Annotated in this window: 59 protein-coding genes (2 of these 59 only partly in view); 48 read left to right on the plus strand and 11 right to left on the minus strand. The window is 56.1% G+C overall.

The window, feature by feature from the left end; translation table 11 throughout:
• Positions 1-1,183 carry the 3' portion of an NADP-dependent isocitrate dehydrogenase gene (icd, locus tag ABY734_RS04050; RefSeq protein ID WP_372777698.1) on the plus strand. The gene continues 74 nt to the left of window position 1, outside the view, so 1,183 of the gene's 1,257 nt are visible here — the last part of the coding sequence; its start codon lies off the left edge, out of view; it ends in the stop codon at positions 1,181-1,183.
• A 74-nt stretch (positions 1,184-1,257) separates the two neighbouring features.
• On the opposite strand, the gene cspD is transcribed toward icd, so the two are convergent.
• Positions 1,258-1,491: a cold shock domain-containing protein CspD gene (gene cspD / locus ABY734_RS04055; protein WP_372777700.1), complete on the minus strand. Its 234-nt coding sequence runs from the start codon at positions 1,489-1,491 to the stop codon at positions 1,258-1,260.
• A gap of 198 nt (positions 1,492-1,689) precedes the next feature.
• Between cspD and clpS the strand changes: the two genes are divergently transcribed.
• Together clpS and clpA are read left to right on the plus strand one after the other, a co-directional pair.
• Positions 1,690-2,076 carry an ATP-dependent Clp protease adapter ClpS gene (gene clpS, locus ABY734_RS04060; RefSeq protein ID WP_372777701.1) on the plus strand — a complete coding sequence of 129 codons (387 nt, stop codon included), beginning with the start codon at positions 1,690-1,692 and terminating at the stop codon, positions 2,074-2,076.
• Positions 2,077-2,091: 15 nt separating this feature from the next.
• On the plus strand, positions 2,092-4,365 hold the full coding sequence (gene clpA / locus ABY734_RS04065) for an ATP-dependent Clp protease ATP-binding subunit ClpA (protein ID WP_372777702.1): 2,274 nt from the start codon (positions 2,092-2,094) through the stop codon (positions 4,363-4,365).
• A gap of 16 nt (positions 4,366-4,381) precedes the next feature.
• Here the strand turns inward: clpA and infA are convergent, their stop codons facing one another.
• The 4 genes from infA to trxB all read right to left on the minus strand — a co-directional run bounded on the left by infA (position 4,382) and on the right by trxB (position 7,140).
• Positions 4,382-4,600: a translation initiation factor IF-1 gene (gene infA / locus ABY734_RS04070; RefSeq protein ID WP_183409099.1), complete on the minus strand. Its 219-nt coding sequence runs from the start codon at positions 4,598-4,600 to the stop codon at positions 4,382-4,384.
• Between the two features lie 152 nt (positions 4,601-4,752).
• Complete coding sequence (locus tag ABY734_RS04075) at positions 4,753-5,460, minus strand: arginyltransferase (protein ID WP_372777703.1); 708 nt, start codon at positions 5,458-5,460, stop codon at positions 4,753-4,755.
• 19 nt (positions 5,461-5,479) lie between these two features.
• Positions 5,480-6,175 (minus strand): leucyl/phenylalanyl-tRNA--protein transferase, encoded by a 696-nt coding sequence (aat, locus tag ABY734_RS04080; RefSeq protein WP_372777704.1) that lies wholly within the window; start codon positions 6,173-6,175, stop codon positions 5,480-5,482.
• 17 nt (positions 6,176-6,192) lie between these two features.
• Complete coding sequence (gene trxB, locus ABY734_RS04085; RefSeq protein WP_372777705.1) at positions 6,193-7,140, minus strand: thioredoxin-disulfide reductase; 948 nt, start codon at positions 7,138-7,140, stop codon at positions 6,193-6,195.
• A 165-nt stretch (positions 7,141-7,305) separates the two neighbouring features.
• Here trxB and ABY734_RS04090 point away from each other — a divergent pair, with 165 nt between their 5' ends.
• Genes ABY734_RS04090 through gorA form a run of 7 tightly spaced genes read left to right on the plus strand, consistent with a single transcriptional unit; the run spans position 7,306 to position 16,017 of the window.
• Positions 7,306-9,633, plus strand: coding sequence for a DNA translocase FtsK (locus ABY734_RS04090; RefSeq protein WP_372777706.1), 2,328 nt, complete (start codon positions 7,306-7,308; stop codon positions 9,631-9,633).
• Positions 9,634-9,637: 4 nt separating this feature from the next.
• Positions 9,638-10,258: an outer membrane lipoprotein chaperone LolA gene (lolA, locus tag ABY734_RS04095; RefSeq protein WP_372777708.1), complete on the plus strand. Its 621-nt coding sequence runs from the start codon at positions 9,638-9,640 to the stop codon at positions 10,256-10,258.
• A gap of 26 nt (positions 10,259-10,284) precedes the next feature.
• The gene (locus ABY734_RS04100) at positions 10,285-11,547 is read left to right on the plus strand and encodes a replication-associated recombination protein A (protein WP_372777843.1); all 1,263 of its coding nucleotides are present in this window, start codon (positions 10,285-10,287) and stop codon (positions 11,545-11,547) included.
• Entirely contained in the window at positions 11,547-11,915 is a 369-nt protein-coding gene (gene crcB, locus ABY734_RS04105) for a fluoride efflux transporter CrcB (protein WP_372777710.1), read from the plus strand. Before ABY734_RS04100 ends, crcB begins: the two co-directional genes overlap by 1 nt.
• Before the next feature lie 17 nt (positions 11,916-11,932).
• Positions 11,933-13,228: a serine--tRNA ligase gene (gene serS / locus ABY734_RS04110; protein ID WP_372777711.1), complete on the plus strand. Its 1,296-nt coding sequence runs from the start codon at positions 11,933-11,935 to the stop codon at positions 13,226-13,228.
• A complete protein-coding gene (gene cysG, locus ABY734_RS04115; protein ID WP_372777713.1) occupies positions 13,229-14,656 on the plus strand; it encodes a siroheme synthase CysG in 1,428 nt (475 codons plus the stop codon).
• Positions 14,653-16,017: a glutathione-disulfide reductase gene (gene gorA / locus ABY734_RS04120; RefSeq protein ID WP_372777714.1), complete on the plus strand. Its 1,365-nt coding sequence runs from the start codon at positions 14,653-14,655 to the stop codon at positions 16,015-16,017. The genes cysG and gorA overlap by 4 nt, the downstream gene beginning before the upstream one ends.
• Positions 16,018-16,061: 44 nt before the next feature.
• Here gorA and ABY734_RS04125 read toward each other — a convergent pair whose 3' ends face one another.
• From ABY734_RS04125 to flgA, 6 genes are all read right to left on the minus strand, one after another.
• Complete coding sequence (locus tag ABY734_RS04125) at positions 16,062-18,161, minus strand: carboxy terminal-processing peptidase (RefSeq protein WP_372777715.1); 2,100 nt, start codon at positions 18,159-18,161, stop codon at positions 16,062-16,064.
• A gap of 13 nt (positions 18,162-18,174) precedes the next feature.
• The gene (locus tag ABY734_RS04130; protein ID WP_372777716.1) at positions 18,175-18,318 is read right to left on the minus strand and encodes a hypothetical protein; all 144 of its coding nucleotides are present in this window, start codon (positions 18,316-18,318) and stop codon (positions 18,175-18,177) included.
• 14 nt (positions 18,319-18,332) lie between these two features.
• A complete protein-coding gene (locus ABY734_RS04135) occupies positions 18,333-21,386 on the minus strand; it encodes a CHASE domain-containing protein (protein ID WP_372777717.1) in 3,054 nt (1,017 codons plus the stop codon).
• A gap of 72 nt (positions 21,387-21,458) precedes the next feature.
• Positions 21,459-21,932 (minus strand): flagella synthesis protein FlgN, encoded by a 474-nt coding sequence (locus ABY734_RS04140; RefSeq protein WP_372777718.1) that lies wholly within the window; start codon positions 21,930-21,932, stop codon positions 21,459-21,461.
• A gap of 38 nt (positions 21,933-21,970) precedes the next feature.
• Positions 21,971-22,270, minus strand: a complete 300-nt coding sequence (flgM, locus tag ABY734_RS04145; protein ID WP_372777719.1) for a flagellar biosynthesis anti-sigma factor FlgM — start codon at positions 22,268-22,270, stop codon at positions 21,971-21,973.
• Positions 22,271-22,338: 68 nt separating this feature from the next.
• Positions 22,339-23,070, minus strand: coding sequence for a flagellar basal body P-ring formation chaperone FlgA (gene flgA, locus ABY734_RS04150; RefSeq protein WP_372777720.1), 732 nt, complete (start codon positions 23,068-23,070; stop codon positions 22,339-22,341).
• A gap of 340 nt (positions 23,071-23,410) precedes the next feature.
• Here flgA and flgB point away from each other — a divergent pair, with 340 nt between their 5' ends.
• From flgB to ABY734_RS04340, 38 genes are all read left to right on the plus strand, one after another.
• The gene (gene flgB, locus ABY734_RS04155; protein WP_372777721.1) at positions 23,411-23,812 is read left to right on the plus strand and encodes a flagellar basal body rod protein FlgB; all 402 of its coding nucleotides are present in this window, start codon (positions 23,411-23,413) and stop codon (positions 23,810-23,812) included.
• Entirely contained in the window at positions 23,809-24,216 is a 408-nt protein-coding gene (gene flgC / locus ABY734_RS04160; protein ID WP_372777844.1) for a flagellar basal body rod protein FlgC, read from the plus strand. Before flgB ends, flgC begins: the two co-directional genes overlap by 4 nt.
• Positions 24,217-24,226: 10 nt before the next feature.
• The gene (locus ABY734_RS04165) at positions 24,227-24,889 is read left to right on the plus strand and encodes a flagellar hook assembly protein FlgD (RefSeq protein ID WP_372777724.1); all 663 of its coding nucleotides are present in this window, start codon (positions 24,227-24,229) and stop codon (positions 24,887-24,889) included.
• Between the two features lie 14 nt (positions 24,890-24,903).
• Positions 24,904-26,124, plus strand: a complete 1,221-nt coding sequence (gene flgE, locus ABY734_RS04170; RefSeq protein ID WP_372777725.1) for a flagellar hook protein FlgE — start codon at positions 24,904-24,906, stop codon at positions 26,122-26,124.
• Between the two features lie 20 nt (positions 26,125-26,144).
• Entirely contained in the window at positions 26,145-26,885 is a 741-nt protein-coding gene (gene flgF / locus ABY734_RS04175; RefSeq protein WP_372777727.1) for a flagellar basal-body rod protein FlgF, read from the plus strand.
• Positions 26,886-26,910: 25 nt separating this feature from the next.
• Positions 26,911-27,696, plus strand: a complete 786-nt coding sequence (flgG, locus tag ABY734_RS04180) for a flagellar basal-body rod protein FlgG (RefSeq protein WP_372777728.1) — start codon at positions 26,911-26,913, stop codon at positions 27,694-27,696.
• Between the two features lie 12 nt (positions 27,697-27,708).
• Positions 27,709-28,380 (plus strand): flagellar basal body L-ring protein FlgH, encoded by a 672-nt coding sequence (gene flgH / locus ABY734_RS04185; RefSeq protein WP_372777729.1) that lies wholly within the window; start codon positions 27,709-27,711, stop codon positions 28,378-28,380.
• A gap of 12 nt (positions 28,381-28,392) precedes the next feature.
• A complete protein-coding gene (locus tag ABY734_RS04190) occupies positions 28,393-29,493 on the plus strand; it encodes a flagellar basal body P-ring protein FlgI (protein ID WP_372777731.1) in 1,101 nt (366 codons plus the stop codon).
• Positions 29,493-29,885, plus strand: coding sequence for a rod-binding protein (locus ABY734_RS04195; protein WP_372777732.1), 393 nt, complete (start codon positions 29,493-29,495; stop codon positions 29,883-29,885). Before ABY734_RS04190 ends, ABY734_RS04195 begins: the two co-directional genes overlap by 1 nt.
• Before the next feature lie 32 nt (positions 29,886-29,917).
• Complete coding sequence (flgK, locus tag ABY734_RS04200; RefSeq protein ID WP_372777734.1) at positions 29,918-31,807, plus strand: flagellar hook-associated protein FlgK; 1,890 nt, start codon at positions 29,918-29,920, stop codon at positions 31,805-31,807.
• Positions 31,808-31,837: 30 nt separating this feature from the next.
• Positions 31,838-33,031, plus strand: a complete 1,194-nt coding sequence (gene flgL / locus ABY734_RS04205) for a flagellar hook-associated protein FlgL (protein WP_372777735.1) — start codon at positions 31,838-31,840, stop codon at positions 33,029-33,031.
• 199 nt (positions 33,032-33,230) lie between these two features.
• Positions 33,231-34,994 carry a flagellin gene (locus tag ABY734_RS04210; protein WP_372777736.1) on the plus strand — a complete coding sequence of 588 codons (1,764 nt, stop codon included), beginning with the start codon at positions 33,231-33,233 and terminating at the stop codon, positions 34,992-34,994.
• Positions 34,995-35,123: 129 nt separating this feature from the next.
• Entirely contained in the window at positions 35,124-35,528 is a 405-nt protein-coding gene (locus ABY734_RS04215; protein ID WP_372777737.1) for a flagellar protein FlaG, read from the plus strand.
• A 71-nt stretch (positions 35,529-35,599) separates the two neighbouring features.
• On the plus strand, positions 35,600-37,003 hold the full coding sequence (gene fliD, locus ABY734_RS04220; RefSeq protein WP_372777739.1) for a flagellar filament capping protein FliD: 1,404 nt from the start codon (positions 35,600-35,602) through the stop codon (positions 37,001-37,003).
• Positions 37,004-37,091: 88 nt separating this feature from the next.
• Positions 37,092-37,511, plus strand: coding sequence for a flagellar export chaperone FliS (gene fliS, locus ABY734_RS04225; RefSeq protein ID WP_372777740.1), 420 nt, complete (start codon positions 37,092-37,094; stop codon positions 37,509-37,511).
• 7 nt (positions 37,512-37,518) lie between these two features.
• On the plus strand, positions 37,519-37,878 hold the full coding sequence (locus ABY734_RS04230; RefSeq protein ID WP_372777741.1) for a flagellar protein FliT: 360 nt from the start codon (positions 37,519-37,521) through the stop codon (positions 37,876-37,878).
• A 225-nt stretch (positions 37,879-38,103) separates the two neighbouring features.
• On the plus strand, positions 38,104-39,162 hold the full coding sequence (locus tag ABY734_RS04235) for a sigma-54 interaction domain-containing protein (RefSeq protein ID WP_372777742.1): 1,059 nt from the start codon (positions 38,104-38,106) through the stop codon (positions 39,160-39,162).
• A gap of 127 nt (positions 39,163-39,289) precedes the next feature.
• Positions 39,290-40,684 (plus strand): sigma-54-dependent transcriptional regulator, encoded by a 1,395-nt coding sequence (locus ABY734_RS04240; RefSeq protein ID WP_372777743.1) that lies wholly within the window; start codon positions 39,290-39,292, stop codon positions 40,682-40,684.
• A gap of 12 nt (positions 40,685-40,696) precedes the next feature.
• Positions 40,697-41,035 (plus strand): flagellar hook-basal body complex protein FliE, encoded by a 339-nt coding sequence (gene fliE / locus ABY734_RS04245; RefSeq protein WP_372777745.1) that lies wholly within the window; start codon positions 40,697-40,699, stop codon positions 41,033-41,035.
• A 17-nt stretch (positions 41,036-41,052) separates the two neighbouring features.
• On the plus strand, positions 41,053-42,672 hold the full coding sequence (fliF, locus tag ABY734_RS04250) for a flagellar basal-body MS-ring/collar protein FliF (RefSeq protein WP_372777747.1): 1,620 nt from the start codon (positions 41,053-41,055) through the stop codon (positions 42,670-42,672).
• Positions 42,662-43,666, plus strand: a complete 1,005-nt coding sequence (gene fliG / locus ABY734_RS04255) for a flagellar motor switch protein FliG (protein WP_372777749.1) — start codon at positions 42,662-42,664, stop codon at positions 43,664-43,666. Before fliF ends, fliG begins: the two co-directional genes overlap by 11 nt.
• A 5-nt stretch (positions 43,667-43,671) precedes the next feature.
• Positions 43,672-44,307 carry a FliH/SctL family protein gene (locus ABY734_RS04260; protein ID WP_372777751.1) on the plus strand — a complete coding sequence of 212 codons (636 nt, stop codon included), beginning with the start codon at positions 43,672-43,674 and terminating at the stop codon, positions 44,305-44,307.
• Positions 44,304-45,659: a flagellar protein export ATPase FliI gene (fliI, locus tag ABY734_RS04265; RefSeq protein ID WP_372777752.1), complete on the plus strand. Its 1,356-nt coding sequence runs from the start codon at positions 44,304-44,306 to the stop codon at positions 45,657-45,659. Before ABY734_RS04260 ends, fliI begins: the two co-directional genes overlap by 4 nt.
• Before the next feature lie 50 nt (positions 45,660-45,709).
• Positions 45,710-46,165 carry a flagellar export protein FliJ gene (gene fliJ, locus ABY734_RS04270; protein WP_372777753.1) on the plus strand — a complete coding sequence of 152 codons (456 nt, stop codon included), beginning with the start codon at positions 45,710-45,712 and terminating at the stop codon, positions 46,163-46,165.
• Positions 46,166-46,278: 113 nt separating this feature from the next.
• The gene (locus ABY734_RS04275; RefSeq protein WP_372777755.1) at positions 46,279-47,502 is read left to right on the plus strand and encodes a flagellar hook-length control protein FliK; all 1,224 of its coding nucleotides are present in this window, start codon (positions 46,279-46,281) and stop codon (positions 47,500-47,502) included.
• A 141-nt stretch (positions 47,503-47,643) separates the two neighbouring features.
• Positions 47,644-48,123, plus strand: coding sequence for a flagellar basal body-associated protein FliL (fliL, locus tag ABY734_RS04280; RefSeq protein ID WP_372777757.1), 480 nt, complete (start codon positions 47,644-47,646; stop codon positions 48,121-48,123).
• Between the two features lie 10 nt (positions 48,124-48,133).
• Positions 48,134-49,117, plus strand: coding sequence for a flagellar motor switch protein FliM (locus ABY734_RS04285; protein ID WP_372777758.1), 984 nt, complete (start codon positions 48,134-48,136; stop codon positions 49,115-49,117).
• A gap of 10 nt (positions 49,118-49,127) precedes the next feature.
• Positions 49,128-49,466 carry a flagellar motor switch protein FliN gene (gene fliN / locus ABY734_RS04290; protein ID WP_372777759.1) on the plus strand — a complete coding sequence of 113 codons (339 nt, stop codon included), beginning with the start codon at positions 49,128-49,130 and terminating at the stop codon, positions 49,464-49,466.
• A gap of 12 nt (positions 49,467-49,478) precedes the next feature.
• On the plus strand, positions 49,479-49,937 hold the full coding sequence (locus tag ABY734_RS04295) for a FliO/MopB family protein (protein ID WP_372777760.1): 459 nt from the start codon (positions 49,479-49,481) through the stop codon (positions 49,935-49,937).
• Positions 49,934-50,671: a flagellar type III secretion system pore protein FliP gene (gene fliP, locus ABY734_RS04300; protein ID WP_372777761.1), complete on the plus strand. Its 738-nt coding sequence runs from the start codon at positions 49,934-49,936 to the stop codon at positions 50,669-50,671. Before ABY734_RS04295 ends, fliP begins: the two co-directional genes overlap by 4 nt.
• Before the next feature lie 6 nt (positions 50,672-50,677).
• Entirely contained in the window at positions 50,678-50,947 is a 270-nt protein-coding gene (gene fliQ, locus ABY734_RS04305; protein ID WP_372777762.1) for a flagellar biosynthesis protein FliQ, read from the plus strand.
• Between the two features lie 8 nt (positions 50,948-50,955).
• The gene (gene fliR, locus ABY734_RS04310; protein ID WP_372777763.1) at positions 50,956-51,744 is read left to right on the plus strand and encodes a flagellar biosynthetic protein FliR; all 789 of its coding nucleotides are present in this window, start codon (positions 50,956-50,958) and stop codon (positions 51,742-51,744) included.
• A complete protein-coding gene (flhB, locus tag ABY734_RS04315) occupies positions 51,737-52,873 on the plus strand; it encodes a flagellar biosynthesis protein FlhB (RefSeq protein ID WP_372777764.1) in 1,137 nt (378 codons plus the stop codon). The genes fliR and flhB overlap by 8 nt, the downstream gene beginning before the upstream one ends.
• A gap of 10 nt (positions 52,874-52,883) precedes the next feature.
• Positions 52,884-55,019: a flagellar biosynthesis protein FlhA gene (flhA, locus tag ABY734_RS04320; protein ID WP_372777765.1), complete on the plus strand. Its 2,136-nt coding sequence runs from the start codon at positions 52,884-52,886 to the stop codon at positions 55,017-55,019.
• A gap of 14 nt (positions 55,020-55,033) precedes the next feature.
• Complete coding sequence (locus tag ABY734_RS04325; protein ID WP_372777766.1) at positions 55,034-56,122, plus strand: hypothetical protein; 1,089 nt, start codon at positions 55,034-55,036, stop codon at positions 56,120-56,122.
• A complete protein-coding gene (locus ABY734_RS04330) occupies positions 56,119-56,919 on the plus strand; it encodes a MinD/ParA family protein (protein WP_372777767.1) in 801 nt (266 codons plus the stop codon). The genes ABY734_RS04325 and ABY734_RS04330 overlap by 4 nt, the downstream gene beginning before the upstream one ends.
• Before the next feature lie 4 nt (positions 56,920-56,923).
• Positions 56,924-57,655, plus strand: a complete 732-nt coding sequence (locus tag ABY734_RS04335; protein WP_372777768.1) for an RNA polymerase sigma factor FliA — start codon at positions 56,924-56,926, stop codon at positions 57,653-57,655.
• A gap of 14 nt (positions 57,656-57,669) precedes the next feature.
• On the plus strand, positions 57,670-57,671 hold a 2-nt sliver of the coding sequence (locus ABY734_RS04340; RefSeq protein WP_372777769.1) for a hypothetical protein. Its footprint extends 439 nt past the window's final position; a 2-nt sliver of its 441-nt coding sequence is all that appears in the window; its start codon straddles the right edge of the window (only 2 of its three bases are visible, at positions 57,670-57,671); its stop codon lies off the right edge, out of view.

Raw genomic sequence — 57,671 nt, forward strand, 5'->3', positions numbered from 1 at the left:
CCCCGATCGGCCAATTATTCCTTTTATCGAAGGAGATGGCATCGGTGTCGATATCACTCCGGTCATGATCGATGTTGTCGATGCGGCGATTGAAAAAGCCTACGGTGGCAGCAAGAAAATTAGCTGGATGGAAATCTACACAGGCGAAAAAGCCGCTGAGCTGTACGACGGCGACTGGTTTCCGGCTGAAACGCTGGACGCAATCAAAGAATACGTTGTCGCCATTAAAGGCCCGCTGACAACACCCGTAGGCGGCGGTTTCCGCTCGCTGAACGTGGCGCTGCGTCAGGAGCTGGACCTCTATGTCTGCCAGCGCCCGGTTCGCTGGTTTGAAGGCGTGCCTTCACCGGTTAAAGAGCCCGGCAAAACCAACATGGTTATCTTCCGTGAGAACTCCGAAGACATCTATGCCGGTATCGAGTGGCAAGCGGGCACCGAAGAGGCCGACAAGGTCGTTAAATTCCTGCAGGAAGAGATGGGTGTTACCAAAATCCGCTTCCCTCAAGAAGTTGGCATCGGTGTGAAACCGGTATCTGAAGAAGGCACCAAGCGTCTGGTGCGCAAGGCCATTCAGTACGCGGTTGATCAGGATCTGCCTTCAGTGACCCTGGTGCACAAAGGCAACATCATGAAGTTCACCGAAGGTGCCTTCAAGAACTGGGGTTACGAGCTGGCCGGTGAAGAGTTTGGCGCCGAACTGCTCGACGGCGGCCCCTGGATGAAGATGAAGAATCCGAACACCGGCAATGAAATCATCATCAAGGACGTGATCGCTGACGCCATGCTGCAGCAAGTTCTGCTGCGCCCGGATGAGTACAGCGTCATTGCTACCCTGAACCTGAACGGTGACTACCTGTCCGACGCCCTGGCGGCGCAGGTCGGTGGTATTGGTATTGCGCCAGGTGCCAACCTGAGCGACAACGTGGCCCTGTTCGAAGCGACTCACGGCACCGCGCCGAAGTACGCCGGTCAGGACAAGGTCAACCCGGGTTCACTGGTGCTGTCTGCGGAAATGATGCTGCGTCACTTGGGCTGGAATGAAGCCGCTGACCTGATCATCGACGGTATGAACGGCGCCATTCAGGCGAAAACAGTCACTTACGACTTTGAACGCCTGATGGATGGTGCAAAGCTGATGAAGTGTTCCGAGTTCGGAAAGGCTGTTATCAGTAATATGGGTTAATACAAACCCTGCGCGCAGCATAAAGCTGCGCGTTCTTTAGAAAAGCGGAGTATGCGCGGCGCCGAGTCAGGCGTTCAAGCAACTTCGCTTTTTTTCTGCGCAGCTTCCAGGCAGCGGATATTGGTTGCGTGCACGCCTTTGGGGCCCTGTTCCAAATCGAACTGGACACTCTGGCCGGCTTTAAGCGTTTTGTAGCCTTCCATGTCTATGGCGCTGTAGTGAACGAAAATATCCTCTTCGGAGTTTTCGGTTACCACAAAGCCGTACCCCTTGGCATTATTGAACCACTTGACTACGCCAGTATTCATAAGGTCTTTTCCATAATGCGTTTTTGATATACTGCAAATCCCTGTGCTCACTAAGGCACTACAGCAGCTGATTGTTATAGAAGTTCTTCGCTATCAATGCCTTAGTTAAGTTAACTTATACAGGTAAGCGCCGGGCAGTCAATACGCCCGAGTATCGATTCGCAAAAATTCACGGATATCAAAATTGCTGTATCTACTATGCAATATTTACGTATAAAGGGCTCAAGCGCTGCGTTTCGGGTCTCCTCGGGCCAGGGTAATGAGGACGAGGACCGCCATAGCGGCGGTCTGTCAGTTCAAGAAGCTGAACCGGAGGTAAAGTCGCCGCCACTGTACAAAGTGGTTTTGATAAACGACGACTACACCCCCATGGAGTTTGTGGTTGAGGTATTGCAGAAGTTTTTTAACAAGGACCGGCATACTGCGACTCACATAATGTTGACGGTGCACACACAGGGCAAAGGCGTCTGTGGCATCTATACTCGTGATATAGCTGAAACTAAAGCTGCGCAGGTGAATCAATATTCCAGGGACAATGAGCACCCGCTGTTAGCGGAAATTGAAGAAAGCAGCGATAGCGACTAAGAGGTACAGGGCAATATGCTGAGCAGAGATCTGGAAGCAACACTAGGCCAAGCCTTTAAGGAAGCCCGCACCAAAGGTCATGAATTCATGACCGTTGAACACCTGTTGCTGGCGTTGATTGACAACGATTCGGCTAACAAGGTGTTGGTAGCCTGCGGAGCAGATATTGCTCAACTGCGCTTCGACCTGAGTGAGTTCATAGAGGCGACCACGCCGCTGATCGCTTCCGAGCAAATGGACCGCGAAACTCAGCCCACGCTGGGCTTCCAGCGAGTGCTGCAGCGGGCCGTGTTCCATGTCCAGTCCAGCGGCAAGCAGGAAGTGACCGGTGCCAATGTTCTGGTCGCTATTTTCAGCGAGCAGGAAAGCCAGGCGGTTTATTTTCTCAAGCAACAAAATATTGCCCGTCTGGATATCGTGAATTACATCACCCACGGTATATCCCGGGTGTCCGATGACGAACCCGGCTCGGCTGCTCCCAAATCCGACGAGGAAGGCGCAGAGGCGCAGTCAGACCGGCCGCTCGACCAGTTTGCCGTCAACCTCAATGAAGAAGCCGAGGCCGGGCGCATAGACCCGCTGGTTGGTCGCATGGACGAAGTGACCCGCGTTGCCCAGATTCTGTCGCGGCGTCGCAAGAACAATCCCTTGCTGGTGGGCGAAAGCGGTGTGGGTAAAACCGCCATTGCCGAGGGCCTGGCCAAGCTGATTGTCGAGGGCGACGTCCCCGATATTCTCAAGGAGAGTGTGGTTTACTCCCTGGACCTGGGGGCGCTGTTAGCCGGCACCAAATACCGGGGTGATTTTGAAAAGCGCTTTAAGGGCCTGCTTGCCGACCTTAAAAAGCGCGAAGGCGCGATTCTGTTTATCGACGAAATCCACACCATCATCGGTGCAGGTGCCGCGTCGGGCGGCGTGATGGACGCGTCCAACCTGCTCAAGCCCCTGCTGGCCTCGGGCCAAATGCGCTGCATAGGCTCAACAACCTTTCAGGAATACCGCGGTATATTCGAGAAAGATCGGGCCTTGAGCCGTCGTTTCCAGAAAATCGATGTGCTTGAGCCTTCAGTCGACGAGGCCCACGGCATATTGAAGGGGCTCAAGTCGCGCTTTGAAGCCTTCCACGAGCTGCAGTATACCGACGCCGCTCTGAAAGCTGCTGCCGAGCTGGCGGCGCGCTACATCAATGACCGTTTTCTGCCGGACAAAGCCATCGACGTGATCGACGAGGCGGGCGCCTTTCAGCGTCTGCAAAAGGGTGATGACCGCAAGACGGTACTGGATGTCGAAGACATTGAAGCTGTTGTCGCCAAGATTGCCCGGATTCCCCCGAAATCGGTGTCCAAAGATGACAAGCAGACGCTGGCCAAGCTGGAAGACAATCTGAAAATGGTGGTATTCGGTCAGGATCAGGCGATCTCCACCTTGTCAGCGGCCATCAAGCTGGCCCGCGCCGGCCTCAAGGAACCGCAAAAGCCGATTGGCTCGTTTTTGCTGGCAGGTCCCACGGGTGTCGGCAAAACGGAAGTCTGCCGGCAGTTGGCCCAGCAGCTTGGCCTGGAGCTTATTCGCTTTGACATGTCGGAATACATGGAACGCCACACAGTGTCGCGCCTGATCGGTGCTCCTCCGGGCTATGTCGGCTTTGATCAGGGCGGTTTGCTCACTGACGCGGTGACTAGGGCGCCACATTCCGTTGTATTGCTCGACGAAATCGAAAAGGCGCACCCGGACCTGTTCAATCTGTTGCTGCAGGTGATGGATCACGGTGCGCTGACCGACAACAACGGTCGCAAGGCCGATTTCCGCAACGTGATACTGGTGATGACCACCAACGCCGGTGCGGAAAACATGAGCAAGCGTTCTATTGGTTTCACCGAGCAGGACAACAGCACCGATTCACTGGAAGCAATCAATCGCCTGTTCACACCGGAGTTCCGCAACCGTCTGGACAGCATCGTGCAGTTTAATCCGCTGCCGGAAGAGGTCGTGTTGACGGTCGTCGACAAGTTCCTGTTCGAGCTGCAGTCGCAGCTGGATGACAAGCAGGTCACTATCCAGGTAGATGATGATGCCCGCCGCTGGCTGGTCGAACACGGCTACGACAAGTTGATGGGCGCACGTCCCATGACGCGCATCATTCAGGAAAACATCAAAAAGCCGCTGGCGGAAATGGTCTTGTTTGGTGATCTGTCAGCAGGAGGCGGGGTAGTGCAGGTCTCCGTGGAGAACGATGAGCTGACCTTGAGTGTCCAACAGGACGAGGAGTTGGAAGCGCCTGTCCACTGACAGGCGCCAAGGGCTGTCAGCGAGCGCGGTAAGTGATACGACCCTTGGTCAGATCGTAAGGGGTCAGTTCAACTTTGACCTTGTCACCGGTCAGAATGCGGATGTAATGCTTGCGCATTTTGCCCGAAATATGAGCCGTCACTACGTGACCGTTTTCCAACTTCACACGGAAGGTAGTGTTTGGCAGGGTGTCGATCACTTCCCCTTCCATTTCAAACTGGTCTTCTTTCGCCATTCGGCGCTACCTCTGAATTACTTGAACAATGGGTTTGCCGCCTGTTCGAAAGAATGAATAGACTCGAACACGCGATTTTGGCTGCGCGCATTTTGCCCTAAATCGGCGCCCGGCGCAAAGGCGAGAACTTGGCAGGAGAGGGAGGCGCCTGGCTAGCGGAGTGTCAGCCAGCGCTGATCGATAAGCAGCTGCAGTGGGCGATACTGGATTTTGTAGTTCATTTTTGCGCAGTTCTTGATCCAGTAACCCAGATAGACGTGACTCAGGTTTTCCGTTCTGGCGTATTCCACCTGCCAGAGAATGGCAAATTTACCCAAACCGCGCGCCTCGCGGGCCGGATCGTAGAAGGTGTAAACCGCAGACAGACCATCGTCTAGCAGATCAAATACCGCAACGGCAACCAGCGCATTCCCCTCGTAAAAGCGCGCAAAGCGGGTTACCCCCCATTCCGCGCTCAGAAAGCTCTGAAACTGCTCAAGGCTGGGCGGAAACATGTCGCCGTCGCGATGACGTTCAGCGATATAGCGCTCGTAAAGCGGGTAATCCAGAGCAATGTCTGGCCGGTCATCGACGCTCACGTGCAGATCCCGGTTGTTTTTCAGGTTGCGACGCTGTGAGCGATTCGGTTTAAACTGGTCTACGGGAATGCGGGTGAGAATGCACTGGCTGCACTGACTGCAGTGAGGGCGGTAAAGGTGTTCGCCGCTGCGCCTGAAGCCATTGCGGGACAGCTGCGAATACAGCGCCTGATCGACGCGCGCTTCCGGATCAACAAAAATCGTCACCGCCTCTTGGCCTTCCAGATAACTGCAGGCGTGAGGATGGGTTTGGTAGAGCTTTAGATCTTCCAAGCTGGCCATAACAGTAGCTTCGCATATTTCAGCGCGCTTCTGCCAGCCTCCAGTTTTGCTGGTTGCCATCAGCAAGGTCCGCTAGTCTGGACGCGAATTCAGCACGGGAAATGTCGATCGCACCCATCCGGTAAAGGTGCGGGTTCCCCACCTGACAGTCGATCAATTCGACCTCAAGTTGGCGCAGTTTTTCACCCAGCGAAACGAGGGCGATTTTGGAGGCATTGCTTTCACGGCTGAACATCGATTCGCCAAAAAACACCTTGCCCATCCCGATACCGTAAAGGCCGCCAACGAGTTCCTGACCTCGCCAGACCTCTACCGAATGCGCCCAGCCCAATTCGAACATGCGGATGTAGGCGTTCATCATATCGGTGGTAATCCAGGTTCCCGTGCGGTTTTGATCCAGCGTTGCGCAGGCGTTGATGACCCGGCGAAAGGCGCAGTCAAAGCTGACTCGAAATTCGTCGCGACGCAGTACTTTTGCCAGCGAACGCGAGACGTGAATCTGATCGGGGATCAGCACGGCCCGGGGGTCCGGCGACCACCATAACAGCGGTTGCGGATCTTCATACCAGGGAAAAATGCCGTGGCGATAGGCGTTGACGAGGCGCTCCGGACGGAGGTCCCCCCCTACAGCGAGCAAGCCGTTGGGTTCCGTCAGAGCCGCAGCAAGGGGAGGGAAGTCGAGGCTCTCCGGATCCAGCCAGTCAATTGTGGCCATCGGTTTGCCTCGCAGGCTTAGAGATTATCCAGATACTTTTCAGCGTCCAGTGCGGCCATGCAGCCAAAACCGGCCGAGGTAACTGCCTGGCGGTACACGTGATCGGCCACGTCACCAGCGGCGAAAATGCCGGCCATGCTGGTCTGAGTGGCATTGCCTTCGGTGCCGGAATTGATAATCAGGTAACCGTCTTTCATTTCCAGCTGACCGGCAAAGATATCGGTGTTGGGTTTATGGCCGATGGCAATAAAGACACCCGCCAGATCAATATCCTTGGTCTCGCCGCTTTCAGTGCTCTTGATGCGCATGCCTGTGACACCGCTGTCATCGCCGAGCACCTCGTCGAGGGTGTGATTCCACTCAATGCGGATATTGCCGTTCTTTTCACGGTCGAACAGTTTGTCCTGCAGTATCTTTTCGGCACGCAGAGCATCGCGGCGATGCACCAAGGTCACCTCTGAGGCAATGTTCGACAGGTACAGGGCTTCTTCTACGGCCGTATTACCGCCGCCAATGACGGCGACTTTTTTGCCGCGGTAGAAAAATCCATCGCAGGTTGCGCAGGCGCTGACCCCTTTGCCCATAAATGCCTGTTCAGAGGGTAGGCCAAGGTACTGGGCGGAGGCGCCGGTCGCGATAATCAGTGCATCACAGCTGTATTCGCTGTTGCCCTTGAGACGCAGCGGGCGCTGGGAGAAGTCAACGGATTCAATATGGTCAAAGATAACTTCGGTCTCAAAGCGCTCGGCATGTTTCTGCATGCGCTGCATCAGTTCCGGGCCCTGAACACCCTCATTGTCGCCGGGCCAGTTGTCGACGTCGGTGGTGGTGGTCAATTGCCCACCTTGCTCCAGGCCGGTGATCACCACCGGCGACAGGTTGGCGCGGGCCGCATAGACCGCGGCGGTGTAGCCGGCGGGGCCTGAGCCGAGAATGATCAGTTGGTGGTGCTTAACATCTGACATTGTGAAGGTGTCCTGACAATCTGTGGGTGAAAATTTGAGCTGATGGGTCGCACATAATAGGGGAAAAGGCGGTGACCAGCAAAAGCTATTCCATGACGCAAAAGCGCCGTATGAATGATAAGATGGGGGCACTTTTTGAAATTAAAAGAACGGGTTGAGAAACATTTGAATAAAGCAGCTCAACGTAGAGACGGTGACGCCCGCGAGAAACTCTCGCTGCGGCTTAGAGAGGGCGCTCTGATCGCCTTTGGCGCGATTTTTCTGTTCCTTCTGCTCGCTCTAAGTACCTACAGCGCCAGCGACCCGGGTTGGTCCCGAACCGGAAGTGGCGGCCCCATCAACAATGCGGTGGGCCCTGTGGGAGCCTGGTTCGCGGATGTGTTTTACGCCCTGTTCGGTTATATGGCCTACCTCTTTCCCATGATGCTGGGCTTTCAGGCGGTGCGGATTTTCCGCGCGCGCGGTAGTGCTCAGCCCATCGACCCGGTGGTACTCAGCCTGAGGTTTGTCGGTTTTATTCTGGTGATGATGGCCAGCACCGCGCTGGCTTCCATCAGTGCGTTGCAGACCGAGATCCCGTTCGGGGCTGGCGGTATTTTGGGCGACGCTGTAGGCGGGGCTTCAGTTGACGCGTTCAGCGTAATCGGCGCGCGGCTAGTGTTGTTCGCCATCCTTCTGTTTGGTCTGACGATCTTTACCGATCTGTCCTGGCTCGCCCTGATGGATAAAACCGGAGCTTTGACCTTGCGGGGCTGGGATCTGATTCGCGACAGAATCGAACAGCTTCGCCACTGGGCGAAAGAGCGCAAGAACATCAAGGCAGTGCAGAATCAGCGCCGCGAGGCCGTGGTCAAGCAGATCGCCAAGCAGAAAGACCGGATTCCACCCAAAATCGAGGCGCCCGCGCCGAAAGCGCCGCAACCCAGCAAGCGGGTGGAAAAAGAGCGGCAGAAATCCCTGTTTGATACTCCGGTCACTGGCGAGGTCCCGCCGCTGGAACTGCTGGACGAGGCGGATCATCACAACAAGAAGGGGTTTTCCGCAGAAACGCTTGAAGCCATGTCCCGTTTGCTGGAATTGAAGCTGGCAGACTTTGGCGTTATCGCAAAAGTGGTAGCGGTTTATCCCGGGCCGGTGATTACCCGCTTTGAGATCGAGCCCGATGCGGGTGTAAAAGTCAGCAAGATCAGTAATCTGGCCAAAGATCTGGCGCGCTCGCTGGCGGTTATCAGTGTGCGGGTGGTGGAGGTCATTCCCGGCAAGCCCTATGTCGGCATTGAAATCCCGAACGAAGATCGGGAGGTGGTGAACTTCCGCGAGGTGCTTGCATCCAAAGCTTATGACGACAACAAATCGGCACTGACTTTGGCACTCGGTCATGACATCTCCGGTGAGCCGGTGGTTGCCGATCTGGCCAAAATGCCCCACCTGCTGGTTGCCGGTACCACCGGTTCCGGTAAGTCGGTCGGGGTCAATGCCATGCTGATCAGCCTGCTGTACAAGGCTGGCCCCGATAAAGTCCGGCTGATGCTGGTCGACCCGAAAATGCTGGAGCTGTCCGTGTACGACGGTATACCGCATTTGCTGGCACCGGTCATCACCGACATGAAAGACGCCGCCAACGGCTTGCGCTGGTGTGTCGGGGAAATGGAGCGGCGCTATAAATTGATGGCCGCGATGGGCGTGCGGAACCTGGCGGGCTTCAATCGCAAAATTACCGATGCTGCCACCTCGGGCAACCCGATCAAGGATCCGCTCTGGGTTCCCGGAGACGAGTTTATAGCCGGGGAAAATGAGCCAGAGGCGCCAGAGCTGACACCCTTGCCGGCCATCGTTGTGGTGATCGATGAATTTGCCGACATGATGATGATTGTCGGCAAGAAAGTTGAAGAACTGATTGCCCGTATTGCCCAAAAAGCCCGGGCCGCAGGAATACATCTGATCCTTGCCACCCAGCGCCCGTCGGTGGATGTCATTACCGGTTTGATCAAGGCCAACGTGCCGACCCGGATTGCCTTTCAGGTCTCTTCCAAGGTCGATTCACGCACCATTCTTGATCAGGGTGGGGCGGAGCAATTGCTCGGCCACGGTGACATGCTCTATCTGCCGCCGGGCAGCGGGCTGCCGGTGCGGGTACACGGCGCTTTTGTGTCCGACGATGAAGTTCACCGGGTGGTAGCAGACTGGCAGCGACGCGGCCAGCCGGATTACATTGAGGGCTTGCTGGAAGAGGGCAGTCAGATCGACGCCTATACCGGCGCCCCCGCCGGTTCGGGTGACGATGAAGATGGCGAGGGCGACGAGCTTTATGACGAGGCGGTGCGCTTTGTCACCCAAAGTCGGCGCGCCTCGATTTCGTCGGTGCAACGCAAACTGCGAATCGGCTATAACCGCGCAGCGCGCCTGATAGAAACCATGGAAGCCGCCGGTGTGGTCAGCGAAATGGGAACCAACGGTTCCCGTGAAGTCCTTGCACCGCCGCCAGTGGAGTAACTGTTTGAAGACTTTAATCGCTGTTAGCCGTCGCTGCCTGTGTCTGTTTGCTCTGCAGCTGCTCTGGCTGTCAGGTTTTGCACATGCCGGTGCCGCCGAGCAATTGGCCGGCCACCTGCAAAACGTGAACAACCTGAAGGCCGGGTTTGTTCAGGTGGTTCGCGACGACCGGGGCGAGGTGCTGGAAGAATCCAGAGGTGCCATGACCTTCAAGCGTCCCGACAAATTACGCTGGGAGGTGGCCGAACCCTACCGCTATCAGATTATTACCGACGGTGAAACGCTCTGGCGCTATGACCCTGACTTCGAAGAGCTGGTAACCGAGCCCTTCGAGCAGGTCTCGCAGACGCCGATCATGATTCTTGCGGCCAGCGCCGAACAGCTCTCGGCGGATTACCACGTGAAATTGGTTGCCGGCAGCGCGCTGCAACGCTTCTCGCTTAAGCCGCGCAAGGCCAATGCCGATTTCAGCGAGCTGGAACTCAGCTTCAAAAATGACATTTTAAACGCCATGATTTTGCACGATAAGCTCGGGCAAACCACGCGCATCGACCTGAATCAGGTTGTGGTGAACAGCGATGCGGTCGTCGACAAGCTATTTGTGTTCGAGCAGGGCAAGCCGTGACCGAGACCCAGCCCCTCGCGGCGCGAATGCGCCCGGCGGACCTTGCCGGATTTCTCGGTCAGGAGCATCTGCTGGCACCCAATAAACCCCTGCGCGAAGCCCTCGATTCCGGTCAGCTCCATTCAATGATTTTCTGGGGGCCGCCCGGTGTCGGTAAAACCACCCTGGCAAAATTGATCGCCCAGCTCTGCGATGCGCACTTTATTACGGTCTCTGCGGTGCTCGCTGGGGTCAAAGAAATTCGCGGCGCTGTTGAAGAGGCAAAGGTTCAACAACAGCTGGACCGCCAGACGGTGTTGTTTGTCGATGAGGTGCATCGCTTTAATAAAGCCCAGCAGGACGCCTTTCTGCCCTTTGTTGAAGACGGCACCTTGATATTTGTCGGCGCCACCACGGAAAACCCCAGTTTTGAACTGAATAACGCGCTGCTTTCCAGGGCGCGGGTGTATCGCCTGCAACCCCTGCCGTCGGAAACCCTGGTGCGCATTCTGCAGAACAGCCGGGAAAAACTGGGCTTTGAATGTGACGATGCGCAGCTGGAGCTGTTGGCGCAGGCTGCCGATGGTGACGCCCGGCGTGCGTTGAACTTTCTAGAGCTGGCACTGGATATGGCCCATTCGGCCGGCCACCCGGAGGCGCTGGACGAGTCCATTATCCGGGAAATTCTCAGTGGCCAGCCGCGCCGTTTTGACAAGGGTGGCGATGATTTTTACGACCAGATTTCGGCTTTGCACAAGGCTGTCCGTGGCAGCTCGCCCGATGCGGCGCTGTACTGGTTTGCCCGTATGATCGACGGCGGTTGTGACCCGCTCTATGTCGGGCGCCGGGTGGTTCGTATGGCCAGCGAAGATATCGGCAATGCCGACCCCCGAGCACTACAGATAGCGCTCAATGCCTGGGATGTTCAGGAGCGACTCGGCAGTCCGGAAGGGGAGCTGGCGCTGGCGCAGGCGGTTGTTTACATGGCCTGCGCTCCGAAGAGCAATGCAGTCTACAGCGCCTACAAAGCCGTGCTTCGAGACATTCGCGCTCAGGGCAGCGAAGGCGTGCCTTTGCATCTGCGCAATGCGCCTACCAAACTGATGAAAGAGCAGGGCTACGGCGATGATTATCGCTATGCGCACGATTATCCAGAAGCCTACGCCGCGGGCGAAAACTACTTTCCCGAGGCGCTGAAAAACGCCCGCTATTATCAGCCGAGCGGGCGCGGATTGGAGAAGAAAATCGCCGACAAGCTCGATTATCTGCGTCAGCTCGACCAGAGCAGTGGCTGGAGGCGCTACCGCTGATGTTACAATACCTGCTAGTTGCCCTCGGCGGAGCGCTGGGTTCGGTAAGCCGATTCGCCATTGGTCGCGCCAGCTTTCACTGGTTCCATCACGACTGGCCCTGGGCCACCTTTGCGGTCAACGCCGTGGGCTCTTTTGCCATTGGCTTGTTGTACGTGGTGATTACTGAGCGCAGTGTGCTGCACGCCGACAGTCGCTACCTCTTGATGGTTGGCTTTCTGGGGGCGTTTACAACCTTTTCGACCTTTGCTCTTGAAACCGTCGCCATGCTGGAGGGCGGGCGCTGGGCACTGGCACTGACTTATGTGCTTGCCACGCTGGTGAGCTGCATTCTGGGCTGCGGCCTGGGCATGATGGTAATGCGTTAAACGGAGAATTAGATTCAATGCTCGACCTGAAACTGGTGAGGCAAGACCCACAGGCTGTTGCCGACCAATTGGCCAAGCGTCATTTCACTTTTGATGTGGCGGCATTCCAGTCACTGGATGAAGCCCGCAAACAGGCTGATATCGACAGTCAGAATCTGCTGGCCGAGCGCAAGCAGGCCTCCAAAAAAATTGGAGAGCTGGTTAAAGCCGGCACGCCGATTGACGAAGCAAAAGCCAGCGTCAATGCCACGCTCGCCAAGATTGAAGAGCAACTCAGCGAATTAACCGCCAAAGCCAAACAGGCGCAGGAAGCACTCGACGAGATGATGGCGGGAGTGCCGAATATTCCCCATGCGGATGTGCCTGAAGGCAAGGATGAAGCCGACAACCTTGAAATCCAACGCTGGGGTGAACCGAAGACCTTTGAGTTTGAGGTTAAAGACCACGTCGACGTGGGCGAAAATCTGGGCGGCCTGGACTTCGATCTGGCCAGCAAGCTCACCGGGAGCCGTTTCAGCGTAATGCGCGGTGATATCGCGCGCATGCACCGGGCTCTGACCCAGTTTATGCTCAATACCCATATCAACCAGCACGGCTACACAGAAGTGTATGTGCCCTACATGGTCAACAAGGACTCCCTGCGCGGCACCGGGCAGCTTCCGAAGTTTGAGGAAGATCTGTTCAAAATCGAAGGCGATCAGGAGTACTACCTGATCCCGACCGCTGAAGTGCCCGTCACCAATCTTCTGCGCGACACCATCGTCGAAGCGGCCGAAATGGAGCAGGGCCTGCGCTTTGCCTGTCACACCCCCTGTTTTCGCAGTGAGGCGGGCTCTTACGGGCGCGATACCCGGGGCATGATCCGCCAGCATCAGTTTGAAAAGGTTGAACTGGTTCAGCTGGTAAAACCGGCTGACTCAGACGCCGCGCTGGAAACGTTGACTGGGCACGCCGAGGCGATTCTGCAACAGCTTGAATTGCCATACCGCAAGGTTCTGCTTTGTGGTGGTGATATCGGTTTTTCATCGCGCAAAACTTACGACCTGGAGGTGTGGCTACCCGCCCAGAACCAGTATCGGGAAATTTCCTCTTGCAGTAATTTTGGTGATTTTCAGGCGCGGCGCATGCTGGCGCGCTGGCGCAATCCGGAAACCAACAAACCGGAGTACCTGCATACCCTGAACGGCTCGGCGCTCGCCGTTGGCCGCACGCTGGTAGCAATACTCGAAAACTACCAGCAGGCCGATGGCAGTGTGGGTGTACCTGAGGTGCTGCGCCCCTATATGCAATGTGATGTGATGAAGGCGGACTGAATGGATTACCTGCCGCTATTTACCCGGGTCAGCGGCGCTCACTGTGTCGTTGTGGGCGGCGGCACCGTCGCCTTGCGCAAGGCAGGGGCATTGGCCCGTGCCGGCGCCAGGGTAACGGCGATTGCGCCAGACATCTGTGATGAATTAAAAGTGCTTTGCCGCGACAGTGGCGGGGCGGTTAGAGAGCGTGCGTTTGCCGGCGACGATCTCAATCAGGCGATGCTGGTGATTGCCGCAACCGATGATACGGCCGTCAACCGGGAGGTCTCCGAGGCCGCTCAGTCGCGGCAGATTCTGGTCAATGTAGTCGACCAGCCCGAGCTTTGCACGGTCATCCTGCCGTCGATTGTCGATCGCTCGCCGCTGATTATTGCGGTGAGTAGCGGCGGTCGCAGTCCGGTACTGGCACGCTTGCTGCGAGCCAAACTCGAATCCACCATTCCTGCCAGCTACGGCAAACTGACCGAATTGGTCGGTCAGTTTCGCGACCAGGTCAGAAAACGCATTCCGGACTTTAATCAGCGCCGGGACTTTTGGGAGCGCATTCTGCAGGGCCCCGTTGCCGAGCTGATGTTTGCCGGGCGCCGGGATGCCGCCAGCGATATGCTGGAAGAGGAATTGCGTGACGCCAGACCGGCGCCGCGGGGCGAAGTCTATCTGGTGGGCGCCGGTCCCGGTGATCCAGATCTGCTGACCTTCAAAGCACTGCGCTTGATGCAGAAAGCCGATGTGGTGCTGCACGATCGTCTGGTCGCGCCCCAGATCGTCGATCTTTGCCGCAAAGATGCCGAATATATTTACGTGGGCAAGGCCCGCTCCAACCACACCATGCCCCAGGACGACATCAACTCACTGCTGGTCAAGCTGGCGAAAGAGGGCAAGCGGGTGTTGCGGCTGAAGGGCGGTGATCCCTTTATTTTCGGCCGTGGCGGTGAGGAGCTGGCGGGATTGGCGGAAGAGCGAATTCCCTTTCAGGTGGTGCCTGGTATTACCGCGGCCGCCGGCTGTGCCAGTTACTCCGGTATTCCGCTGACCCATCGCGACTACGCCCAGTCCGTGCGCTTTGTCACCGGCCACTTGAAAGACAACAGCATGAACCTGCCCTGGCAGGAGTTGGTGCACAAACAGCAGACCGTTGTGTTTTATATGGGGCTACAAGGCCTGGAGATCATCTGTCGTGAAATGATTGCCCACGGCCGTGAGCCGGAAACCCCCATCGCGCTGATCCAACAGGGAACGACACCGAATCACAAAGTGCTGGTGGGTACCCTCGCGAACATGCCAGCTTTGGTGGCGCAGGAAGAGGTTGCCGCCCCCACACTGATTATCGTCGGCGAGGTGGTTAAATTGCGCGAGCAACTGGCTTGGTACGAGACACCACAGCAGGAGGCCATTTCCACGACAAAACCGACACAGGAAGGGCAATGAGTTACGACTACGATCTGTTTGTTATCGGCGCCGGTTCCGGTGGTGTGCGCGCCGCACGCATGGCTTCCAGTTACGGCGCTAAAGTGGCGATCGCGGAAGAGCGCTATCTCGGCGGCACCTGCGTGAATGTGGGCTGTATTCCGAAAAAACTGTTCAGCTATGCGGCTCACGTATCGAGCGAGGTTCATAATGCGGCGTCCCTGGGCTGGAAGATTGAGACGCCAACACTCGACTGGCCAACATTGCGCGACAATAAAACCCGGGAAATAGAGCGTCTGAATGGCGTCTACCAAAATATTCTCGGCAATGCCGATGTCGAGATCATTCGCGGCCACGCCACACTGGCAGGGCCGAATCAGGTTGACATTAACGGCGAGCAATATCGCTGCAAGCATATCCTGCTGGCGGTGGGCGGCTGGCCGTACCTGCCGGATATTCCGGGTGCCGAGCACGGCATCTCTTCTAATGAGATTTTCTACCTCGACAAGCTGCCGGAAAAAGCGGTTGTGGTCGGTGGCGGTTATATCGCCTGCGAATTTGCCAGCATTCTGAATGGCCTCGGTGTTGCCACGACCCAGCTCTATCGTCGTGATCTGTTTCTGCGGGGGTTCGATACCGAGATTCGCGAGATACTGTCTGAAGAAATGCGCCGTGAGGGCGTCGACATCCGCTTTAACAGTAATCCGGCACGTATTGATAAGCAGGGCGATCAACTGCAGGTCACGCTGGAAAGCGGCGAGACGCTCGACACCGGCCTGGTGCTGTTTGCAACGGGTCGCAAGCCTTTATTGGAAGGCTTGGGACTCGACACGGTTGATGTCAGTCTGAACGACAAGGGCTATATCGCTGTCAACGAACAGTTTGAAACCTCGCAGTCCGGAATTTATGCCCTGGGCGATGTAACCGGCGGCATTGAATTGACACCCGTTGCACTGGCCGAAGGCATGACGCTCGCCGCTAATCTGTTCAATGGCGAGCAAAGGCGCATGGATTACGAGCATATTGCCACGGCTATTTTCAGTCACCCCAATGTGGCAACGGTGGGTCTGAGTGAGGAAGACGCCTTGGCGCAATACCGCAAGATCGACGTCTATACCTCGCGTTTTCGCCACCTGAAGCATACGCTCGGCGATCATCAGGGCAAGGTCTTTCTGAAGCTGCTGGTAGATCACGCCAGCCAGAAAGTGGTCGGCGCCCATATGCTCGGCGATGAAGCGGCCGAGGTCATACAGGGAATGGCGATAGCCTTGAAGATGGGGGCGACCAAAGCGGACTTTGATGCCACAGTGGGTATTCACCCGTCGGTTGCTGAGGAGTTTGTGACCATGCGCTCGGTAACCCGAACCCGAGAGAGCGCATAGCGTTTGTAGCAGAGCGCCACCTTGCGGTGGCGCATTAAACCCGACTAGCGAGCGGCCTTGGCGACCTGGGATTTCGCAAAGACCGGCATGCTGTCTACCAGGATATGACTGGCTTCAACCAGCAGTGGATCGGGCTCATCCTTCTTGTTCTCGCCTTCTTCGCTGTCTTTTGTCTCCGCCTCTTCATCGTCTTCGTCAAGCTTGGCCAGTGGCTCCAGCCCTTTTGCGACACGGCGCTTGTTCTCAATCGTTAATTGCAGCTTGCGGCGTTCGTCTCGCTGTTTGCGCCGCAGTTCTTCGTTCAATGACAGCTTTTTCACGTTACGGAACTCGTCCATTTGTTCCAGCTGCTCACTCAGGAAGCGGAAATCCGGATTTTCGCTGACGCGCTTGCGGTGCTCTTTGCGCAGGCGGGGAAGTTCTGAATTAATGTCAAAGTAGGTGTGGTGATACACCGGCGCAATGGTATCCCAGGGCAGGGCATTGTCGAGGGTGCTTTCACCGACCAGTTCCTTGTCGTAAATAGCCGGGAACTCAATATCGGGAATAACACCATTGTGCTGGGTGCTTTCGCCTGAAATCCGGTAAAACTTTGACTCGGTGATCTTCAATTGACCATGTTGCAAGGGGTTGATTGACTGGACCGTGCCCTTGCCGAAGGACTGATTGCCGATTACCACACCGCGCTGGTAGTCCTGGATCGCGCCGGCGAAAATTTCAGATGCCGATGCACTCATCCGATTAATCAGTACGGCCAGCGGGCCATCGTAGAAATCGCTGCTGCGGCGCTTACCTTCGCGCTTGACCCAGGCATTGGCAAAACGGATCTGAACCGTCGGTCCGGATTCGATAAACAGGCCGGTCAGGGCATTGGCTTCCGCCAGTGAGCCACCGCCATTGTCTCGCAGGTCAATAATGATGCCTTCGGCACCATCAGCCAGCAGCTCTTTCATTAGGCGCTCGGTGTCGCGGGTGGAACTGCGGAAATCCGGGTCGCCCCGGCGCAGGGCCTCAAAATCCAGGTAAAAGGCCGGGATGCTGATCACGCCCACCTTGACGACACGGCCGTCACGGTAGACCTGAATCATCTTTTTCTGGGCGCTCTGTTCTTCCAGTTTGACTTCATTGCGCTCGATGGTGATGGTTTTGCGAACTTCTTCGCTTTGTGACACGGCCGGTATTACCTGCAATCGCACAAAGGTGCCCTTGGGGCCGCGAATCAAGTCAACCACGTCATCCAGCCGCCAGCCGATCACATCCTTGAACTCACCGTTCTTGCCCTCGGCCACCGCGATAATACGGTCTGACGGATGCAACTGACCGTTTTTGTCGGCGGGGCCTGCGGGAACCAGCCGCACCACCTTGGTGTATTCGTCATCGGATTGCAGCACGGCGCCAATACCTTCCAGTTTCAGGCTCATATTGATCTGAAAGTTTTCGGAAATGCGCGGCGAAAAATAATCCGTGTGGGGGTCGTAAATGGAGGCGAGGGCGTTCATGTAGTATTGGAACACGTCTTCGCTGGTGGATTGCTCCACCCGAGACAACTGGTTGGCGTAGCGCTTCAGCAGCAGTTCAAGAGAATCTTTTTCTTCCTTGCCGGAGAGCTTGAGCGACAGCACTCGATTTTTGATCTGCTTGCGCCAGAGATCGTCGGCTTCGCGGGCGTTGGCGGGCCACTTGGCGTCTTCCCTGTCCAGCTCAAGCTCTTCGTCGGCGGCGAAGTCGAAGTTTTTCACCATCTGGGGCAGTTCACCGATGGTTTTATTCAGTCTCTCAGTCAGGCGCTTGTGGTAACGGTTGTAAATAACAAAGCCGGCGCTGAGCTCGCCTTTTTTCAGCTCGTCGTCCAGTTGGCTGCGCAGGCGCTGAAATTCGTCGATATCCGTTTGCAGGAAAAACAGCTTTCCAGGATCGAGGGTTTTCAGATAGGTGTCCAACAGCAGACTGGAGGTCTTGTCATCGAGCTTAAGGTTGACGTAGTGCTCCTGCTCCAGCTGTTTGACGATCATTTTTGCGGTCTGCGACTGTACGGCAGTCGGCTGAAGTGGCGACACAGTCTCGACGACCGCCAGACTTGCAGAAGAAAGGAAAGCCAGGGCGGAGAAGGCCAGGACCAATCTTGTCGGGAGTTTGAATCTCATAGGTGTGTGCTTTCTAACTTCGTTGCTTAATGGCTATAGTAGCGCCCCTGTCCGGGCGGGTCACCCGTTGCTGCATGACCGGGCCGGGAAAGCGGCAATACTGACTAATTTCCTTGAACTCAAACAGCTTCAAGTTAAAACGCATAATCTGGTTCATAATTTATTTGCAAGTCATTGTTTTTGCTTGAATGTCAGCTGAAGTGTAACGTAAAACGTGCTTCCGACTCCGGGTGTGGAGGCCACGCTGACCGCACCGCGGTGCCGCTCAACCAGTTTTTTCACAATAGCCAGACCAATGCCTGAACCTTCCTGCTCATCTGAGTTGTTGACCCGTTTGAAGGTGCCGAAAATCTGATCAAGGTACTCGGCTTCAATACCGATTCCGTTGTCTTCCACCGCGATCGTGGCCATCTGACCATCGTTACTGTGTTCGTAGATACGAATCTGCGGCTTTCGGTCCGAACTGTAGCGAATAGCGTTCTGAATCAGGTTCTGAAAAACCCGCTGCAGGCCATTGCGATCGCCGTTGACCACAGGCAGCGGCTCAACAACAATCTCTGCGTCGTAATCGCGGATCATCGCCAGCAAATCACTCTGAATCTGGTTAATGCAATCCCCCAGATCGAGCGGTTCCATTTCAAGCACGGCGCTGCCGGCCCGGGAATAGGCGAGCATATCATTAATCAACAGGCTCATGCGCCGAGCGGCCTTTTTGATGTAGCCCAGATCGGTCGCTGCATTCTCGGATAAATCCGGCCCCAGATCGTCTTCCAGGAATTCGCAGAAACAGATCAGAGTTCGCAGGGGTTCCTGCAAGTCGTGGCTGGCAACGAAGGAAAATTCTTCGAGCTCCTCATTAATTTGCTGGATTCGCTCAGTCTGTTCTCGCTGCAGTCGGTCCATGACCTGGCGTCGAGAAATATCACCGAACACCACCACCGCGCCGATCACCTCGTCTTTTTCCACAATGGCGGTGCTGGTGTACTCAACCGGTATAGCACTGCCGTCTTTGCGCCAGAAGACCTCATCATCGATTCTACAGGTTTCGCCGTGCGACAGGGCGCGGTAGATAGGACAGTCCTGAACCGGAAACGCGCTGCCATCCTGATAGTGATGGTGGAACAACTCGTGAGCGTTCTTGCCCTGCAGCTCTGTTTCAGAAAACCCGAGAAGCTGCTCTGCCGCCGGGTTGGCAAAGGTGATATTGCCCTTCCGGTCCAGCCCGTAGATGCCTTCACCCACGTTTTCCAATATCCTGCTGACCCGCTGCCGATTGTCCTCAATCTCCCGCTCAAAGCGTTTTTGACCTGTGATATCTTCCGCCAGTCCAAGGATGTATTTCACCTCACCGGTGTCTGGATCAACGATGGGTACCTTGGTACTTTGAAACCATTGGGTTTCGCCGAAGACATCCATCGACCCGACTTCATGGACGATTTCACCTTGTTTGACGACCCGGTCATCACTGGCTATGTCGCCCTGCAGGCTATGCTCACCGAAGACCTCTTCGTTGGTTTTGCCTATCAAATCGGAGGTGGCTTCCCGTACGGCGTTCTGGCTTGCATGATTTGCTCTCAAAAAACGTCGGGTCTTGGCATCCTTGATGTAGAGGAGCATCGGCAGGTTATCGATCATGCTCTCCAGAAACTCTCGCTCTTGCCGCAATTCTCTCGTTTTGAGAGACACCAAGGCCTGGGCGGATTGATGAGCGCCGGTGGAGCTGATAATCAGCATGCTGACTGCGCCGATGATGATAAATCCGCCAAATACCAAAGGGGCAAGCCGTGAAGTCATCTGAGTGGTGATAATCTGACTGTCAAACCAGCTTTCCAGCTGCAGATTGCGGTCGAGGTAATCCAGAGCTTGAACCTGGGTAAAATTGGACTGGGGTCTGACTGTTTCTGACGTAAACAGGACCGTGTCGCTGGTCTTGTCGGTGAGGCGATAGCCTATCCCTGCTTGTTCCGCCAGCGCCTGCAGTGGGGCGACCATTTCGTCAATCTGGACAATGCTGAATACAGCATGCCCGGAGCCCCTGGAAGTAATTGGTGATGCCAATACATAAATCAATTCAGGGTTTTCAGTGCCTGCCATTTCAAGGGGGCCGGCCGTCGTAACGGTATCGCTCGATAGGGCGCGCTCAATAGCGCCGCGCCTTTGTTCCTCCGACAAGAGGTCGAATCCAAACGCCCTTGGGTGACGGTCAGACGGTTCAATATAAAACAGGGGCTGATAGTGCTTGCGCTGCGTTACTGGCCTCACACCTTGTGTGGTCTTTTCATAGATCTGGTAATTGTTCAGCCCTTCGCGGCGCGCTTGGGCGATATAGCGTTCTTTATCTTCATAAGCCACGCTAGGGGCCCAGCCCAAGGTGGGAGGGGACTCCATGGCTGTCGTGATGGCTTTGTAGAATTGCCGAAAATCCTCTCTGCTAACTTCACCTGATACTTCAAAAAGACCGTCTACATAACTCAGTATATTAGTTTTTTTATCCAGAAAGTCGGCTAGGTAGCTGTAGCCCAGCTGGCTGCGCACCTGCAGGTTGGATCGCAGTTCTGACTCAACCTGGTTTTTCCCCGAGATGTACGCTCCGGTCAGGAACAGAAACATCCCTATGGCTGGGAGGCAGATCAGCAGCTTCCGGCGAGGGGCTATCAAACCATTGCCTTGCATAAGGATGAGCGTGATAGGGGCAAAAACCACCACCCCAAGGCTGTCGCCCAGCCACCAGTTAAGCCAGTTGGCGCCGATGGCGGTGCCGCTTACGCCTCCGAAGAGATACAACACGGCGTTGCCGGAAGTCGCGGAAATCAACGAGGCAGCAGCCCCACCGACAATAATCAGAAATCCGAGTTGCCTAAGCGTCACCAGGTTCCAGGGCGGTTGGGTCCAGCGCATAACAAGCTTTGCGCCTATTACGGCCTGAAGGGAAGAGCCCGCTGCAATGAGCAACGGCACCAGCAAGGCCACCGATTCACCGGGCTGGGCCACCTGCAGATTGGCCCAGAATGAGCCGAGCAGTACACCCAGCGCCATCGGCGTACCCCATAGCATCACTGCAGCTAGTGCCAGCCCGGAGGGTGGCCAGATCGCAGTGGCATAGCCGGGCGGAATGGCAAATATCAAGCCAAGCTTTGCGAACAGATAGTACGCGAATGCAAGTAGCAGAATACGCAGAAAGACGCGGTGCGACGGAGTGTTATCGCTTGGTATTATCTGGGGCAAGCCTGCCTCCGCCGGGTACAGAATTCGGGTTGATCGTCTACAAACCCTTGAAGTCTAGCCTATTTTTGTCTCCTAGGCGGTACCCAGCTCTTTGGCATAGCCCTCATTCACTACCGTGCCTTGCTCGCCATAGGTGGCATGGCGTGGTTTACCGTGAAGGATTTCCAGGCCGCGGTTAACGAATTGCATCTGCGCCTGAATACTGGCGCCTGCCTGCTGGTTCATGGCCTGGCACTCGGCCAGCAGCTCTATAGCGGACTGCCAGTCGTTATCGACTAAGTCGTGTTGGCCGTAATCATTGAACATAGCTTTGACGGCTGTCTTGTCTGTCTCATTAACGCCAAGTTGAGTAAACATGCGTGACCGAAGCCGCACCAGCTGATCCAGATGGTCTGCGTAGCGGATTTTGCGTTCGGCAATTTCTATTAACACCGTTTTGTCGCTTTGGGCGAGGGCGTCTGACTCTTCAGCCAAAACCCCCTTAAACTGGTGGATGGCGGCGATAACGTCTCGGGTAATACTGATCAGATCCGTAGTGCGCGTCACAGGGTTTTCCTCTCTACAAACTTTTTATTCAACGGGCTTCAGGCTTGTAGCAGATGCTCAAGGTCAATTACCGCCTTGGCAATACGCTCGGCGTTAACCGAATACTCACCACTTTGGATGGCAGCCTTGACCTGCTCTACCTTTTCACGATCGAAGTCTCCGGCTTCATTGACTTTGCCCTGCAGCTGCTCGTAGGTAGATACCCCGCGGCTGGTGGCCTCTGCCGGAGCGGCGGCGGGCTGCTGGCTTTCGCTTTCGGAAACGGCCGCAGGGCGGCTGTTTGAGGGTTCCAGCCTGCGTGACTGGGGCATCCCAGAGTTGTCTATTTTGTCTACCATGGTCCTGATCGCCTGTCTGTTCGCGCCTACAAAACAATTATCGGCACTTTTTCAAAAACCTTTAGCCACTAAAGGATGATCTCAACCGTCTCTCCGGAGCGGACAATCCCTTCTACCACGCGGCCTGAGTTAACATTTCGCACCGTAATGCGCTCACCCAAACTGGCCTTGCTGGTGGCTACCCCGGCCATAGTGACGCCCACTGCGCCGCTGCGCGCCATTATCCTGACCGACTGGCCCCGTTTGATCATGACCGCAGACTCCACCATATTCGGGCTGATAACGGCACCCTGCGGAATGGCACGGCTTACGCGGTAGCCGCCATCCCGTTCCAAATTGCTGATATAGCCGTAACCCATTGCCGACACCTCCCGCTTTACCACCTGTACGTCGTGAGGGCTTAACACCGAGCCGGCGGGAAGCGGGCGGATGGCTACCAGCGCATTGGCATAGGCGCTTATGTTAACCGGAATATAGACCGTCCAGCCGGCACTGCCACTGCAGCGGACACCGACGGTTGTGCGCCGTTTGATCTGAGCCCGTGCCGGCAAAAAGGCCTTGAGCGCGCCATCGCAGCGGGGCAGGCGACTGCGGCTGTCGAGGCGGCCTGCTTCAATTCGGTGTTCCTGGTTCTTCCAGGGATTACGAGCTGCCACGTACCGCTCTGCGGCGCGGCGAATACTGCTCTCACTCTGCAGGCTTTCAGTCACAGCAGGTGCCGCCACAAGCATAGCCAGAAGCGCGCACAGCGCATGGCGGTGACGCGGTGCGCTTGGCTGTGTTCCCCCGTGTTTGCTCATAGCGTGATCCTCTTGTGTTCCAGCGGCTGTCAAAAAAATGTCGCGTTCACAACAGGAGAGCAATTAGCGTGCCAGCCAACAAATGTCAGCGTCATGATTTCTGTAAAAGCGAGCAGAAAGCGGCAGACGGAGAATTGCCGGCCGGGCGGCAAACCCTTGCCGCTCGCCAAAAAAATCCCGGGCCGGAATTTTGGCGATAAATACTAAGTGATTGTATTTAAAACGCATTTTAAAGTGGCACGGCTGTTGCAATGACCATTGCGAAAGCAGTCTGCCGTGCAAAGTCGGAGGGTTCTGACAACAACATCGGCAGGCGCCAACAGAACTTTAGGATTTTGTTATGCCACTGAACTTTGACACAGCGCTAGGCGTTCACGAACGCGCTCTCTATACGAGAGCAAAGCGTACCGAGGTTCTGGGTGCCAATATGGCCAACGTGGACACGCCAGGGTATCAGGCACGTGATCTGGATTTTCGCGCAGCCCTTGAAGGCGCGCAACAACAGAATTTGAGCGTAAGTCGCACGCGCTCAAACCATATTCAGCCGGATGGCGGTGCAGCGGCACTGGAAGCCCAACTGAAATATCGTGTGCCGAACCAACCCAGTCTCGACGGTAATACGGTTGAACTGCATATAGAGCAGGCCCAGTTTGCCGACAATGCGGTGCGCTATCAGGCGACGCTCACCTTTCTCGGCAGCAAGTTCAGCGGTCTGAAAGATGCCATTACTGGAGGTCGATAAGCATGTTTAAAGTCCTGGATATCGCCGGTTCCGCGATGAACGCCCAGCTGGTCAGGCTAAACACCACCGCCAGCAACATGGCCAATGCTGACTCGGTGGCCACAACAGAAGCCGAGGCCTACCGCGCCAAGCAGCCGGTGTTTGCAGCGCTGCTGCAGGAAACCGCCAATGCTGCCGCCGGCGTTCAGGTCACCGGCATTGTCGAAAGCCAGGCGCCGGTGATCAAGCGCTATGAGCCGGGGAATCCGATGGCAGACGCCGACGGCTATGTCTTTGGCTCCAATGTGAACGAGGTAGAGGAAATGGCCAATATGATTTCCGCCTCGCGCTCCTTCCAGAACAACTCGGAAGTATTCAACACCTCCAAAGATTTGATGATGCGCACCCTGCAGCTCGGACGATAAGGACTGAACCATGGAATTGAGAACGATCAGCGATATCCAGTCCCTGCAGGCTCAGAACGGCAAGCTCGGCAAGGAAAACCTGGGGCAGACCGAGTTTATGAAGCTCATGCTGGCGCAGATGCAGAATCAGGATCCGTTTAAACCGGTCGACAATGCCGAGTTTCTCGGTCAGATGGCCCAGTTCAGCACCGTGAGTGGCATTTCTGAAATCAATCAATCGATGGCCTCACTGGCGGACTCACTGAAGTCCTCGCAAATGCTGAATGCCGCTTCGCTGGTTGATAAGACGGCACTGGTCGCCTCACCGAGTGCGCCCTTCGATGGCAGTACCGCCATTCGCGGCCGGGTAGAGCTGCCAGCCTCAACCTCAGGCGTGCAGGTGGAAGTAGTGAAATCCAATGGTGAAGTGGTTCGGCGCATGTCGCTCGGGCCGCAGGCCGCCGGCACGGTGGATTACACCTGGGACGGTCGCGATAACGGCGGTAACAGCTTACCGGCTGGGGAATATCAGTTGAAGGTGAGCTACTTCGCCGGCAACCAACAGGAAGCTTTGGAAAACCATATTCACGCACAAATTACCAGTGTCAGTCTCCCTTCACAGGGTGGCAGCGCCAACATCGAACTCAAAGGGCTGGGCCAGTTCCAGCTCTCTGACGTCAAAAGCATCAGCTAGCCAGGAGAGCCACTATGAGCTTTGATATCGCAGTAACAGGCCTTAACGCCGCATCCAAACTTCTGGATACCACCGCCAACAATATCGCCAACGTCGGTACCACCGGTTTCAAACGTTCCAAAGCCGTTTTCTCCGATGTGTTTGCCAGCTCAATTACTGATTCGAGCGCTACCCAGACCGGCTCCGGTGTAAAACTGGCGAAAATCTCCCAGCAGTTTTCCCAGGGCAACGTTTCGCTGACCAACAACAACATGGACCTGGCCATTAACGGTGACGGTTTCTTTACGCTGAGCAGCGTTGATAAAGGGCTGGTCTACACCCGCGCCGGGGAATTCAGCGTCGACAAGGACGGCTACGTTGTAAACAGCAACCTCAACCGTCTGCAGATTTTCCCGTCAACAGGTAGTGGCTCCTTCGCCAGCGGCTCGCTGGTCGATCTGCAATTGGAAAACTCTACCTTTCCACCGCAGGCGACCTCAAACGCTACTATCGGCCTGAACCTGCCCTCGGGTGCGAGCGTGCCGGGTACCGGCCCCTTTGACCCCAATAACCTTAACACCTTCAATCACTCGTCATCGATGACCATTTACGATTCTCAGGGTTCATCGCACGCGGCAACGACCTACTATGTAAAAGATGCTGCGCCCAACAGCTGGAGCCAGTATCTCTACATCGATGGCACCGCCGTGGGTGGCGCCAACACGATGGTGTTTGACGGCGCCGGCGTGCTGCAGACCCCAGCCAGCGGTCAATTTACCTATCCTGCCTACACGCCCACTAATGGCGCGGGCGATATCAACCTGACGGCTGATTTTTCCAGCTCCACGCAATACGGCACCGATTTTGTAGTCAACAGCCTGTCTCAGGATGGCTTTGAATCCGGCATTCTCAGCGGGGTAGAGATCGATGCGAATGGCGTGGTGTCAGCGCGTTACTCCAATCAGGCGTCAGAGCAACTGGGCAAGGTAGCCATCACCCTGTTCAACAACCCGCAGGGCCTGCAGCAGGCGGGTAACAATACCTGGACCGAAACCTTCACCGCCGGCGCCGGCCGCCTGGGTGAGCCGGGCACCTCAAACTTCGGTTTGATTCAGTCCAGCGCGCTGGAAAGCTCGAATGTGGATCTTTCTGCCGAACTGGTGGAAATGGTCACAGCCCAGCGCAACTTTCAGGCGAACGCCCAGGTGATCTCGACGGCTGACCAGATCACTCAGGCCATCCTGAATATCCGCTAACCGGCGAGTGAGTAAAGACGATGGATAAATTATTGTATTTGGGAATGACCGGTGCCAAGCAGACCTCGCTGGCTCAGGCGACCAATGCCAATAATTTGGCAAACGTATCCACCACGGGCTTTCGCGCCGACTTCAACAGTCTGTTCGCTGAGCAGATTGCCGGCGCGGGACTGCCCAGCCGCAGCAACTCCGTGGCCTACGAGAAGGGTATCGATACCAACCCGGGGAGCCTGCAGCACACTGGCCGCACCCTCGATGTTGCGGTCAGTGGTGACGGTTGGTTTGCGGTACAAACGCCGGACGGACGCGAAGCCTATACCCGCCGCGGGGATCTGCAGCTGACCTCGGATGGTCAGTTGCTGACCGGGCAGGGTCATAACCTGCTGGGCGACGGCGGCCCCATCGCGATACCAGAACACAGCAGTATCAGCATTGGTGGCGACGGCAGTATCTCCATTGTGCCCTTGGGCCAGGGGCCCGATACCCAAATCGTTATTGACCGGATTCGCCTGGTTTCACTCGACGCCTCGCAGTTGGAGAAGGGTGAAGACGGCCTGATTCGCCAGCGCGACGGTGCCGAGGGTGTTAACGATGCCGGACTAAAACTGGTGTCCGGCGCGCTCGAGTCTTCCAACGTCAATGCCGTTGATTCGATGGTGCGCATGATTCAGCTGGCGCGCCGCTACGAAATGGACGTAAAAATGATGAGCACTGCAGGTGAGATAGCCGACGCCGGCGCAAGCCTGATGCGTCTCTCATAGCCTTTTTAAGCACAGGAGTACAACCGTGAATCCATCACTCTGGGTAGCCAAAACCGGTCTCGACGCGCAACAGACGCGGATGCAGGTGGTGAGCCACAACCTCGCCAACGCCAATACTGTCGGCTTTAAAAAGGGCAGGGCATCCTTTGAAGACCTGCTCTATCAGAACGTTCGCCAGGTCGGCAGTCAAACCTCCCAGCAAACTCGCGCAGCGACAGGTTTGCACCTTGGTACGGGTGTCAGGGTTGTTTCGACCGAGAAGGTTTTCACGCAGGGCACCGTAGCCCAGACCGGCAACTCGCTGGATATGGCGATCGACGGCCGCGGATTTTTCCAGATCACACTGCCCGATGGGACACCGGCTTACACCCGAACCGGTGAGTTTCAACTCGACGATCAGGGGCAGGTGGTTACACCGGCCGGGCATGTGGTTGAGCCCGGCATTACCATTCCCCAGGGAGCACAGGCCCTCAGCGTCGGTTCTGACGGCACCGTTACCGTTCAGCTGTCTGGCGGCAGTGCGCCGGTTCAGGTCGGTACTTTTCAATTAGTAGACTTCGTCAATCCGGAAGGCCTGGAACCTATGGGTGAAAACCTGTATCTCGAATCCGCTTCCAGTGGCACCGCTACGACCGGCACACCCGGCTTGAGCGGTCTGGGTACGATCATGGCGGGCGCGCTGGAAACCTCCAACGTGAATGTGGTGGAAGAGCTGGTCAATATGATTGAAACCCAGCGCGCCTACGAAATGAATTCCAAGGCCATCTCCACCAGCGATCAGATGATGCAATATCTGAACAACAATCTGTAGGAGAGCCGGCTGATGTATCGTGTAGTTGCCCTTGTTTCAGCACTGTTTCTGGCCGCCTGTAGCAGCGCACCGGACAAAGAGCCGGTGGACGATAATGCAGAAATCATGCGCGGCGTTAAAGAGCGCAGTGCCGAAAATGCGGGCTCAATCTACATGGCATCACGGGGGCTTAATCTGTTTCTCGATCGCCGCGCTCGGCAGGTTGGCGATTCCATTACCGTCACGCTGCTGGAACAGACCGATGCGTCAAAGCAGTCCAGCACCTCAACCGCCAAAGAGCAGTCTAACTCTATTCCCGGCGTGACCTTGTTCGGGCGCGGTGTCACCAAAGACGGTGTTCCGATTCTGGAAACGGCTATTGAAGCCGACCAGGAGTTTGCAGGACAGGGCTCGTCATCCCAGAGCAACAGCCTCACGGGCAGTATTACAGTAACTGTCGGCGACGTCTTGCCCAACGGCAATCTGCTGGTTCGCGGTGAAAAATGGGTGACTATCAATCAGGGTGAGGAATTTATCCGGGTAACCGGTGTTGTGCGACCCGAGGATATTGGCGCCGACAATTCCGTGCCGTCGTTCAAGCTGGCAGACGCCCGCATTACCTACAGCGGCAAAGGCGCCATCGCCGATGCCAATCGCATGGGCTGGCTGGGGCGTTTTTTCCAGTCGGTTCTGTCCCCGTTCTAGAGTGTAAACACTATGTACAAGACGCTGATCGTTGCACTGTTTAGTCTGATTCTCTCGGCCGAATTGTCCGCCGAGCGGGTCAAGGATCTGGTCGACGTGGCCGGGGTTCGAAGCAACCAGCTGGTCGGCTACGGCCTGGTGGTGGGCCTGAACGGTACGGGGGACCAGACCAGTCAGGCGCCGTTTACCATCCAGAGCATCAAGAACATGCTGTCCAACTTTGGCGTGCGCGTGCCGGACAATGTGAACCCGCAGCTGAAAAACGTGGCGGCCGTGTCTCTGCATGCCTCCTTGCCCGCGTTCGCCAAACCCGGACAGGCAATCGATGTTACAGTTTCGTCCATCGGCAATGCCTCCAGCCTGCGCGGCGGGAGCCTGTTGATGGCTCCGCTTATGGGTGCCGACGGTCAAGTATACGCCATGGCTCAAGGCAGCCTGCTGGTGGGTGGATTGGGCGTACAGGGCCGCGATGGCTCAAGAGTCTCGGTAAACATTCCCAGTGCCGGTCGTATTCCTAACGGCGCAACCGTGGAGCGCCCAGCGCCGAGCAGCATGACTGCTGACGGCACCATCTGGCTTAATTTGAAGATTCCAGACTTCACCACAGCCCATCGTCTGGCTGAGGAAATCAATGAAGCCTACGGCCCCATGGCGGCCGAAGCCATCGACGCCACCTCGGTTCGCGTTGCCGGGCCCAAGCAGAAATCCAAGTATGTCACCTTTATCTCCATGCTCGAGAATCTTGAGGTGAGCCCAGGTGAAGCACCGGCTCGTGTGGTTGTTAACTCGCGTTCCGGCACCGTGGTCATTGGCGGCAATGTGCGGGTGATGCCAGCGGCGGTCAGCCACGGCTCATTGACGGTTTCCATTGCCGAAGGGGCTACTGTCAGCCAGCCAGGGGCATTCTCAGAGGGGCAAACCGTGGTAATCCCGGATTCCGGTATCGAAGTGGAACAGGAAGAATCACGGATGTTTTTGCTGGAAACCGGTGTCACGTTGGAAGAGATTGTGAAAGCTATTAACAACGTTGGGGCTGCCCCCGGCGATCTGGTGGCCATTCTCGAAGCCCTCAGTCAGGCCGGTGCCCTGCGTGCAGAGCTGGTGGTTATCTGATGGAAATCGGCAGCGGCAGGCAGCACTTTAGCTACCACGATTTCGGCGGTTTTGCCGAGATGCGGCGGCAGGCGCAAAACCCGGACGGGGAGGGCGCCAAGGCCGCGGCTAAACAGTTTGAATCCATTTTTGTCCAGATGATGCTCAAGGAAATGCGCGACACGCTGCCCGAAGGGGGTTTGTTTGACGATAAATCCCTGCGTTTCTATCAGGACATGATGGACAAGGAATTGTCCCAAACCCTGGTCGCTGGTGGCGGCATTGGCCTTGCCGATGTGATTGAGCGGCAATTGACCTTTAGCCCGGAAGCCGACGCCCTGCGCGGCTCACTGACTCTGAACGCAGGCCAAACCGACAGCCATATCGACAAGGACGCAAACAATGAACGTTAAGTCAGCGACCCGCGCTGAGCGGAGGTTCTGAAATGGCCGATATGATGAATTCGGCGCTGTCGGCGATTGTCAGCTACCAGCGCGCACTGGCCACCACCAGCCATAACATTGCCAACGTCAACACGGAAGGTTATAGCCGACAAACGGTCTCGCTGAGTACCAATGTACCGCAGAACTTTGGCTTTGGCGCTATTGGAAGCGGCGTCAATGTCAGCAGTATTGAGCGTCAATTTGACCAGTTTGTACTCGACCAGATGCGCAGTTCCAGCAGCTCCTACCATCAGGCTCAGGCGTTTACCGACCTGGCCTCTCAGGTAGACGGGCTGTTATCTGACCCGAACAACGGCGTGTCGTCAGGACTCTCCTCTTTTTTCAATTCTCTGCAGTTACTGGCGGACGACCCCAGCTCGATTCCGGCGCGTCAGGCTGTGCTGGCTGAAGCCGATGCATTGACCAGCCGACTGGCAACACTGTCTGATCAGTTCAGCGGTATCAGCCAGGAGATCAACACCCGGCTGCGATCGTCGGTTGAGGAAATCAACGGCCTTACCGCGCGAATCGCCGAACTCAACGAATCTATTACAGCGGCCCGCGCACAAACCGGCGGCAACCCGTCCAATGACCTGCTCGATCAGCGCGACCAGGCGCTGCTAGAGCTGTCCAGCTTTATGGACATCAAGGTGGTCAAACAGGACGGTGATACCGTCAACGTGTTCACCAGTACCGGCGAATCCATTGTACTGAACAACCGCAGTATGAACCTCGGAACCACCAGCAACGAATATCAGCCAACCCGGCTGGAAGTCACCCTGAGCGGTGATCAGGGCACCCGTGAAATAAGCTCGCTGATTCGCGGTGGCAGTCTTGGTGGCGTATTGAATTTCCGTTCTGAACTGATGGACCCATCCATTGCCCAGTTGGGACAGCTGAGCTACGGGCTCGCCGAAACCGTCAACGCCCAGCACAATGCCGGCATGACCCTGAACGGCTCGCTGGGCGGGGATTTTTTCACGCTGGCGGCCCCGGAAGGCATCGCTTCGCGGGCCAATACCGGCGGTGCACTGGTCACGGTTGCAGTAACGGATGTCGGTGAGCTGACAACCGATAATTATCTGCTGCAATACAATGGCACCAGCTATCAAATGCTGAACGCGCGCACTGGCGATCCGGTAGCCACCTCAGGCTCTGGAACCGTAGGTGATCCGCTGCTGGCCGAAGGCATTAGCATCTCACTCAGCACCACGCCCAACGTCGGTGACCGTTTTCTGATTCAGCCCACCGCCAAAATGAGCGGCAGTCTGGCGCTGGCGGTAACCCGGCCCGATGATATAGCCGCCGCTGCTGCGACTCGCGTGAGTGCCGACTCTGCAAATCGCGGCGATGCGGCATTGGTGTCGTCGTCAGTCATCAACGCGAGCGATCCGCAGCTGCTTTCTACGGCGACCATTGAATTTCTTAGCCCGACGACCTACCAGATCAACGGTGCCGGCTCTTTCGCCTATACTTCTGGATCAGCGATCGATATTAATGGCACCCGCATGACATTGGACGGCACACCGGCGACCGGCGATCGTTTCAGTATCACCGCCAATATCGGTGGGGTAGGTGACAACCGCAACGCGCTGGCGATGGCCAATGTTCAGGATCGGGGCTTGTTCGACAGCGGCAATACCTCTGTGCTCAATGCAGCGAATACCTTGCTTGGTGATGTCGCCGTCGCAACCCGCTCGTCATCGATACAGGCCTCATCGCAACGGTCATTGCTGGAGCAGAATGTGGCCCGGCGCGAGTCGGTTTCCGGTGTAAATCTGGAGGAGGAGGCAGCCAATATGCTGCGTTTTCAGCAGGCTTATCAAGCCGCAGCCCAGGCAGTGAGCACCTCCAACTCCTTGTTTCAAACCTTGATCAACGCGTTTCGATAGTGGCCCCACAAGGATACGAGTGAGCATCCTATGAGAATTTCGTCCAACCAGCTGTTTCAGCAAGGCCTCAGCGCCATGCTGGAAAGGCAGTCAAGCTTGAGCCGGGCTCAACTCGAAATCAGCAGTGGTCAGAAAATGCTGTCGGCCGCCGACGACCCCGTGGGCGCCGTGCGCGCGGCCGGGCTGGACGCGGCGATTGCCCGTGGTGAGCAGTATATCGAGAACGCCAGCTTTGCCCGCACCCGGCTGTCGGCAGAAGAAAATGCCGTGGACAGCGCCGTGAATGTTATGCAGCGGCTGCGCGATCTGACCCTGCAGGCAAACAATGCCACCCAGAGCAACGAGTCACGTGCAGCCATTGCGCGAGAAGTCAGAGAGCAGCTGGGAAACCTGCTGCAGATTGCCAATACCGCCACCGGAGATGGTAATTATCTGTTTGCCGGGTTCCAGGAAAATGTAAAACCCTTCAGTTTCACTAACGGCAGCCTGAGCTACCACGGTGACGACGGTCGTCGGGAAATCCAGCTCGGCCCGAGTCGCACGGTGGCCGACGCCGACCCCGGTTCCCACGTCTTTGCGGGCATAAAGAAGGGCAATGGCGATTTTGAGGCGCTGGCCGCCGGTACCAATACTGGCTCGGCGGTGATCAGCAGCGGCTCGGTCACCGATTACGGCATCTGGGACGAGCGGGAATACCAGATCGTGTTTACCAGTCCGACCGACTATGAAATTCAGGACGATACTGCCACCGTGATAGCTTCTGGCAGTTATCGTGAGGGTGACAGCATTGGCTTTGCCGGTATCAATGTCACCCTGTCTGGCCCCGCCGAGACCGGCGACAGCTTTACGGTAAGGCCCAGTGAGCGTACCGATGTCATGTCGATTGTCGAGCAGCTTGCCCGGGAATTGGAAACCCCCAGAAGCAATGCCGGTGAGCGCGCAGCCCAGACTAACGGATTGAATGTGGTGCTAAATGACATATCCCGAGCGCTGGATCATCTTGTGGAAGTCCAGACCGGCATTGGCACGCGCCTGAATGTTGTAGATCAGGAAGTCGAGCTGAATGAGAACGTCAACCTGCAGCTTCAGCAATCCCTGTCCGGCATACGCGATGTGGATATGGTTGAAGCCGCCTCGCGTCTCAGTCAGAACCTGACCGGCCTCCAGGCCGCCCAGCAGGCCTTTGCGCGGGTGCAGCAGCTGTCCCTCTTCGAATTCCTGTAAGGATTGAATCGCAAACGCACGGTGTTAAAGCTGTGCGTTTTTTTATGGTGGCGTGGCCACCGTCAAAATACGTATATCTACCTAGTCAAAAAATCATAAAGTTCCCGCCAGAGACTCCGATAAGAACAGTGAAAGCGCGACGAGGCCATCCCGGCTGATGTCCCGACACACAAACTTGCACTCGTGAAGGAGTACAATCATGGCTCTAGTTATCAACACTAACGTGGCCTCTCTGAACGCTCAGCGTAACGTAGACCGTTCGCAGGGTGACCTCAATACGGCACTGCAACGCCTGTCGACCGGTCTTCGCATCAACAGTGCAAAAGACGACGCGGCCGGACTGGCGATTGCCACCCGATTCACCACCCAGATTAACGGTCTGAACCAGGCCGTGCGAAATGCCAACGACGGTATCTCACTGGCTCAGACCGGTGAAGCGGCCCTCGACGAAATCACCAACAACCTGCAGCGTATTCGTGAGCTGGCAGTGCAGTCGGCTAACGCCACCAACTCTGCATCAGACCGTGAAGCGCTGGATCTGGAAGTGCAGCAACGCCTGGCGGAGATTGACCGTATCGCGGGTCAGACTTCTTTTAACGGCCGCAAAATCCTCGATGGCTCCTTCGGCAGCGCGAATTTTCAGGTGGGCGCCAACGTCGGCGAGACCATCAGTCTCAACCTGCAAACCAGCATGCGCCTGGATTCGGTGGGTGCTACGGCTTCGGCTACCTCGGTCGATCTGGGCACCCTGATTACCGAAGGGACGGCTGCTGTAGCAGGATCCTATACTACCGGCCAGTTGAGTTCGCTTGATTTTTCTACGGCCTTCGCGGGTGGCTCTGCGGCTACCACTGGCGGCATTTCAGTTACTGATTATCAGGCTGGTGCTGCGGTAACATTCGACGTTGACGGTATTGCCATCAACCTGAACGCAGATTACACCAACCTTGCCGGTGTCACAGGCGCAATCCAGACTCAGCTGAATGCTACCAATAACGGTGAGTACACCGTCTCGGATGACGGCACAAACATCACCATCACCAAAACAGCAACAGCGACCAACCCGACTGATGCGGTAGTTATCGATAACGGTACGGGTACAACCGCTGCTGAGTTTACCGGAGCTACTGGCACGGCCGGAACCCAAACCAGCAACCTGGTGTTTGATGTGGATGGCACCACTGTCACTGTAAATAGCGACTTTACAGGCGACCTTGCTGGTCTGGTCGCAAATATCCAAGGTCAACTTACCGGGTATACGGTTGCGGCTGATGGCGCGGCTGGATTCAGTATCACCAGTGATACCGCTGGCACGGGAACGCCCGCAGTCGTCGATAACTTCCAGACTACCTCTATCACTGGCGCCAGCGGTGGTACAGCTGTCACCGCGGCTGATGCGGTGGCTGCAACGACCCTGGATGTCAGTGGCGACTTTAGCATCGCCATCGGAGATGCTACCGCGGTAGCCGTCGCCGATGCCAGCTACTCTACGGCACAGAGTTTTGTTGACGCGATCAATCAAGCCCTGGCCGGTAATGGCACGGCAGAGTTGAACGACGATGGCACGCTAACCATTAACGCTTCTGAAGCGATTGCTTTTAGCGGTGGCCTGGAATCGACGCTGACGCTGACAGATGCCGCGGTATCGGGAAACCTGTCTTCGGTTAACGTGACGACCGTAGCGAGCTCCAACGATATGCTGCGTCGAACTGACTCTGCTCTGACTTCAGTCAGTGACCTGCGCAGCAACTTCGGTGCGATTCAGAACCGTTTTGAGTCCACTATCACCAACCTGCAAACCATCTCCGAGAACCTGTCTGCCTCGCGCAGCCGGATTCAGGACGCAGACTTTGCGGCCGAGACAGCAAAGCTGACCCGCGCCCAGATTCTGCAACAGGCGGGTATCTCCATCCTGGCGCAGGCAAATGCGGCACCGCAAAGTGTTCTGGCCCTGCTGCAGTAAGCGGGTGACATCGACCCGCCGGGAACACCCGGCGGAGTCAAGCGAGAGGGGGGATAGCCGCAGTGGCTATGCCCCGTTTTGCGTTTCCGCTTTCGGATCCAGTAGCCACGTGGTAAGCGAGGTGAAATGATGGATATCAACGTAAACAAAAGCTTGGGCCTGGGGATTGCTGAATCGGCAAAACCCAACCCGCCCAACCCTAATACCGGCAAACCTTTGCCGCTGCAGCCGGCTGGCTCGGTGCAGGCGGCCAGCGCCGAGCAGGCACAAGTCAGAACTGAACCGGCAAAACCGGCACCGCCGCCACCCGAACCGGCGCTAAGTGAAGAAACCGTAGCCCGGCTTAATGATGCATTAAAGGATCGCGCCAGAGAACTGGAGTTTTCGGTAGATGACGACAGTGGCCGCACCATCGTCCGCGTTATTCACAAGGAGAGTGGCGAGGTTATCAGGCAGTTACCGCCGGAAGTGGTACTGCGCTTTGCCGAGGCCTTTACCCAGGGTACCGCCAGTCTGCTGGAAGAGTTTGCGTGATTGGCTCAAGACTTGCATCGCTTAGTGCGATAAACAACGGCAATTTACTGCACGTGGAGCAGGGCTGAGCTATGGCACAAATTATATCCGGCGGCATTGGATCTGGAATAGACGTTTCCGGGCTGGTATCGCAGTTGGTTCAGGCTGAAAGGGCTCCGGTGGAAAATCGCCTCAACTCAAAAGAATTCAAAGCCCAATCCAAGCTCTCTGCCTATGGAACCTTGAAATCGTCATTAAGCAAATTCCAAGCCGCGCTCGATGCGCTCAAAGAAAGCAGCCTTTATGAAGGGCGCAAAATCAGTACCAGTAACAAAGACCTCTTTACCGTCAGTGCAGACGCCTCTGCGTCGGTCGGCAGCTATACCATCCAGAGCGAAAATCTGGCCAGCCGTCACAAACTGGCCTCCGCCGCCTTCGCCAGCGATGATACCTCGGTAGGAACCGGCACTCTGACGTTTACGGTTAATGGTGAAAGCTTCGCTGTCGATATCGAAAGTGGCGGTGACTCGCTGTCCGCGATCCGGGATGCGGTGAACGAGGCCAGCGACAATGTTGGCGTAAGTGCCGCGATTATTCGCGATGAAAACGGTAGTCGTCTGGTCCTTACCGCCGACGACACCGGCGCCGACAATGTTATATCCATCAGCGCTGCAACGACGGGGACAGATACCGGTGATTTAAGCCAGCTCACCTATGACCCCAACGCACTTCCGGAAAACAACCCACTGACCGAGCAGCAGGCTGCGTTGGACGCAACCCTGATTATTGATGGCTTTACCGCCAAAAGTTCAACCAATACCTTCAACGATGTTGTTGATGGCATCACCATTACGCTGAAAGACAGCGAGCCGGGGCAGCAGGAATCCCTCGATGTCAGCCTCGATAAAGCCGCCGTAAAAAAAGCCGTAGACCAGTTTGTCGAAGCCTACAATGCGCTGCGCACCAACCTGAATACGCTCAAAGCCTACGACCCGGAGAGCGGCGTTGCCGGCAAACTGCAGGGAGATGCCACCACCAATCGCCTGTCCAGCCAGTTGCGACAAGCCATCAGCAATACCGTGACCGACGCTGGCTCAGACCTCGATACGCTGGCCGAGATAGGTATAACTACTAACTTTGAAAACGGGACATTGGAGATCGATAGCGATATGCTCGGCGAGCTCGTTGATGACCGTTTTGATGATTTTGTTTCACTGTTCGCCGGCGACAATGGTATGGCTTCGCGCCTCGATGCGCTGGCCGATCAGTACACAAAGTTCGAGGGCACACTCGATACGCTGTCGAACGGACTGAAGTCACAGATCGATGGCATTACCGACCAGCGAGAAAGCCTTGTGCGTCGTCTGGCGACCATTGAAGCGCGTTACCTGCAGCAGTTTAATGCGCTGGATACTCTCATTGGGGAATTGAACCAGACCAGCAGCTTTCTCACGTCGCAGCTTGCCAATCTGCCGGGCTTTACCTTTGAGAAGTAGATAGGTAGTTACCGTAAAACGGCTAAAGATTGTAGCGCGAAAGCCGATAGCCTAAGTAGTAGAGGCTGAAGCAAGCGAGGAAACATTCATGAGTTATTCCAATGGCCAGGCCCTGAACGCCTATAACGCCGTTAGCACTCGAACCCGCATAGAGTCGGCCAGCCCACACAGGCTTATCAGTCTGCTGCTCGACGGCGCATTGGAAAAGATCGCCGTGGCCAAGGGGCATATTCAGCGAGACGATATTGCTGCCAAGGCACAGGCCATCGGGCGGGCTATCTCTATTATTGATGGTCTGCGTCTCAGTCTGGATCACTCGGTCAAAAATGACATTACCGACAACCTGGATGAGCTATACAGCTACATGGAGCGGCGCTTGATGTTCGCCAACCTCAAGTCAGACGTTAGCATCCTGGACGAAGTCAGCGACCTGTTGCGAGAGTTGCATGAAGCCTGGGCCGCCATTGGCGATCAGGAATCCAAACGGTCGGTTGCCGCCGTAGAGTAGGGCCTAGATGAATAACGAAAAGGTCGTATCAATTCAAAGCAAAGCGCTCGCCGAGTGCCGGGACAAACTGGAGAAAATACTCGGCCTCAGCGAGGCAATTCTCGAGGCGGCGCAAGAGGGCGACTGGGAGCTGGCCTTGGCGCGGCAGCGTTTTCGCAGCGCCCAACTGACCGACTTCTATTCCCAGGGTGATGATTTGCCACAGGAAGTGGCTGAAATGATCGCGCGCGGCATCCGCAAGATACTAGCGATAGACTCCAAAGTCACCGACCTCGCCTGCAAAGGCAAAGCCTCCCTTCAGGAAGAGGCGGCAATCAAGCAGCGAAAAGGGCTGGCCGCCAAAACCTACCTTAGCCAAAACCCGTAAAGTTCATTACCTGACAAGGTAATGAGGGTTTATGCGTATATTTATCCTGTTTAACACCGCTTACCCTAGTCGTTAGTCTTAGAGGTATGGCTGCTTCATCAGTCTATCCTCAAAGCGCAAAAGCGCTTTCAGATTTAGCATAGTGCGATGGTGATTACGGGAAGTCGTAGGGAAACGATTTAATCGCTATTTGGGGATCGTCGAGTAGATGCAGCGAGAATAATGATGGCTGACGCCAAACATAACGTAACCTACATCAACAAAGATTGCGGTCCTCTCGGGCACTCCAAGGCTCAGCGCTCGATGCGCCAGTTAATCGATCAGGTAGCTGCCTTCGATACACTGGTTCTGATTCAGGGCGAATCCGGTAGTGGCAAGGAAGTTGTTGCAAAGGCGATTCACAATGCCTCAGCCCGAAAAGACAGCCCCTTTGTTCCGGTGAATTGTGGTGCAATTCCCGCTGACCTTCTGGAATCGGAACTTTTTGGCCATGAAAAAGGCGCGTTTACCGGTGCCATCACCGCGCGTAAAGGCCGTTTCGAGATGGCAGAGGGCGGCACGCTGTTTCTCGACGAAATCGGCGACATGAGCTTCAATATGCAGGTAAAACTGCTACGGGTGTTGCAGGAGCGCTGTTTCGAGCGAGTGGGGAGCAATCAGACCATACAGTGCAACGTCCGTATTCTGGCGGCGACGCATCGTGATCTGGGCGCCATGATTGAGGATGGCACCTTTCGCCATGATCTCTACTATCGACTGAATGTCTTCCCCATTGCGGTGCCGCCGCTTCGCGAACACCTGGATGATCTGCCGGAACTGGTTGCCCACTTTCTGGAGCGCTTCAAAAACAGGGGTATGAATATTCCGCGTTTTACCAAAACGGCGCTGGATGCCCTGCAGGGCTATAGCTGGCCCGGTAATGTGCGCGAGCTTGAAAATATTCTGGAGCGGCTGGCGATAACCCACGGCGGCCGCTTGGTCAGTGCCCGGGATTTACCGTGCCCCATTGGCTCACCGCTGGCCAGTGCCGAAACAGCAGAAGAAATCAGTTTTCTGCTCGGTGACGCCAACGATAAACCCGATGATGACGTGTCGGCTAATGACCCGGTTCTCGATTTGCCAGAAGAGGGTTTTGATCTCAAGGCGCATATGCAGGCATTGGAAAAGCAGTTTATTCTTCAGGCGCTGGAGCGCGCCAACGGCACGGTCACCCAGGCAGCGAAACTGCTGGGGCTGCAGCGCACAACACTGGCCGAGAAAATGAAAAAGCTGCAGATGGCCTGAAGCGATACGCAGCCGTAGTACAAGCCGCCCATGAGGCGGTTTTTTTTCGCCAAAAATCCGGCGACAAAATTTTGTCATGACACTGCGTGGAAATCTGTATCACGTTGATATAAAAGGAATTATTTGAATGGCACACCGTTTGCAGTGGCTAAGGCAACTGCAATCAATGAGTCACGGTGCCATGAGCCTGAAACCCAAAAACGCCCGCTTGCTGATAATCGACTCGACACCTGCTGCGGCGCTGTCGATGAAGCGTTCGCTGCTCCACGCCGGCTACCAGGTCGATTGTTGTCATAGCGAGCAGGACGCCGTCTCCGCCCTCCAGGCAGCGCAATATAGTCTGATTCTATGCGAGCAGGCTTTCTTCGAAGCTAACGCCGTATTAGCAGCCATGCGCTCCCATTCTACCCAGGTGCCGGTGCTAGTTACCGCCAGCACACAAACCGTAAACGCCGTCGTTGAGGCGGTGAAAAACGGCGCGGCAGATTTTCTGTCAAAGCCCGTTGATCCGGCGATGTTACTCAAAGTCGTCGCAGAATATGTTCCCGAGGAAGCCACCAATAACCTGATCGCTGCCGATGCAGCCACCCTTAAAATCTGCGAACTGGCTGCCCGAGTGGCTTCAACGGATGCCACTGTGCTGATCAGCGGCCCCAGTGGCGTTGGCAAGGAAGTTTTTGCACGCTATATCCATCAGCAGTCCTCCCGCGCTGAACAGCCCTTTATTGCTCTTAACTGCGCGGCCATTCCGGAGAACATGCTGGAAGCGATGCTGTTCGGCTACGAGAAGGGCGCCTACACCGGAGCAGTCAATAACCACATTGGTAAATTTGAGCAGGCCCAGGGCGGCACCCTGCTACTGGATGAAATCAGTGAGATGGATCTGTCGCTACAGGCCAAGTTACTCCGTGTGCTGCAGGAGAAAGAACTCGAGCGCCTCGGTGGTAAACGTACAATCCGTCTCAATGTGCGCGTCTTGGCGACCACCAACCGCAACCTGCGCCAGGCGGTAGCCCGCAGTGAGTTCCGCGAGGATCTGTTCTATCGCTTAAATGTCTTTCCCTTGGCGATACCGCCATTGCGAGAGCGCAGCGCTGACATTATTCCTCTGGCCCGCCACTTTGTGGCTCAGAGCCGCGATGCCGAACAAGGCGCCAACAGTCGCCTGTCGTCGGCTGCTGAACAGAAGCTGTGTGGTTATCACTGGCCCGGCAATGTGCGTGAGCTGGACAACGTGATACAGCGTGCCCTTATCCTGCAGTCCCGCCTTACTATCGAAGCGGAAGATATTCAGTTTGAAAGCCTCGGGCTTCAGGATAGCGCTAATGAAATCAGCAGTATCACGCTCGCTGATGATAACGGCGGACTCAACGCCTGGATGCGCAATCAGGAACATCAACAGATTCAAAACGCGATTCAACAGGGCGGCAGCAAAAAGGAAGCCGCCGCCATTCTCGGCATCAGCCCGCGGACCCTGCGATATAAGTTGCAGCGCCTGCGCGAAGCACAGTTTGCGAGTTAAGGGGAGTACACCATGTCTGACAATATGCGCGTAGACAGTATCCTCAGCCAGATCCGGGCGATCCGCAACGAGGTCAAACCTACCGCTCCGGAGGGAGTCACCCCGCTTCGCGAGGTAGAGCCAGCACAGGACAGTTTTGCCAAATTACTGACGGAATCTGTTAGCGCCGTCAGCGAGACCCAGAAAAGTGCAGCGGGGCTTGCCGAAGCCTTTGAGCGGGGCGACCCCAATGTCAGCCTTGCCGAAGTCATGGTCGCTTCCCAGAAATCCAGCGTGGCTTTTACCGCCATGGTGGAAGTCCGTAACAAAATGATTGATGCGTATCAGGAAGTGATGCGCATGTCGGTGTAACAGGGGAGTACGCCTGAATGGCTGAAGCTGCAACATTAAATGCCGGCACCTTGCGGCATACCATAGAAAGCAAACCCTGGCTGCGCCAGATCATGATGATGGTCGGTATTGCGGCCAGTGTCGCAGTGGGTGTAGCGGCTGTTATATGGTCGCAGGAACCAGAATACCGCACGCTGTACGGCTCCATGCCGCCTGAGCGATCGGCCTCGGTTCTCGATGCGCTGTCGTCTTCGGGAATTCCCTATAGATTACAGCAGCAGACCGGTGCCATTCTGGTGCCGGCTGATAGGCTGCATGATGCCCGTATACAACTTGCCGGATCTGGCGTGATCAACGACGGCTCCGGTCTGGAGATGCTGCGTGAGGAGAAGGGTTTCGGCGTCAGTGACTTCATGCAGTCAAAGAAGTACGAGCACGCGCTGGAAACTGAGCTGGCGCGGACCATTGAAAGTATGCATCAGGTGCGCAAGGCGCGGGTTCATTTGGCCATTCCCAAGCAGACCGTTTTTGTGCGCGACCAACGCAGTGCCAGCGCCTCGGTAATGCTCGATATTTATGCCGGCGCCACACTGGATCGCCAGCAGGTTAAAGCCATTATCAACATGGTCAGTGGCAGTGTGCCGGAGCTGGATGCCAGTGCTGTCACGGTGGTTGATCAGGCGGGCTCCCTGTTGTCCTCGCTGGAGGAAGAGACCGGTCTCGAGGTCAGCGCCAAACAGTTTGAATACCGCAAGAAAATCGAAAAGGAATACGAGCGTCGCATCACCAACCTGCTGACGCCTATCTCGGGGCTCGGCAAGGTGAAGGTACAGGCAGCCGTTGAGCTGGATTTTTCCCGTATGGAAGAAAGCCGCGAAAGCTGGAACCCGGATGCGCAGGTACTGCGTAGCGAACAGGTCAACACCAATCGACGCGGAGGCGGTGCAGCTGCTGGCGGCGTGCCCGGAGCGTTGGCTAATCAGCCCGTTAATCGTGCTGATGCCAATGGTGGCGAGAACGACACGACGGAAAGCAGCTCAATCACTCGGAACTATGAGATTGAGCGAGTACTGAATTACACCGCACGGCCGGCCGGAGATATTCAGCGCATCTCGATTGCGGTTGTGCTGGATGATTCCGGTGCCGCTGAGGGCGGTGCAAACGACGCGGGCGCGGAAAGCAAGGCAGCCTACACCCCCGCCCAGCTGGACCAGTTGTCAGCGCTGGTGCGCGATGCCATTGGCTTCGAGGAAGGGCGCGGCGATCGGGTCACGGTTATTGCCACCAGCTTCCGCCCCACACTGGTCGAAGAATCGGAAATGGAGGCCCCGCCGCTGTGGGAGCAGCCCTGGTTTACCGGTTTGCTGAAGCAGGTACTGACCGGTATCGCTGTCATTCTTATTGTATTCAGCGTTATCCGGCCGAGTATCAAGTCCTTGATGCAAGCCCAGACTGCGGGTAGATCACCTGCACCCACTGGCGCCGCAGGGGGCTACGGCTCAGGTATGGAGCTGAGTCCGGCGGTTGCTGCTCTCGGCGGGCCCGGCAATGTCAGGAAAGTGGAAGAGGGGCTGGACGGCATTCGTGACGTGGCCGATCAGGACCCTAAACTGGTAGCACAAGTTGTTAAAAACTGGGTGGCGCGCGATGGAAAATAGTCAGGAAATCAGTGGCAGCGAACAGGCAGCCGTATTGCTGCTGATGATGGGTGAAGAGCGGGCCGCGAAAATTCTGCAGTATGTAGACTACGAAGCGGTGGAAAAGATCGGCACCGCTATGGCCAATATCAAGCAGGTGGACTCTGGACGGGCGTTTACCGTCTGCAATCGCTTTCGCGAAGACCTTAACAATCACACGCCGCTGGGTATCGGGGTCCCGGGTTATGTGCGCAACCTGCTGGTTAAATCCATGGGGGAGCAGACCGGCAGCACCCTGGCCGATCGCCTGCTGGGCGATGACAGCCCCCGCGAGCTGGACTCTCTGCGCTGGATGGATCCGGATACTATCCTGCATATGCTCGAAGATGAACACCCTCAGATCATTGCCATAACGCTGGCGCATCTCGATCAGAACCTCGCTTCACGGGTCGTTGCAAAGTTTGACAGCAGTTTGCAGGAAGATGTGCTGTTCCGAATTGCGACCATGGACAAAATTCCGGAAGCGGCTATGCAGCAACTTCAGGCAACTCTGAAGTCCAAGCTCGACCTATCTGCGAATTTCAAGACCAAAACCGTCGACGGGGCGACCACGGCTGCCGGCATTCTCAACGGCCTGGATAGTGACACCGAGGCCCGCATTCTGGAAACGCTCTCAAAAACCGATGAAACCATGCGTCAGCGCCTCGAAGACCTGATGTTTGTATTTGGCAACCTGGCGGACCTGGATAACAAAGGCATGCAGTTGCTGCTGCGCGAAGTCACCAGTGATCAGCTCGCCATCGCCCTTAAAGGTGCCGATGAGTTGGTGCGCGAAAAAGTTTTCAGCAATATGTCGAAACGAGCTAAGGAAATGCTCGTTGAAGATATGGAGAGCCGCGGCCCCACCAAACTGAGCGACGTGGAAGAAGCCCAGAAGAACATTCTCGCAGCCGCAAAACAGCTTGCCGATGATGGCAAAATCAGTCTCGGCAGCTCATCAGATGACTATGTCTGAAGACCATGAGCGCTGACTTGAAGGACGACGCTTACGATCTTCGCCTGCTGGATGATGGTGAAGCCGAGGGTTGGACACCACCGAGTGTGACGTCGCCGACAGGCGCTGCCAGTCAGCAGGAAAGTGAAGAAAACCAGATTCGTGCGCTGCTGGACGATGCTCGCCGCGAAGGACTTGAACTGGGCCGCGCGGAAGGCCTGCGCGAATACAAGCAGAAGCAGGCGGAGCTACAGGAATTGATTAAAGCTCTTGCTCGCCCTCTGGAAGGACTCGATGAGCGGGTAGAGCAGCAACTGGCGCAACTGGCGCTGGGTATCGGTCAACAATTGAGTGCCCACCGGCTGCAACAGCACCCGGAAGATATTATCGCTATCGTCAAAGCTGGGCTGGAATTGTTGCCGGTGTCCAGCGAACCCACCCGTATCAAGGTCAATCCGGCGGATGCGGCCGTACTCAAAGAGGCAGGTGCCCTCGAACAACGTATCGAATTGCTCGAAGATGCGACGATAGCGCGTGGTGGTTGCCTGCTGCAGTCCGGCAGCTCCACCGTTGATCGCAGCGTCAATGCCCGTCTTCTGCAGGTCGTCAGCCAGTTGTTTGGCGACGGCGCAGAGCATTCACACCATGGAGAACCAGAATGAAGGCAGAGGTCCGCCAGTTGCAGCGCAATCAGCGCTGGCACGGCGCCCTCCAGGGGCTGACATCGAATCTCGGCAAGACAGAGCAATCGCTGGTCGAGGGCAAGCTTAAGCGCGTTGTAGGCACAACTCTGGAAGCTGAGGGCTGCTCGGTACCCATAGGCGGCTATTGCCGAGTTGCTACCGCTGATGGCGGCTGGCTGGAAACGGAAGTCGTCGGGTTTGCCGGCGAGCGAACTCTGCTGATGCCTACTGGTGAATTGCGTGGCGTCATGCCCAACGCCAGAGTGGTTCCATCGCCGGGTGGCGGTGAGTTACTGGTGGGTGACCAGTTGCGTGGACGGATTATTGACGCCTCTGGACGGGCGCTGGACGGACGCGGCCCGCTCAACTGCACCGAAACCCGTTCAATTCACTCTTCTCCCATCAATCCTCTGTCGCGCAACCCCATTCGCGAACCGCTGGATGTGGGCGTAAAGGCAATCAATGCCATGCTCACAGTCGGCAGAGGCCAGCGCATCGGCCTGTTTGCCGGCAGCGGCGTTGGTAAAAGTGTGTTACTGGGCATGATGACCAAATTTACCAACGCCGATGTCATCGTCGTGGGCCTGATTGGCGAGCGTGGCCGGGAGGTAAAAGAGTTTGTCGACTCGATTCTCGGCAGCGAAGGTATGTCCCGCTCTGTGGTGATCGCCACGCCGGCGGATCACCCGCCGCTTATGCGTTTGCGCGGTGCCTGGCTTGCCACTGCGGTTGCCGAACACTTCCGCGATCAGGGAAAGAACGTATTGCTTCTGATGGACTCTCTGACAAGATTCGCCCAGGCACAGCGAGAAATTGCGCTGGCCGTTGGCGAGCCACCGGCGACCAAAGGCTACCCACCGTCGGTGTTTGCCCGGCTTCCGCAACTTGTTGAAAGAGCTGGCAATGGCGCCTTGGGTGGGGGCTCAATTACCGCTTTTTACACGGTGCTGGCCGAGGGTGACGATCAGAATGACCCGATTGTCGATTCCGCCCGAGCCATACTCGACGGCCATATTGTGCTTTCAAGGAAACTGGCTGAAGCCGGGCACTATCCGGCGATCGATATCGAGCAGTCGGTCAGCCGGGTGATGAACGACATTGCAGACAAGAGCCACCTGGATATTGTGCGCTTCCTGCGACAGAACTACGGGCTGTATCAGCAGAACCGGGATTTGATCACGATAGGCGCCTACCAGAAGGGCAGTGATCCGCGGCTGGACGAAGCCGTCAGGTTATGGCCAAAGATAAATCGTTTTTTGCAACAGGATGTAAAAGAATCAGTGAGTTTTGACAACTGTCTCGACAGCCTGTTTGCCATTGGTGGCAACTGATCGATCGCTTTATACAGTCAGCAGCAAACTCAACACAGGAAATCTGAAAAATGCAGCGTTCAACCAGAATCAGCAAAGTGGCCGAAATTGCAGAGCGCGATGAAAAGAAAGCCGCTGAAAAGTTACAGAACGCCCTGAAGAACTACCGCAGCGCCAACAATAAACTTCAGGAACTGGCTGACTACCATAACGAATACTGCGACAGTTCACGCCCCAGTACCGGGAAATTGAATATCTCCAACCTGCAGGATACCCGCGCCTTTCTGCGCAAGCTCAACGAAGTCATCTCTATTCAGAAAAGCGTGGTTAACCAATGCGAACAGCAGCTGGAAACCGCTCGCCAGCACTGGCTTGAAAAGAAACAGAAAACCATGTCGCTGGACCGTCTTGCCGATACCTATCGCACTGAAGAGCGCGCAGAAACAGACCGTCGTGAACAGAGTCGCAGCGACGACCTGAACGTTCTCCGCTTCACCTGGACCCAGCATCAGGAAAAAGCTGTCTGAGTCTGCGGTCTTATGGCACGCAGTTTGCTCCCTATCCACTGAGAACCCCTAGGGCGATTCACCAGGATCTGAATTGCCTGCATTCAATTGACGGTAGCGAGACCAGCCCTTCTATGGAAACCAGCCAACTAAGTCACCTGGGTGATATTGCCAGCCTCCTGCAGCTACCCGTGCAAAGCGCTAGTCCGGCCCAGGCTTTAGGGCTGCCAACCCCGAATGGCAAGCCTTTCAGCGAGGTGATGCAACATTTGAGCAGCGCTGAGAATGCTGCCAGTAATGGCTTGCAATCGCTGCTTCCTGTTCCAGAAACAGCCGCTGTCACTGCGTTGAACCCAAACCATAAACCGCTGTTGAGCATGGACAATAACGGCAAACTTTTGCCGTCTGGCCGGCAGCCTGTTGCCGAAACAGAAATTAAAGGTGATCCCTCAGTGCCTGCGCACTTTGCGCCACCGCCTTTCAGCGATAGCGCCAGACTTACCACGTCCGCAATGACGGCTGGTATGGAAAGGGCGCTGGAGCATGCCAAAGGCCGGCCTTTTGCAGGAACCGGCAGCACAAACCCGGTGCCGGGAAATGACAGTGCAGCAAGCCAGGCGCGGGCCGAACCGGGGCGCGATGCCTCCCCAAAACCACAGCCACTGCAGCATTCCCCGCTGCTGGAGACTGCAGAGGCGGAGCTTACTGTAGAGCGAACCGCCTCTCTTGCGGGAACAGCTCGCAGCGATAGCGACACGGATACGGCGCTGAAAACCGCCTTGCCCTTTGAGCTGCCGAAAAAGAGTACCAGGGCTGACGAAGTGAGCACCCCGGTAACGCGCGCTATTGATGGGGTATCCAGCCTGAGCTTTACTCGACCCGGCGCAGCCGCTCCACCACCCGAAATGCCCAATCAGGCGGGCCTGACTGAAAAAGCCGTGGCCGACGCTTTCACCGAGAAAGTGGTGTGGATGACCGGGCAGGGCGCCCAGCGGGCCAATCTCCAGCTTCACCCTGCGGAACTTGGTGCACTGCAGATTCGCGTCACCATGATGGATAACAGTGCTCACGTCGAAATTCACGCCCAGAATACTGACACCGGCGATCTGCTGGAAAGCCTCCTGCCCAAGCTGCAATCGGCACTTGAGCAGCAGGGCGTCAAAGTTGATGAACTGAAGCTCAGCGCCAATGCACTGTTTGCCGAAACCGATGGTGATAAATCCCGGCAGGCTCTTGTCGGAGGTGATACCGAGGGGACGATAGCCAACGATGATGAAACAGATGCCGAAGATGGCGAGGCTGCCTTGGAAACTCTGCTAAATCAGGACACTCCCGGAACCGTCGACTATTACGCCTGAGCGCCGTCAGGTTTTTGACGCCCAGCAAAAAAAAATAAATAAGTTCTTTTAAATCAATAGTATAAATACTGGCATAGCCTTTGCTACCACTCTCAGTAGTGCCTGAAATTTGGCGTATCCGAGAGTGGAGCAAAACTGGCAATGAAGAATATTCTTATTATCGCAGCGGCTCAGACGGTATTGATCGCGCTTACCGTCGCTGGCACATGGTTTATGTTTCTCTCTACCCAGCCGGCGACGCCCGCGCCTATGGCTGAGGGAGAGGAGGGCGCACAAGCCAAAGTCCCAGCTAAAAAAGCCGAGCCCATCTACATATCCATTGACCCCTCATTCGTCGTCAATCTTCAGGACAAAAGCAAGATGCGCTTCCTGCAGATGCAGCTTGAAGTCATGAGTCGCAACTCCGACGTGAAAGATCTGATGGATAAACACTCTACCCGCATCCGCAATGACCTGATTCTGTCCTTCGGAGCGCTTTCCATGGACGACATTCGTCAAACGGAAGGCAAAACCAATCTTCAGGAAAAAGCCCGCATCACGATCAATAAAGTGTTGGCGGATGCAGAGGGCATCAAAAACGGCGTTGAAGCCGTTTACTTCACCAAATTCGTCGTTCAGTGAGGCATTAGCCGTGGCCGGGGTATTGGACCAGGAAGAAATTGATGCGCTGATGGGCGGTCTGGAAGCCGGTGAGCTCGAAACCGGCGGCGAAGACAGCAGTACCAGTTCCAAGGAGTTTGATTTCAGCAAGCATCACTATGCGCTGCATCGGCTGCTGCCTGATATTCGTGAGGTGCACACCGCCTACGCAGAAACCTTGCATGAGAAAATCGGCAAGCTGTCTTCGGCGGCAAACCAGGTTGAAGTTGACGAGGTGATTGTCACCGATCTGGACGAACTGGGTCCGCGATTGGCCACACCGTGTCGTCTTGCGATTATTTCGGCGCCTCCCATTTCCCGCCCAATGCTATTGGCAGTCGAATCCGACCTCGTGTTCGACATCGTCAATCGCTACTTTGGCGGCGGTAACAGTCTGCGCAAAACCCGCGTCTCCGAGAAATTTTCGTCCACCGAGCTGAAGCTCAGCGAATTGCTGGTGGAAGACATGGTCACTGAACTGGCGAGCGCCTGGCAGCCACTGCTAGACATCTCGCCGAGCATCACCGGCTGGGAGGTAGACCCGCATGCGGTGGATGCCTTGACCGAACAAGAGGCATTGGTTGCCACGCGCTTCAAGGTGAACTTCGAATCAAGCGAGGGAGGCATCTGGGTTATTGTGCCCTGGCTTGGCCTTGAACCGCTACGGGGCAAGTTCAAGACTTCAGATAACCTGGCATTGCCGAACACAGATCCCCAATGGCAACCCCTTTTTATCGAAGGCCTGGAAGAGGCCAGCGTAGAAGTCGTCGCCATACTCGCCGAACAGAAGATCAAACTGAAACATGCCCTGCAATTAAAGAAGGGCGATGTGATTGCCATCAATGATCCCAAAGAGGTGGATCTGAAAGTAGGTGGCGTCCGTTTGATGCGCGCCCAATTTGGCACTCACGAAGGAAACATGGCCGCGCAAGTACTTGAAATACTGCGCAGCCCGATGGCACATCGTCAGAAATAGAGGACACCCCATGAGCGAAGAAACTCCAAAGGCAGCGGCTGCACCGGAAATGGCTGAACTGCAGGCCAACACGGCTGGCGGCGCCGGCGACATCAATCTCGACATGCTGCTGGACGTCAACGTCTCACTCGCTATTGAGCTTGGGCGCTCCGAAATGAGTATCCGCGACCTGCTGCGTCTGAATCAGGGCTCGGTAGTGAATCTCGACCGCATGGCGGGCGAGCCCCTTGATGTGCTGGTTAACGGCACGCTGGTTGCCCGCGGCGAAATAGTCGTCGTCAAAGAAAAGTTTGGCGTCAAACTCACCGAAGTTGTCAGCCCTGAAGAACGGGTCCGCCGACTGAACTGAGGTTGTCTGTTGATGCGCTGGATTCTGGCACTGTTTTTACCGATCTGTTCTGCACTGGCCGATGTGGCTCCGGATGCCGGCACAAAGGCTGCAGAAAAGACCCTCGAGCCTATGTCTTACGGCAATGCGCTGAATGTCGTGTTCAGCCTGCTGATCGTTGTCGCCGTTCTGTTCGCTCTGGCCTGGGTGCTGCGACGCAGTAAAGGGGTACTGGGTGCCGGTAATCAGAAAATAACCGTGGTTTCGCAGCTGCCTGTTGGCGTTAGGGAAAAGGTTTTGCTGCTTCGCGTTGGCGAAGAAAATGTACTGGTAGGCTACTCAGGTGGCGGGCTGCAGGCACTGCACGCCTGGCACGGTGACATCCCCGTTGATATTGCACCCGACCACACCCAGCCTGCTGCATTTGGCGACTACCTTTCTCGTTTGCGCAATACGCGCCAGACAAACCGCAAAGGAGAGGGCGATTCATGAAGCGTCTGATTCTCCTGTTATGCGTTCTGTTACCCGTTTCGGCCTTTGCTCAAAACGCGGGTCTGCCCGCAGTCAGTCTGGAAACGGCGGCCGATGGCAGCGGCGAATACACACTGTCCATTCAGCTGTTGGCATTGATGACCGTGGTGACACTGCTGCCGGCCTTGCTGCTCGGCATGACAGCCTTCACCCGGATAATTATTGTATTGGGTATTCTGCGTCAGGCACTGGGTACCGGTCAGGCACCGTCCAACCAGGTACTGCTCAGCATTGCACTGTTTCTGACCCTGTTCATCATGTATCCGGTGTTCCAAACGGTTCACGCGAATGCCATTACCCCTTACCTGGCCGGCGACATGGCTTTTGCCGATGCAGTTCAGGTGGGTTTCGCTCCCATTCGTGACTTTATGCTCGCGCAAACCCGCGAATCGGATATTGCCATGTTTTCAGGCATTGCCGGTGTGCAGTCCATTGAATCGCCTGAAGATATTCCCTTTGCGGTGTTGATGGCGTCGTTCCTGACCAGCGAGCTGAAAACGGCTTTTCAGATTGGTTTTCTTCTGTTTGTTCCTTTTGTGGTCATCGATCTTGTGGTCGCCAGCATTCTGATGTCACTGGGTATGATGATGCTCTCACCGATGCTGGTATCACTGCCTTTCAAGATCATGCTGTTTGTTCTGGTCGATGGCTGGGTTTTGCTGATGGGTTCACTGGCCGCCAGCTTCGCAACGTGAGGTCTTATGACTCCTGAGAATGTAATAGATATCGGTCGACAGGCGCTTACCCTTGCAGTGCTGTTGGCGGCGCCACTGCTGCTGGCGGCGCTGGCGGCGGGTATTCTGATCGGTATGTTTCAGGCCGCCACCCAGATCCAGGATATGACCTTGAGTTTTATTCCCAAACTGGTGGTGTTTGTGATCGCACTGGGCATTGCAGGCCCCTGGATGTTGCGACTGGCGATTGATTTTACTCACCGCATGTTTGAATCCATTCCGGTTGTGATCGGGTAGGGCGCACGATGATTCTCGAAGAAGCTCAGATCAGCGCCTGGATCGCCTCACTCTGGTTGCCGTTTTTGCGGATTACCGGAGCGATGATGGCGGCACCGCTGTTCAGCTCTTCTTACGTGCCTGTTCGTTCGCGCATCGCCATAGCGCTGTTTACTGCCCTGGTGGTAGCACCGGTTATTCCCACGCCGCCCGCAATCAATGCCCTGGGGCTACAAGCCATGCTCATTGCCGCCAACGAAATTCTGATCGGTATCTGTCTTGGCTTTCTGGTGCAGCTGGTGTTTGAAGCTATCGTATTTGCCGGACAGACCATTTCCATGGGGATGGGCCTCGGCTTTGCCATGATGGTGGATCCCCAGCGCGGCACGTCGGTACCGATACTCAGCCAGTTTTTTCTGTTGATCTCGCTGCTGATCTTCCTGGCGCTGGACGGCCACCTAGCGTTCTTGCAGTTGATAGCCGGCAGCTTTTCTATCTGGCCGGTCGGCATTGCCGTGGTCAGTGCGGATACCGCTGGCATGATCGTCGAGTGGAGCGCCGAGATTTTCAGCGGAGCTATTCGGGTAGCGCTGCCGGCGGTGATCGCCTTGCTGGTGGTGCAGATTGGCGTCGGTGTGATCAGCCGCGCCGCGCCAACGCTTAACCTGTTTGCGGTTGGCTTTCCCATCGCGATTCTGGTGGGCTATCTGGTGCTGTATCAGATGATGCCCCTGTTTATTCCGGCCATGGATTCACTGTTATCACCTGCTTTTGAAACGGCCGGTGAGCTTCTGAAAACAGGAGGCGCCGGTGGCTGAGGATACTGGTCAGGAACGCACAGAAGACGCAACGCAGAAAAAGCGTGACGATGCCAAACGGAAAGGTCAGGTTCCCCGTTCCAAGGAACTCTCCACCACACTGGTGACACTGTCGGGTGCCTGTATGCTGGCCTTTGCCAGTCAGGGCCTGGGCGACGATGCCATGAAACTTTTTTCACAGGCCTTCAGCGCTGACTACCTGACCATTCGGGACGCGCAGCAAATGCCGGCGCTGTTCTACAACTTCTGGCTCGAAGCTTTGTTGCTGTTCATCCCGCTGTTTGCCGTACTGTTTATTGCCGCTGCAGTGGCTTCCATTGCGCTGGGTGGGTGGACATTCTCCCTGCAGTTCAAACCCGAGCGCTGGAACCCGGTTGCCGGTATTGCAAAGATGTTTTCCCTGAAAAGTCTGGTGGAGTTGCTCAAGTCCATGGGCAAGCTGCTGCTGGTAGGTGCCGCCGCCGTCGCGGGCGCCATCGTGATGCAGGACGAGATTATCAGCCTGATCAACCACGCACCGGACAAGGCGATTCGCGATGCACTGGGCATTCTCGGTCTGTTCTTCCTGATCTCCAGCCTGCCATTGATTTTGATTGCCGGTATTGATGTGCCGTTCCAGAAGTGGAACCACAATAAAGAATTGCGGATGACCAAACAGGAAGTGCGCGATGAAATGAAAGAAACCGACGGACGCCCGGAAGTAAAAAGCAAACTGCGTGAAATGCAGCAGGCCGCCGCCCGCCGCCGCATGATGGAAGACATTCCCCAGGCCGATGTGGTCATAACCAACCCGACACATTACTCCGTCGCCCTGAAATACGATGAAGTCAGTGGCGGCGCACCGCGTGTGGTGGCCAAGGGTGTGGATTTGGTGGCGGCCAAAATCAGGGAAGTGGCGGGTGACAGTGATGTGCCGATAGTGGAATCACCCCGACTTGCCCGGGCCGTCTATGCCACAACCGATATCGGGGGCGAAATACCCGCAGGGCTTTACCTGGCGGTGGCCCAGATACTGGCCTACGTCTATCAGTTGCGAGACTGGCAGGCCATCGGTGGGGATGCTCCGGAGCAACCCGAACCCCACGTCGAAGACGACTATTTGCGCGGTTTACAGCCGCAGGCAGAGTGAGTGAAGTGTAATGGCTAATAGTGCGACCAAATCCAACCCGCTGATTCCAACCTGGCTGGAGAGTTTTCTGGCTAGTGGTGTTGGTGTCCTGGCGTTACTGATGTCGCTGTTTGCGATGTTGGTGCTGCCTATGCCGCCTTTTGCTCTGGACCTGTTCTTCACCTTTAACATCACACTGTCATTGGTGATACTGCTGGCGGTTATTTACGTCGAACGCCCTGTGGATTTCAGCATTTTCCCGACGGTGCTGTTGCTTGGCACCATGCTGCGACTGGCCCTGAATGTCGCCTCCACGCGCGTGGTTCTTCTGGAAGGCCACACCGGCCCCGGGGCCGCCGGCCGTGTTATCGAATCCTTTGGTGACTTTGTTATCGGCGGTAACTATGCAGTTGGTATCGTGGTGTTCATCATTCTGGTCATCATCAACTTTGTGGTCGTTACCAAGGGTGCAGGCCGTGTATCGGAAGTAACCGCCCGATTTACTCTGGATGCCATGCCCGGTAAACAGATGGCAATAGACTCGGATTTGAGCGCCGGCTTGCTCACTGCCGATCAGGCCCGTGAACGCCGCGAGGAAATTCGAACAGAAGCTGACTTTTATGGCTCGATGGATGGTGCCAGCAAGTTTGTCCGCGGCGATGCCGTGGCCGGTATAGTGATTCTGTTTATCAACATCATTGGAGGCTTGTCTATTGGTGTCTTTCAACACGACCTGAGCCTCGGCGACGCAACCCAAAACTACGTTCTCTTAACGATTGGTGACGGTCTGGTCGCTCAGATCCCGGCGCTGCTGCTGTCGACCGCAGTCGCCATCATCGTTACCCGTATATCCCGCTCACAGAATCTGGGACAACAACTGAAAGGCCAGATGCTGGCCAACACCCGTGTGCTTCTTCTCGCCGGCTGCGTTCTCACCGCGCTGGGTGTGATTCCCGGGATGCCAAACCTGGTCTTCCTGATTCTGGGTATCAGCTGCATTGTCGCCGGTCGGATGCTCGATAAGCAGCGCGCCACCAAGCCGGAAGTGGTTGAGGAAGAAGAGGGTGCTCAGGCAAGCGACAGTAAAGCCCCCGCACCCAGCTCCGATCTGGACTGGGACGATGTTACCAACCTTGATGTGGTCGGCCTGGAAGTGGGCTATCGCCTGATACCGCTGGTAGATCGCCAGCAGGGTGGCGAACTGATTTCCCGTATTACCGGCGTACGAAAAAAGCTGTCCAAAGACCTTGGTTTCCTTATCCAGCAGGTACACATTCGAGACAATCTGGAGCTGTCACCCAGTGCCTACCGTATCACTCTGTTGGGAGACACTATCGCCAGTGGCGATATCATGCCCGGCATGGACTTGGCCATTAACCCCGGCGGCGCTCAGGGCAACCTGCGTGGCACACCCACCAAAGATCCGGCTTTTGGTATGGATGCTCTCTGGATAGACACCGCCAATCGCGATCAGGCCCAGACGCTGGGCTATACCGTGGTCGACAGCAGCACGGTCATTGCCACCCACTTGAGTCAGGTGATCAAGGCCCACGCCCACGAGCTGCTGGGCCATGAAGAAGTTCAGCAACTGCTCGAACGTCTGGGCAAAACTGATCCGAAGCTGGTAGAGAGCCTGGTACCCAAACAGCTGCCATTGAGCGTGGTGGTTAGGGTGCTGCAAAACCTGCTGAAAGAGAACGTCTCCATTCGCAGTTTGCGCCTGATTGCCGAATCTTTGGCGGAACAGGCGCCAAGAACCAAGGAACCTGACGAACTTTTGCAAGGTGTCCGTCAGGCACTTGGGCGAATGATTGTTCAGGAAATCAATGGTTTATCCGAGGAACTTCCCGTTGCTGCTTTCGATGCAGAGCTGGAACACATATTGCACGATGTAGTGCGTGGCAGTGGTGGTGGTCTGGAACCGGGTCTGGCCCAACAGCTTCAGGAAGATCTCGCCGAGTTTTCGCGAGCGCAGGAAGCGTCCGGCCAACCCGCCGTGGTACTGGTAGCGCCGCCCATTCGCAATTGGCTGTCGCGGTTTATCCGCCGGAGTTTACCGAACATGCACATTCTTTCGTACAACGAAGTGCCCGATACCAAACAGGTTCGCCTGGTATCCACGCTCAACCACCAGCGCGCGCTGGAAGTTGACGATATCAATTCTTGAGAACAGGTAAGGCGATGAAAACAAAAACCTTTTTTGGCGCAGACAGCACGCAGGCGATGCGCAAAGTCAAACAAGCCCTGGGTGATGAGGTTACACTTCTGTCCTGTCGGCGAGTAAAAGACGGCGTGGAAATTGTTGTTGGTGTAGACACAAAGACCGAGTCTGCGGCAGTTTATTCGCCAAGCCCGCGTCAGCAGCTGCGACAGGAACTGGATCAAACTCAGCGTGATCTTCGGCATTTTGCGAGGAACACTGATTGGGCCAGCGAACGCGCCAAAAATCCGTCAAACCGGAAACTGGTTGAGTTCCTTAAAGCCCTCGATATAGAGCCCCGAATCGGCGCTGCACTGCTGCGTCAGATCCCGGCGGAAGAAAGCCTCGAAGTGCAGCAGGAAATGTTGCACAGCATGTTACGCCGGGCACTGCGAACCCTGCCCGTTCCGCGCGAAGGTGTTACCGCGCTGGTAGGGCCCGCCGGTGCCGGCAAAACAAGCAGTATCGCCAAGATCGCCGCTGACTTCGTTCGCAGCGGCCGCAGCGACGATATTGCCCTGATCACTACCGATACCACCCGTATTGCCGCCGAAGAACAGCTGCGCATTTACGGCAATATTTTCCAGATACCGGTTCACGCAGCCGCGAACGCCAATGAGGCGTCCCATCTGATCGACATGTTGTCGAATAAACGCTACCTGTTGATTGATACCGAAGGCGTCGGTATTCGCGACAGTGGGGGGCTCGATCGACTGCAGAGTCTGTTTGCTGCGCTGCCCGATATGGACGTATTTCTGACTCTGCCGGCGGATCGCGACCAGCACACCCAGTGGGAAATTACCCAGCGTTTTCGTCGAGCGCTGCCGGTCAACGGTATTGTCGCCACCAACCTCGACCAGTGTGTGCGCATGGGCGCCCTGATGTCTGTGCTGATTCAAAGCCGACTGCCTGCGGTGTGGCTGAGCGACGGCACCCGCATTCCGGGTAACCTGAAAGCGGCAGACAGTAAATGGATCATTTCGGAATCCATCAGGCTGGCACGTGAATTCAAGCGCAGCCTGCCGATGGGTGAGTCTGTGACGGGCGCGCACCGGGAGGCTGTAGCGTGAGTCGAGTTAAAGTCATTGCCGTTGCCAGCGGTAAAGGCGGCGTTGGCAAAACCAACGTGTCGGTTAATCTCGCTTATCAGCTGTCCCGTGCGGGCCGCAAAGTATTGCTGCTGGACGCCGACCTGGGCCTGGCCAACGTCGATATCCTGCTGAACCTGAAACCCAAGCGCAATCTGTCAGACGTGCTCGAAGGGCACTGTAGCCTGAAAGATATCCTGATTACGGCCCCCGGTGGTTTCAAGGTTATCCCTGCCGCTTCGGGCAAGAAATCCATGGCGGAAATGGCACAGAGTCAGCACGCGGGTATTGTGATGGCGATGAGTGAATTGGATGACGATTTTGACGTCATGATCGTCGATACCGCAGCGGGGATCAGCGACAGTGTGGTCACATTCAGTCAGGCCAGTCACCACGTGACGGTGGTCTGTTCCGACGAGCCGACCTCTATGGCCGATGCTTATGCCCTGATCAAGGTGCTGAGCCGGGATGCGGGCGTTAGGCGCTTCAAGGTTCTGCGTAATCGCCTGGCGAACGATATTGAAGCGCGCGCCGGTTTCAAACGTCTGGAAGAGACCGCTAACCGTTTTCTGGATGTGCAGTTGGAATACGCCGGTTACATTCCGGACGATGCCTGTGTGGCCAAAGCGGTTTCTCGTCAGCGCTGTGTATCGGAAGCCTTTCCTGCGGCACCTTCATCAAAAGCCTTTCAGGAGTTCGCCAAGCGAGTAGACAGCTGGGAAACGCCGGAGGCTCCGCACGGCGGCCTGGAATTTTTCGTAGACCGAATGAGTAGCTGAGCGTATGACAGCAGGTTACGCGACCTACAATGAAGTCCAGTTCGGCGACCGCAATGCACTGGTTTTACAGCATGCCGGACTGGTGAAAAAGATTGCCTATCATCTGGTGGCGCGATTACCCGACAGTGTCGATGTGGACGACCTGATTCAGGCGGGCATGATCGGCATGTTGGAGGCGGCAAGCCATTTTCGCGCTGACGGCGGCGCCAGCTTTGAAACCTTTGCCAGTTTGAGAATTCGCGGCGCCATGATCGATCAGCTTCGCAGCACCGGCTGGGCTCCTCGCGCCATCTCGCGACAACTGCGCGATCTGGCCGTCGCCATTCAAAAGGTGGAAAACCGCCTCGGTCGCGAAGCCAGTGGCCAGGAAATTGCCAATGAGCTTGGCATACCCCTGCAGGAATACCACAGCCTTCTGAAAGACGCGAACACCATCCAGATCTGCAGTCTGGAACAGGTCAGCAATGAAGAAGGCGAAGTCTTTGGCGATGCCGATGACGTGCCGGAAGAAACCTACGACAAGGTTGCGGCGAGTGACATTCAGCTATCGCTGGCCAATTACATCGATCAGCTGCCGGAAAAGGAAAAACTGGTGATGTCTCTTTACTACGATGCGGGGCTTAACCTTAAAGAAATTGGCGACGTTCTGGATGTCTCGGAATCACGCGTCTGCCAGATTCATGGTCAGGCCATTTTGCGTTTGAAGCAACGCATGTCGGACTGGATCAACCCCTGAGCAGGAGTACCCTTAT

The sequence above is a fragment of the Litorivivens sp. genome (assembly GCF_041624475.1).
Taxonomy (GTDB): domain Bacteria; phylum Pseudomonadota; class Gammaproteobacteria; order Pseudomonadales; family Spongiibacteraceae; genus Litorivivens.

Coding starts and splice junctions, on each gene's coding strand:
- cspD (WP_372777700.1), bottom strand. CDS start 1,491: ATGAATACTGGCGTAGTCAAGTGGTTCAATAATGCCAAGGGGTACGGC.
- clpS (WP_372777701.1), top strand. CDS start 1,690: ATGCAATATTTACGTATAAAGGGCTCAAGCGCTGCGTTTCGGGTCTCC.
- clpA (WP_372777702.1), top strand. CDS start 2,092: ATGCTGAGCAGAGATCTGGAAGCAACACTAGGCCAAGCCTTTAAGGAA.
- infA (WP_183409099.1), bottom strand. CDS start 4,600: ATGGCGAAAGAAGACCAGTTTGAAATGGAAGGGGAAGTGATCGACACC.
- ABY734_RS04075 (WP_372777703.1), bottom strand. CDS start 5,460: ATGGCCAGCTTGGAAGATCTAAAGCTCTACCAAACCCATCCTCACGCC.
- aat (WP_372777704.1), bottom strand. CDS start 6,175: ATGGCCACAATTGACTGGCTGGATCCGGAGAGCCTCGACTTCCCTCCC.
- trxB (WP_372777705.1), bottom strand. CDS start 7,140: ATGTCAGATGTTAAGCACCACCAACTGATCATTCTCGGCTCAGGCCCC.
- ABY734_RS04100 (WP_372777843.1), top strand. CDS start 10,285: ATGCGCCCGGCGGACCTTGCCGGATTTCTCGGTCAGGAGCATCTGCTG.
- crcB (WP_372777710.1), top strand. CDS start 11,547: ATGTTACAATACCTGCTAGTTGCCCTCGGCGGAGCGCTGGGTTCGGTA.
- serS (WP_372777711.1), top strand. CDS start 11,933: ATGCTCGACCTGAAACTGGTGAGGCAAGACCCACAGGCTGTTGCCGAC.
- cysG (WP_372777713.1), top strand. CDS start 13,229: ATGGATTACCTGCCGCTATTTACCCGGGTCAGCGGCGCTCACTGTGTC.
- gorA (WP_372777714.1), top strand. CDS start 14,653: ATGAGTTACGACTACGATCTGTTTGTTATCGGCGCCGGTTCCGGTGGT.
- ABY734_RS04125 (WP_372777715.1), bottom strand. CDS start 18,161: ATGAGATTCAAACTCCCGACAAGATTGGTCCTGGCCTTCTCCGCCCTG.
- ABY734_RS04130 (WP_372777716.1), bottom strand. CDS start 18,318: ATGAACCAGATTATGCGTTTTAACTTGAAGCTGTTTGAGTTCAAGGAA.
- flgM (WP_372777719.1), bottom strand. CDS start 22,270: ATGGTAGACAAAATAGACAACTCTGGGATGCCCCAGTCACGCAGGCTG.
- flgA (WP_372777720.1), bottom strand. CDS start 23,070: ATGAGCAAACACGGGGGAACACAGCCAAGCGCACCGCGTCACCGCCAT.
- flgB (WP_372777721.1), top strand. CDS start 23,411: ATGCCACTGAACTTTGACACAGCGCTAGGCGTTCACGAACGCGCTCTC.
- ABY734_RS04165 (WP_372777724.1), top strand. CDS start 24,227: ATGGAATTGAGAACGATCAGCGATATCCAGTCCCTGCAGGCTCAGAAC.
- flgE (WP_372777725.1), top strand. CDS start 24,904: ATGAGCTTTGATATCGCAGTAACAGGCCTTAACGCCGCATCCAAACTT.
- flgF (WP_372777727.1), top strand. CDS start 26,145: ATGGATAAATTATTGTATTTGGGAATGACCGGTGCCAAGCAGACCTCG.
- flgH (WP_372777729.1), top strand. CDS start 27,709: ATGTATCGTGTAGTTGCCCTTGTTTCAGCACTGTTTCTGGCCGCCTGT.
- ABY734_RS04190 (WP_372777731.1), top strand. CDS start 28,393: ATGTACAAGACGCTGATCGTTGCACTGTTTAGTCTGATTCTCTCGGCC.
- ABY734_RS04195 (WP_372777732.1), top strand. CDS start 29,493: ATGGAAATCGGCAGCGGCAGGCAGCACTTTAGCTACCACGATTTCGGC.
- flgK (WP_372777734.1), top strand. CDS start 29,918: ATGGCCGATATGATGAATTCGGCGCTGTCGGCGATTGTCAGCTACCAG.
- flgL (WP_372777735.1), top strand. CDS start 31,838: ATGAGAATTTCGTCCAACCAGCTGTTTCAGCAAGGCCTCAGCGCCATG.
- ABY734_RS04210 (WP_372777736.1), top strand. CDS start 33,231: ATGGCTCTAGTTATCAACACTAACGTGGCCTCTCTGAACGCTCAGCGT.
- ABY734_RS04215 (WP_372777737.1), top strand. CDS start 35,124: ATGGATATCAACGTAAACAAAAGCTTGGGCCTGGGGATTGCTGAATCG.
- fliD (WP_372777739.1), top strand. CDS start 35,600: ATGGCACAAATTATATCCGGCGGCATTGGATCTGGAATAGACGTTTCC.
- fliS (WP_372777740.1), top strand. CDS start 37,092: ATGAGTTATTCCAATGGCCAGGCCCTGAACGCCTATAACGCCGTTAGC.
- ABY734_RS04230 (WP_372777741.1), top strand. CDS start 37,519: ATGAATAACGAAAAGGTCGTATCAATTCAAAGCAAAGCGCTCGCCGAG.
- ABY734_RS04235 (WP_372777742.1), top strand. CDS start 38,104: ATGGCTGACGCCAAACATAACGTAACCTACATCAACAAAGATTGCGGT.
- ABY734_RS04240 (WP_372777743.1), top strand. CDS start 39,290: ATGGCACACCGTTTGCAGTGGCTAAGGCAACTGCAATCAATGAGTCAC.
- fliE (WP_372777745.1), top strand. CDS start 40,697: ATGTCTGACAATATGCGCGTAGACAGTATCCTCAGCCAGATCCGGGCG.
- fliF (WP_372777747.1), top strand. CDS start 41,053: ATGGCTGAAGCTGCAACATTAAATGCCGGCACCTTGCGGCATACCATA.
- fliG (WP_372777749.1), top strand. CDS start 42,662: ATGGAAAATAGTCAGGAAATCAGTGGCAGCGAACAGGCAGCCGTATTG.
- ABY734_RS04260 (WP_372777751.1), top strand. CDS start 43,672: ATGAGCGCTGACTTGAAGGACGACGCTTACGATCTTCGCCTGCTGGAT.
- fliI (WP_372777752.1), top strand. CDS start 44,304: ATGAAGGCAGAGGTCCGCCAGTTGCAGCGCAATCAGCGCTGGCACGGC.
- fliJ (WP_372777753.1), top strand. CDS start 45,710: ATGCAGCGTTCAACCAGAATCAGCAAAGTGGCCGAAATTGCAGAGCGC.
- ABY734_RS04275 (WP_372777755.1), top strand. CDS start 46,279: ATGGAAACCAGCCAACTAAGTCACCTGGGTGATATTGCCAGCCTCCTG.
- fliL (WP_372777757.1), top strand. CDS start 47,644: ATGAAGAATATTCTTATTATCGCAGCGGCTCAGACGGTATTGATCGCG.
- fliN (WP_372777759.1), top strand. CDS start 49,128: ATGAGCGAAGAAACTCCAAAGGCAGCGGCTGCACCGGAAATGGCTGAA.
- ABY734_RS04295 (WP_372777760.1), top strand. CDS start 49,479: ATGCGCTGGATTCTGGCACTGTTTTTACCGATCTGTTCTGCACTGGCC.
- fliP (WP_372777761.1), top strand. CDS start 49,934: ATGAAGCGTCTGATTCTCCTGTTATGCGTTCTGTTACCCGTTTCGGCC.
- fliQ (WP_372777762.1), top strand. CDS start 50,678: ATGACTCCTGAGAATGTAATAGATATCGGTCGACAGGCGCTTACCCTT.
- fliR (WP_372777763.1), top strand. CDS start 50,956: ATGATTCTCGAAGAAGCTCAGATCAGCGCCTGGATCGCCTCACTCTGG.
- flhA (WP_372777765.1), top strand. CDS start 52,884: ATGGCTAATAGTGCGACCAAATCCAACCCGCTGATTCCAACCTGGCTG.
- ABY734_RS04325 (WP_372777766.1), top strand. CDS start 55,034: ATGAAAACAAAAACCTTTTTTGGCGCAGACAGCACGCAGGCGATGCGC.
- ABY734_RS04335 (WP_372777768.1), top strand. CDS start 56,924: ATGACAGCAGGTTACGCGACCTACAATGAAGTCCAGTTCGGCGACCGC.